The organism is Geodermatophilus sp. Leaf369 (assembly GCF_001424455.1).
Classification (GTDB): domain Bacteria; phylum Actinomycetota; class Actinomycetes; order Mycobacteriales; family Geodermatophilaceae; genus Klenkia.
This window is the reverse complement of sequence record NZ_LMQA01000005.1, coordinates 226,409-283,031: the sequence shown is the minus strand read 5'-3', so window position 1 is coordinate 283,031 and position 56,623 is coordinate 226,409. Positions and strand designations below refer to the sequence as shown.

The following is a 56,623-nucleotide window of genomic DNA, read 5'->3' as shown; positions in this document are numbered from 1 at the left end:
CGACACGATCACCTGCATCAGCTTCACGACGTCGCTGGTGGCCCGGGCCCCGGGGTGGAAGGTCGACGACGTGATCGAGGTGGAGGGTGCTCTGCAGCGCCGGTTCTGGCGCGGCGACTCCGGTGTCCGCGTGGCCCACGAGGTCGAGTGCCGCAAGGCCCGGAAGGTCCGGACCCCGGCCCGGCCGGCCGAGGCGGAGACGGCCTGACCCGGTGGCGGCCTGCTCAGTCGGGGGCGCCCCGGTGCGGTCGGAACACCAGCCCGGTGCGGGGCTTGGGCACGAAGAGCGTGCTCTTGCGCGGCATCCGGGCGCCGGCCCTGGCCACGGCGGCGACGTCGCCGGGCGAGGGCGAACGGAGCAGCACGGCCACCCCGCTGGTGTCCCGGGCGCGGGTCAGCGCCTCGTCGACGTCGTGCGCGATGAGCACCGACCGGGGGTCAGCCGGGTCGCGCCCCCACGCGCCGCGCACCAGCCCGTGGTGGGCCAGCACCACGTCCAGCGACCGCCACGCCGCAGGGGCCTCCCCGGGCACCCGGGCGCGCACCTCGGCGGAGGGGTCGCCCACCTGCAGCAGCCGGGTGCCGTCGGTCAGCAGGAAGCACCCGCACTCGGGACGGTCGACCCACGCGCGGGCGGTGGCCTCCGGGGTGGACGTCGACACGGGGGTGACCGTGAAGCCGGAGCGGGCGAGCTCGGCGGCGGTGTCCAGGTCCAGGTCGGGCACCACGCGGTGGATGGCACGCACGCGCAGGCCGCCCCAGCCGGTCGGGGTCAGCAGGGCCAGGACGGCGCCGGACCCCGCTGCGCCGGTCGCGGCGTGCGCCCGGGCGGCGGCGAACCGGTGGTGCCCGTCGGCGATGTAGGCACCAGTCCGGGCGAACCCGGCCGACAGGCGGTCCAGGGCGGCAGGGTCGGTGACCCGCCACAGCTCGTGGGTCACGCCGTCGACGTCGGCGACCGTGGCGTCCGCCGTCCCGCGGCCGAGCTGCTCGGTCACCGCGGCGACGTCGGCGTCCCGGTCGTGGGAGAGCACGATCGGCTCGAGGTCGGTCCGGGTGGCGTCCAGCAGCAGGCGGCGGCCCTCCACGGCCGGCGGCCAGACGTCCTCGTGCGGCAGCACGGCGGCCGACCCCGGCGGGGGCAGGGTCACCGCTCCCAGCCAGCCGGTGGTGACCTCGTCGCCCGGGCCGCTCATCCGGTACAGCCAGAAGGCGGGCGCGGCCTCGTCGACCAGCACCCCCTCCTCGCGCCACCGCGTCCAGGTGAGCGCTGCCTGCGTGGCCGAGAGCTGGTCCCGGGCCGCCCGGGAGGCGGGGGGTGGACCATCGAGCTCCGGGAGGATCAGCCGGACGACGTTGTGCGGGTCGGCCGCGGCGAGTCGGGCGCGGCCCTCGGCGCTGACCAGGTCGTAGGCAGGGGAGCTGACCCGGGCGAGGTGGTCGGGGTCGTGCACCGCGTAGGTCGTGGCCCGGAACGGCCGCACCTCGAGGGTGTCCGTCGCGGCGGGCGGTTTGTCGTCCGCGGGGGAGGGGGCCACCGGTCGATCGTAGGAGCCGGGCGGCGGGCCGCCCCGGGCCTGTGGTCACATCAGCGCGTGACCGTCGACCACCCCGAGGTGCCGCTGCTCGCCCGCGGCGCCGAGCAGCCCCCCACCCAGACCCACGACGTCGCGTTGCTCGACCTGGACGGCGTCGTCTACGTCGGTCCTGACGCCGTGCCCGGGGTGCCCGCGGCGCTGCAGTCGGCCCGGGACGCCGGCATGCAGCTGGGCTTCGTCACCAACAACGCCGCCCGCACCCCGGCCGAGGTGGCCACCCACCTCACCGAGCTCGGGGTGCCCGCCGAGCCGACCGACGTCATCACCAGCTCACAGGCCGCCGCCACCGTGGTGGCCGAGCGCTTCGGTGCGGGCGCGAGCGTCCTCCCGGTCGGCGGGCCCGGCGTCGCGGCCGCGCTCCGGGAGGCCGGTCTCGAGGTCGTGGACGCAGCCGAGGAGTCGCCGGTCGCGGTGGTGCAGGGTTACGGCCGGGACGTCGGCTGGGTCCAGCTGTCCGAGGCCGTGGTCGCGGTCCGCGGTGGGGCCACCCACGTCGCCACCAACACCGACGCCACCATCCCCTCGCCCCGCGGCGTGCTGCCGGGCAACGGCGCACTCGTCGGGGTGGTCAGCGCGGTGACCGGGCAGCAGCCGCTGGTCACCGGGAAGCCCGACCCGGCCATGCACGCCGAGTGCGTCCGGCGGACCGGGGCGCGCAGCCCGCTGGTGGTCGGCGACCGGCTGGACACCGACATCGAGGGTGGCCGTCGCGCCGGGGCGCCCAGCCTGCTCGTCTTCTCCGGGGTCACCACGCCGACCTCGCTGCTGGCCGCGGGCCCGGAGCACCGCCCCGACCTGATCGCCGACGACGTCGCCGGACTGGGGCGCGCCCACCCCTCCGTGGTGCAGGACGGCGACGGCTGGCGCTGCGGTGCCTGGACGGCCACGGCGGGTGCCGAGGAGTCCCTGGCCCTCACCGTCACGGGGGACACCGCCGACGACGACGGGCTCGACGGGCTGCGCGCGCTGTGCGTGGCGCACTGGGCCCGGCACCGGCACGACGGCGCGGCTCCGGCCGTGCAGCCGGGGCAGGGCGCGGTGACCGAGGCGCTGACCCGCTGGGGGCTGGCGGGGTGAGCCGCCGCGCGGGTCAGAGCAGGGAGCGCAGCCGGAGCATGTCGCGGAGCCCCGCCTCGAGCTTGACCCGCCCGGTCGCCCACGCCGAGGCGAAGGTCAGGTCGCCGTCGGTGAGCTCCAGCAGGTCGTCGGACGTCATGGTCAGCCGGATGTCGGCCTTGGGCAGGTCCGGGGCGTCCGGCACGGCCTCCATGTCGTGCGCGTGCCCGTTGGCCAACCGACCCCGGACGACCTGCTCCAGGTCGGTCAACCGGCAGGAGACGGTCCGGTCCAGGCCCTGGGCGGCCGGCTTGGCGGCCAGCGTGGACACGAAGCCCTCCAGGGCGGTCATGCACTGCTCGAGCGTGGCCACGGGCGGGGTCTCCTCAGCGGGTCGACGAGGTGTCGCGGTGCACCGGGGCGGGGGCGCCCCGGGCTGCGGGGACGCTACCGCGAGCCCCTCCGGCACCCGGGGGCCCGCGGTCACGGCCGGTAACCTGCAGGGGTCGGCACCCGCTCCGGCAGCACCCCCGACCAGCCGTCCCGTCGCGAGGAGGAGAGCCCGGTGACCGAGACCCCCCGTCCCGTCCCGGGGCCCCTGCGGCCGACGCCCGCTCCGGTGGACGGGGCCCCCGACCTGGCCGCCCGCCTCGCCGGTCTCCCGGTCGCCGAGCACGCCGCGGAGTTCGAGCTCGCGCACGCCCACCTGCAGCGGCGGCTCGCCACGATCGACCAGCTGTGAACCCCGTCGCGACACCGGGGTGCCGCTGATGGCCCGGCGTGCCCGGCTGGACGCCGAGCTGGTCCGCCGCTCGCTGGCCCGCTCGCGCGAGCACGCCCAGGCCCTGATCGCCGACGGCCGCGTCACGGTCTCCGGCCAGACCGCCACCAAGGCCGCGACGGGGGTGGAGGCGGGCACACCGGTCGTCGTCCGCACCGACCCCGACGAACCCAGCTGGGTCTCCCGCGGTGCGCACAAGCTCCTCGGCGCGCTCGACGCGTTCGGGGTCGACCTGACCGGCACCCGGGTGCTCGACGCCGGCGCCTCGACCGGTGGGTTCACCGAGGTCTCGCTCAGCCGGGGTGCGCGCCAGGTCGTGGCGGTCGACGTCGGCTACGGGGAACTGGCCTGGTCGCTGCGCACCGATGAGCGGGTGGTGGTCCACGAGCGCACCAACGTCCGGACGCTGACCCCCGAGGCGATCGACGGGCCGGTCGACGTCGTGGTCGCCGACCTGTCCTTCATCTCCCTGCGACTGGTGCTGCCCGCGCTGACCGCCTGCACCGATCCGGCGGGGGAGCTCCTGCCGATGGTCAAGCCGCAGTTCGAGGTGGGTCGCGAACGGCTGGGCACCGGCGGCGTGGTGCGCGACCCGGAGCACCGGGCCGACGCCGTGCTCACCGTGGCCACCGCCGCGGCCGCCCTCGGGTGGGGCACCGCCGGTGTCGTGGCCAGCCCGCTGCCCGGCCCCGCCGGCAACGTCGAGTTCTTCCTCCGGCTGCGGCGCGACGCCGCGCCGCCGGACCCCGCAGCCGTCCACCGAGCCGTCCAGGAGGGCCCCCAGTGAGCACCGACAGCAGCCCCCAGCCCCCCACCACCGCCTGCGCACCGGCCGCCGACGGGGTGCGCCGCGTCCTGCTCGCGGTGCACACCGGTCGCGTCGACATCATCGACCTGGCCCGCACCGCCGCCGCCCGTCTCACCAGGGCCGGGCTGGTCGTGCGGGTGCTCGACGACGAGGCCGCCGACCTGGCCATCGAGGGCGCCGAGGTGGTCCCCTTCGGCCCCACCGCCGCCGAGGGCGCCGAGGTCGTGCTGGTGATGGGCGGCGACGGCACCTTCCTGCGTGCCGCCGAGCTGGCCCGGGCCACCGACGCGGCGCTGACCGGGGTGAACCTGGGCCGGGTCGGGTTCCTCGCCGAGACCGAGCCGGAGACCGTCGAGGAGACCCTCCTGGCGATCGAGCAGTGCGCGTACTCCGTGGAGGAGCGGCTCACCCTCGAGGTCGCGGTCTTCGACGCCGACGGGGAGCAGACCGGCGGTACCTGGGCTCTGAACGAGGCCTCGGTGGAGAAGGTCGAGCGGTCCCGGGTGCTCGACGTGGTGCTGGCCATCGACGGCCGCCCGCTGACCAGCTTCGGCTGCGACGGTGTGCTCGCGGCCACCCCCACCGGGTCCACCGCCTACGCCTTCTCCGCCGGCGGTCCGGTCGTGTGGCCCGACGTCGAGGCCATCCTCGTGGTGCCCACCAACGCGCACGCGCTCTTCGCCCGGCCCCTGGTCACCTCCCCGGCGTCGGTGCTGACCGTCGCGATCCCGGCCGACGGCACCCGCGCCCGGGTGTCGGCGGACGGTCGCCGGACGGTGGAGATCCCGGTCGGTGGCCGGGTCGACGTCCGGCGCTCGGACCGCCCGGTGCGGATCGCCCGCGTGCAGCCGCGCAGCTTCGGCGACCGGCTGGTCGCCAAGTTCGGCCTGCCGGTGCGTGGGTTCCGCGACGCCCGCACCGCCGGGCACGCCGGCCCGGGGCACGAACTGGCCCCGACCCGGCGCAACGTCCTGCTGCGGGACGACACCGCGGAGAGCGGGGAGGTCGACCGTGGCACGGCGTGAGACGGCGGCTGCGGCGAAGAAGGGCCCGGCGGTGACCGGGCCGCCCCGCAACGGGGCGCTCAGCGAGCTCCACATCCACGGCCTGGGCGCGATCGACGACGTGACCCTCGACCTCAACCCGGGGTTGACGGTCGTGACCGGGGAGACCGGCGCCGGCAAGACCATGGTGGTCACCGGGCTGACCCTGCTGTTCGGCGGGCGGGCCGACCCGGGCCGGGTGCGCGCCAACGGTCGAGCCGGGGTCGAGGGTCGGCTGCAGCTCCCGGCGGACTCCCCGGTCTGGGCGCGGGCCGCCGACGCCGGCGCCGAGCCCGACGAGGACGGCAGCCTGATCCTGGCCCGCACGGTCAGCGCCGAGGGCCGGTCGCGGGCACACCTGGGCGGGCGCAGCGTGCCCGTCGGGGTGGTCGCCGAGATCGCCGAGGACCTGCTCGCCGTGCACGGCCAGACCGACCAGCTGCGGTTGACCCGCCCGGCCGAACAGCGCCGCGCCCTGGACCGCTACGCCGGCGTCGCGCACCTGGACCTGGTCGAGCAGCACCGCACCGCACACGCGGCCTGGCGGCAGCTGGCCACCGACCTGGAGCGCCGCCGCACCCAGACCCGCGAGCTCGCGCAGACCGCCGAGGTGCTCCGCCGTGGTCTCGAGGAGATCGCCGCGGTCGCCCCGCAGCCCGACGAGGACACCCTGCTCGACACCCAGGCAGCCCGCCTGGGGGACGCCGACGCCCTGCGTGGCGGCGCCGACGAGGCCCGGTTGGCCCTGGTCGGCGACACCACCGGCGACCTCGGCGGCGGGGACGACCTGCCGCAGGACGCCACCGCCGCGCTCGCCGCTGCGCAGCGTGCGCTGGCCGCCTCCGGCGACCCGGCGCTGGTGGGCCTGGCCGAGCGGCTGGGCGACGTGGGTGCGGTCGTGGCCGACGTCGGGGTCGAGCTGGCCGGCTACGTCGCCGACCTGGACGCCGACCCGGCCCGCCTCGCCGAGGTGCTCGACCGGCGCGCGGCCATCACCGCGCTGGTGCGCGCCTACGCCGACCCCGGCGACGGCGTGAACGGCGTGCTCGCCTGGGCCCGGGACGCCGAGGAACGCCTGGACCGGCTCGACGTCTCCGACGAGGCCCTGGCCGCCCTGGAGGCCGAGCGGGACCACGCCCGGGCCGCACTCCGTGAGCTGTCGACACGGGTGACCGCGGGGCGGACCGCCGCGGCCGAGGGCTTCGCCGCCGACGTCGGGCACGAGCTGGCCGGCCTGGCGATGAAGAGCGCCCGGGTGTCGTTCTCGATCACCACCGACGCCGACACGCCGGGCCCGGACGGCGCCGACGAGGTGGCGCTGCTGCTGGCCGCCCACCCCGGTGCGCCGGCCCGGCCGGTGCACAAGGGCGCGTCGGGCGGTGAGCTGTCCCGGGTGATGCTGGCCATCGAGGTGGTCTTCGCCGGGGCCGACCCGGTCCCGGTGATGGTCTTCGACGAGGTCGACGCCGGGGTCGGCGGTCAGGCCGCCGGGGAGATCGGGCGCCGGTTGGCCCGGCTCGCCGTCGAGCACCAGGTCGTCGTGGTCACCCACCTCGCCCAGGTGGCGGCGTTCGCCGACACCCACCTGGTGGTGGACAAGTCCCCGGACTCCGGCGCCGGGGTGACCGCCACCGACATCCGCGCGGTGGTGGGGGAGGACCGGGTCCGCGAGCTGGCCCGGATGCTCTCGGGTCTCACCGACAGCGACACCGGCCAGGCCCACGCCCGCGAGCTCTTGACGGTGGCCGCCGACCGCAGCTGAGGGGTCCTTCAGCGTCGCTTCGAGTACCCCGCGAGGCCGAACTGGAGGAGGGCCAGCCCACGCTCGCCGCTCTGCCGCAGCTCCTCGGTCAGGTCGGCCGAGGGGGCGGTGGAGACGGCGAGCACCCGGTCGCGGGCCAGCTCCAGGAGCCCCTGGTACAGGCCCAGCACCGCGTGTGCGGTCAGCCACGGTTCCAGCTCGCCGGGCTCGGCACGGGTCTCCAGGGTGATCTGCTCGGTGAGGGCGTCGGTGAGCTGACCGAGGATCTCCCGCTCCCGCACCTGCAGGGTGCGCGAGCCGCGGATGACCCGGGCCATCTCGGCCACGGTCGCGGTGGCGGCGGGGTCTCCGAGCCGGCTGCACGCGGCGACGATGAACGTGCCGGCGGCGGCCGCGGCGGACTCACCCACGGGGCGACGGCGGACGGCGTCGAGGAGCGCCGCCTGCATCGGCGGGTCGGCCTCGAAGACCAGGCCCTCCTTGACCGGGAAGTGGTTGAAGACGGTCTTCTCCACCACGCCGGCCCGCTGGGCGATCTCCAGCACGCTGACGTGGTCGAAGCCGCGCTCGGCGAACAGCGCGGTGGCCGCGTCGACGATGGTCTCCCGGGTCTGCTGCCGGCGGACCTCGCGGACGTTGGGCCCGGCCGGCTTCCGGGTCCGCTTGGCCGGGGCGGCAGCCGCGGCGGGCTTCGGCGCACGCGGCCGGCGGGCCTTGGGCGGGGCGACCGGCCCCACGGCGGCCAGCTCCGCCTCGGTGGTCGAGCCGGTGTGCGCCTCGGCCCGGGCCTGCGCCGCGACGACGTCCTCGGGCCGGGGGTCGGGTACAGCCGCTGTACCGCCCTCGCTCCCGGTCGCCTCGGACAGGACAGTCGCTGCAGCTCGCCTCGCCCGGGCCCCACCAGTCACCCGGGCGACGGTAGACACCCCGGCTGTGGCCTCCGGAGGCGCGGTCGGGGGCGCGCCGGGCGTGTCGCCCACCGGTGGTGTCGGACACGCACAGTCATCGGACGACTCCGTACCCTCGGCGCTCCACGGGGGCCGTCGGGCCGGACCGGAGCGCGTCGTCGTCCCGGCGCCCCACGCCGACGTGCGACGATCGCCGCCATGCGCATCGGCACCCTGCGGCGTGGTCGCGCCGCCGACACCGCTCCCGGGGCGACCGGCACCGTGCGGTTGGACCGCCGGACCAAGAACCTCACGAAGCGTCTGCGACCCGGCGACATCGCCGTCATCGACCACGTCGACATCGACCGGGTCAGCGCGGACTCCCTGGTCACCTGCAAGGTCGCCGGGGTGGTCAACGCCGCAGCGAGCACCTCCGGGCGGTACCCCAACCTGGGCCCCGGGATCCTGGCCGCCGCCGGCATCCCGCTGCTGGACAACGTGGGCAAGGAGGTCTTCGCCGACCTCAAGGAGGGCACCACCGTCCGGCTCGACGGCGACACCCTCTACGCCGGGGACACCGTGGTGGCCACCGGCACCGAGCAGACCGAGGAGACCATCGCCGAGGCGATGACCGAGGCGCGCGCCGGGCTCTCCACCCAGTTGGAGGCCTTCGCCGCCAACACGATGGAGTACATGAAGACCGAGCGGGCGCTGCTGCTCGACGGCGTCGGCGTCCCGGACGTGGCCACCCAGATCGAGGGCCGGCACGTGCTCATCGTCGTGCGGGGCTACGACTACAAGGAGGACCTCGGCGCGCTGCGGTCCTACGTCCGGGACTACCGCCCGGTCCTCATCGGGGTCGACGGCGGGGCCGACGCGCTCATCGAGGCCGGTTACCAGCCGGACATGATCATCGGGGACATGGACTCGGTGTCGGACTCCGTGCTGCGCTGCGGTGCCGAGGTGGTCGTGCACGCCTACGCCGACGGCCGCGCCCCGGGCCTGCAGCGCGTCCTGGACCTCGGCGTCGAGGCCATCACCTTCCCGGCCGCGGCCACCAGCGAGGACATCGCGATGCTGCTGGCCGACGAGAAGGGCGCCACGCTCATCGTCGCCGTCGGCACCCACGCCACGCTCGTGGAGTTCCTGGACAAGGGCCGCGGCGGCATGGCCTCGACGTTCCTGACCCGCCTGCGGCTGGGCGGCAAGCTGGTCGACGCCAAGGGCGTCAGCCGGCTGTACCGCAGCCGCATCTCGACCCTCGCCCTCGTCCTGCTCGTGCTCGCCGCGCTCGTGTCGATCGGCGCCGCGCTCGCGGTGTCCACGGCCGGGCGGATCTACGTCGACCTGCTGGTCGACCAGTGGGACAGCTTCGTGTTCTGGTTGGAGAACCTCTTCTCGTGATCGACTTCCGCTACCACCTCGTCTCCCTGATCGCGGTCTTCCTGGCCGTCGCGCTGGGGATCGTCATCGGCACCACCGCCCTCAACGGGGGACTGCTGGACAACCTGCAGACCCAGGTGGCCGGGCTGCAGGAGGACAAGCGCGCCCTGGAGGACGAGACGCAGGGGCTGCAGGCCCAGCTCGACGCCACCGGCGGCTTCGCCGAGGAGGTCGGGCCCGCGCTTGTCGCCGGCACCCTGACCGGGTCCTCGGTCGTGCTGGTGCTCGGCAACGAGGACGTCGACACCGACCTGGTGGACGAGGTCACCTCGCTGATCGAGGCGTCCGGCGCCACCGTGACCGGCGCCGTCCGGCTCACCCCGGCCTACAGCGACCCGCAGACCGCCCAGAGCCTGCAGAGCTTCCTCACCAGCCCCGGCGGGCTGCCCTCGGGCGTGACGCTGCCGGAGACCGACGACACCGGCGAGCTGGTCGCCGCCCTGCTGGCCCAGGTGCTCCAGATCCCGGCGCCCGCCGTCGAGGGCGGGGAGTCGGTCGTGCCGGACTCCACCGCCACCGCCCAGGTGCTCGCCGGGTTGTCCGCGCTCGACGTGCTCAGCCTGGACAGCCCCGACGTCGCCGCCGCCGAGCACGCGGTGTTCCTCACCTCGGGCGCCCTGACCGGGGACGACGCCGAGGCCCGCAACACCGCGCTGTCCCAGCTCGCCGTGGCCCTGGACGAGCGGGGCCAGGGCACCGTGGTGTCCGGGGACTCCGCCGCCGCCGGGGAGACCGGTCTGGTCGGCACCATCCGTGCCGACACCGAGGCCTCCACCCAGGTGTCCACGGTGGACAACGTGAACGCCCCCGAGGGCCGGATCAGCACCGTGCTGGCGCTGTCCAGCGAGGCGCAGGGCACCTCGGGCAAGTACGGCACCGGCGAGGACGCGCAGCCCGTCCCGCCGGTCCCGACGCCGGCCCCCGCCAACTGATGGCCCGCCGGCTGCTGCTGGCCGCCGCCGGGGCAGGGCTCGCCCGGGCCGGGCTGGCCGCCTCGGGCGCCGTCGCCGACCGCCCGGGTGCCGCCCGGTGGGCCCGGGTGAACTACGCCGGCCGGCCGCTCACGCTGCTCGGCGGTCCGGTCCTGGCCGCGGCCGCCACGGCCACCTCGGCGGCCGGGGCACCGGCTGGATGGCGGGGAGCGTCGGCACTGGTCGGCACGGTGTCCGCCGTCGTCGGCGGCTACGACGACCTCGCCGGGGCCCGCCCCGAGCAGGCCCGCGACAAGGGCCTGGCCGGCCACCTCGCCGCGCTGCGCGCCGGGCGGGTGTCCGCCGGTGCGGTGAAGGTCGCCGGCATCGGCGCCGCCGGGGTGGCGGCGGCCCTGCTGACCCGCCGCGGCTCGGGCGTGGGTGCCCTCGTGGACGGCGTGCTCACCACCGGCCTGGTCGCCGGCACCGCCAACCTGGTCAACCTGCTGGACCTGCGGCCCGGCCGGGCCGCCAAGGCCGGCTCGCTCCTGGCCGCCGCCACCCTCGGCGGTCCCGCCGGCGGGCTGGTCGCCGGCCCGGTGGGCGCCGCGCTCGCCACCCTGCCCGACGACCTGGAGGAGAAGGTGATGCTCGGGGACTGCGGGGCCAACGCCCTCGGTGCCGTGCTCGGCCTGCGGTTGGCCGCCGGGGAGTCCCGGCCGGCCCGGATCGCCGCCCTCACCGTGGTCACCGCGCTCACCCTGGCCAGCGAGAAGGTCAGCTTCACCTCGGTCATCGAAGGCACCCCGGGGCTGCGCGAGCTGGACCGGCTCGGCCGGCAGCCCGCCTGAGGTGACCCGGCAGCAGGCCGTCCGGGGCGTGGCCGGGGCGGCCGCGCTCATCGCCGTGCTCACCGTCGTCGCCCGGGTCGCCGGGTTCGGCCGCACCGTCGTCTTCACCAACACCGTCGGAGCGGCCAGCACCGGGGACACCTACCAGGCCGCGAACAACGTCCCCAACATCGTCTTCGAGGTCGTCGCCGGCGGCGCGCTGGCCAGCCTCGTCGTCCCGATGCTGGCCGGTGGGATCGCCGCCGGGGACCGGGAGCAGGTGCGGCAGACCGCCTCGGCGCTGCTGGGCTGGACGCTGCTGGTGCTCACCCCGTTGGCCGTGGCGCTGGCGCTGCTGTCCCGGCCGATCGCCGAGGGCCTGCTCGGGGACGACGCCGCCGACCCGGCCAAGGTCGACCTGGCCGCGCGGTTCCTGGTCGTGTTCGCCCCCCAGGTGGTGCTCTACGGCCTGGCCGTCGTGCTCACCGGCGTGCTGCAGGCGCACCGCCGGTTCGCCGGGCCGGCACTGGCCCCGCTGCTGTCCAGCGTGGTCGTCGCCGGGGCCTACCTGACCTTCGCCGGGATCGGCGGCGGCCGGGACGTCGCCGACCTGTCCCGGCCCGCCGAGCTCGTGCTGGGCGTGGGGACGACGCTGGGCGTGGTCGCCCTGGCGGCGTGCCTGCTGCTCCCGCTGCGTGGCCTGCGGCTGGGCCTGCGCCCCCGGCTGCGCTTCCCGGTCGGCGCGGCCCCCCGGGTGCGCCGGCTGGCGCTGGCCGGGGTGCTCACCCTCGCCGGGCAGCAGCTGGTCGCCGTCGTCGCGATCCGGCTGGCCAACGACGCCGCCGTCCCCGACGGCACCCAGGTCGTGTACTTCGCCGGCATGACGCTCTTCCTGCTGCCCTGGGCGGCGCTCGCGGTGCCGCTGGCGACCTCGGCGTTCCCGGGCATGAGCGAGCGCGCCGCGCAGGGGGACGACGCCGGCTACCGCCGGGTGGTCGCGCCGGTCACCGTGCTGGTGGTGGTGTTCTCGGCCGTCGCCGCGGCGGGTCTGGTCGCGGTGTCCGGGCCGATGGCGCGGGTGTTCTTCGCCGCCGCCCGGGACGCCGGCTCGGCCGCCGCACTGCAGCCGACGATCGTCGCGTTCGTGCCCGGGCTGGTCGGCTACGGCCTGGTCGCGGTGCTCACCCGCGCGCTGTACGCCCGCGGGCTGTGGCGGTCCCCGACGGTGTGCGTGGGCGGTGGCTGGCTGGTGGCCGTCGCCGCGGACCTGGTGCTCGCCCGGGCGCTGCCGGTCGAGGACCGCGCGGTCGCGCTCGGGCTGGGGCACACGGTCGGCGTCACCGTCGCCGGCATCGGCCTGCTCGTCGTCGTCGCCCGGGTGACCGGACGGGAGACGCTGGCCGGGCTGGCCCGCACGGGGGTGCCCGCCCTCGTCGCGGCGGTCCTGGCCGGCGCTGCCGGGCTGTGGGTGGCCCGCACGCTGGGGGACGGGGCGGTGCCCCGGGGAGGGGTGCTCGGGGCCGTCGGGATCGGCGTCCTCGCTGGTGGCGTCGTGCTCCTGGTCGCCGCGGCGGTCATGATGGGGACCGCGCGGCGGCCGCTGCTGGCCGCCGTCCGAGGACTCCGGGGAGCCGACGCGACAGCACAGGGGGAGGGGACGCCGTGACGGGACAGCCGCTGGCCGGACGCCGGATCGCCGAGGTGCTGGCCACCAGCACCGGGGGTGTGGGCACCCACCTCCGCTCGCTGCTGACCCCGCTGGACCGGGCCGGCGCGCTGGTGCGGGTCTGCGGTCCGGCCGCCACCGACGAGCTGTTCGGGTTCTCCGCCGCCGCGGCCTTCCGGCCGGTCGGCATCTCCGGCGGGCTCGACCCGGTCGCCGACGTCCGGGCCGTCGCCGCGCTGGCCCGGGCCACCCGCGGAGCGGACCTGGTGCACGCCCACGGCCTGCGCGCTGGCCTGGTCGCCGCCGCGGCCCGCCGGGGCACCCGCGTCCCGCTGGTGCTCACCCTGCACAACGCCCTCCAGCCCGGCGGTGGGCTGAGGACCCGGGTGCTCGGCCGGCTCGAGGCAGCCACCGTGCGCAGCGCGGACCTGGTGCTCGCCGCGTCGGCGGACCTGGCCGAGAACGCGCTCGCCCAGGGCGCCCGCGACGTGCGGCTCGCCCCGGTGTCGGCGCCCCCGCTGCCCCCGCCGACCCGGTCCCGGGCGCAGGTGCGGGCCGAGCTGGGCCTGGACGACCGTCGCCCGCTCGTCGTGGCGGTGGGCCGGCTGCACCCGCAGAAGGGCTACGACACCCTGCTCGCCGCGGCCGCACGCTGGGCGCAGGCCCCCGGCCCCACCCCGCTGACCGTGGTCGCCGGCGACGGCCCGCTGGAGGCCGAGCTGACCCGGCGGATCGACTCCGAGCGGCTGCCGGTCCGTTTGCTGGGGCGACGCACCGACGTGGCCGACCTGCTCGCCGCCGCTGACGTCGCCGTCCTGCCCTCGGTCTGGGAGGCCCGCTCGCTCACCGCCCAGGAGGCGCTGCGCTCGGGCACCCCGCTGGTGGCGACGCGGGTCGGGGGCGTGCCCGAGCTCGTGGGCGAGGCCGCCGAGCTGGTCCCGCCCGGTGACCCGGTGGCGCTGGCCGAGCGGGTCACCGCCGTCCTCACCGACCCCGAGCGCACCGCCCGGCTGTCGGCGGCCGGGCGGGCGCAGGCCGCCGGCTGGCCCGACGAGGCCGGCACCGCCGCCCAGCTGGTCGCCGTCTACCGGGAGCTGCTCGGTGCGCCGGGCTGAGCGTGCCCTGCTCGGGCTCCTCGCCGTCGTCGCGCTCCTGCTCGGCCTGGCCCCGCCGGCGGCCGCGGCCACCGGCGACGACGCCTACGCCGCCGACCGGGTGGTCGTCGTCGGCGTCCCCGGGTTGGTGTGGTCGGACCTGGACCCCGACCGCACCCCGACGCTGTGGGCCCTGGCCGAGGAGTCGTCGATCGGCGCGTTGTCGGTGCGGGCCGCCCGGCCCACCACGTGCGTGCTCGACGGCTGGGCCACGCTGGGCGCTGGCAACCGGGCCCGCTGGGCGGCCCCGGAGGACCCGATCCCGCCGGTCCCGCTGCCCACCGACGAGACCGGTGCTCCCCTCGACGGCAGCACCCCGGTCCCCGAGCCGGGCTTCCTCGGCCGGGACGCCGCGCAGGACACCTCGCTGTCCTACTGCGGCACCCAGGAGCAGATCGGCAACATCGGGCTGGCCGACCCCACGGCCGCGGTCGCGGCCATCGCCGCGGACCCCGCCACCGACCGCTTCGGCGCCGAGCCCGGTGCGCTGGGCGACGCGGTGGGGTGTGCGTCGGTGGTGAGCCGGGCCGCGACGGTGGCCGTGGCGGCCGAGGGCACGGCGGTGGACCTGCGGGAGGAGCTGCCCGACACCGGCACGCTCAGCGCGCTGCTGGGGGCCTGTCCGCTCGGGCTCGTGGGCCTGGACCAGCTGACCGACGCCGGGCAGCCCAGTGCCGACGAGACCGACACCGGCACCGAGCCGCTGCCCCGGGCCGGCGCGCTGCTGCAGATCGACCAGGCGCTGGCCACCGTGCAGGACGCCCTCGCGACCCTGCCCGGCTCCACCCTCCTGCTCGTCCAGGGCGTCTCGGAGGTCAACGACGGCCGGCCCCAGCTGCACGTGTCCATGGCCTCGGGTCCCGGCTTCGGCACCGGCTGGCTGACCTCCGCGAGCACCGGCCGGGCCCCGTTCAGCCAGCTCATCGACACCGCCCCCACCGTGCTGCGCGCCCTCGGGCTGCCCGAGCCCGCCTCGATGAACGGCCAGGCGGTCCGGGCCGAGGGGGACCGGCCCGCGCTGGCCGAGGCCACGCAGCTGCTGGACCAGGCCAACACCCGGGCCGTCGTGCACTACCGCAGCACCGGCGACGTGTTCTGGCTGCTCGTGCTGGTGTCGGCCGCCGTCGTCGGGTTGGGCATGCTCACCCTCGGCGGGGGCCGCAGCCCCGGGTTCACCCCGGTGCGGCTGCGCCGCTGGTGGAGCCGGCACCGGCCCAGCCTGGCCACCCGCAACCGGCTGCGGCACTGGGTGCGCCCGGTCTGCCTGGTCGCCGCCTCCCTGCCCGTCGGCACCTACCTGGGCAACGTCGCGCCCTGGCACCTCGCCGACTCCCCGCGGCTGGCCCTGGCCGGGTTGATCGCCCTGGCCACCGTGCTGGTGGCCGGGCTGGCCTGGGCCGGGCCGTGGCGCCGCCGACGGCTGGGTCCGCCGGTCGTCGTCCTCGGGGTCACGGTGGCCACGCTGGCCCTGGACGTGCTCACCGGCTCGCACCTCGAGCTGGACGGGATGCTCGGCTACGACGCGATCGTGGCCGGCCGGTTCACCGGCTACGGCAACCTCACGTTCGGCCTGATGCCGGTCGCCGCGCTGCTGCTCACCGCCGGGGCCGCGGCCTGGGTCGCCCGCCGCGGCGCGGGGGAGGGACGGCGGCGGGCGCTGGTCACCGTGCTGGTGGTCGGCGTGGTCACCGTCGGGCTGGTCGGTGCGCCCTCGCTGGGCCGGGACTTCGGCGGGGTGCTCGCCGCGGTGCCCGGGTTCCTGCTGCTGGCGATGCTGCTGGGCGGCATCCGGGTCACCGTCGTCCGGCTCGTCGCGGTGCTGGCCGCCGCGGTGGTCGTCGTCGGGTCGGTCGCGGTGCTGGACTGGACCCGGCCGCCCTCCGAGCGCAGCCACCTCGGACGCTTCGTCGCGCAGGTCCTGGACGGGCAGGCCTGGACCGTGGTCACCCGCAAGGCCGAGGCCAACCTCGGCATCCTGCTCGGCAGCCCGCTGGCCTACACGCTGCTGGTCGCGGCGGTGGCTGCCTTCTGGCTGCTGCGGCCCGGCGGCCTGCTGCGCAGCCGACCCGAGCGCGGGCCCGATGCCAGCCCGGGTGGCCTGCCGGCCGCCGACGTCCGGGTGCTGCGGGCCGGGCTGCTGTCGGTGGCCCTGAGCCTGACCGTGGCGGCCGCGGTGAACGACTCCGGGGTCGCGGTCCCGGCGACGGCCGCGACCCTGCTGGTGCCGCTGCTGGTGTGGCTGGCCGCGGCTCCGCGCACCGTCGAGACCGGTGACGCAGCACCCTCCGCCGACGGCGGGGTGGGGGAGTCCGACCGTGTTAGCGTGACCGCCCGTGGCGCGACTGGCTGAACCTCGGAACCTGCTCCCCAACTCCGCCCCGACGAAGTTCGTCTTCGTGACCGGTGGCGTCGTGTCCTCCCTCGGCAAGGGACTGACCGCGAGCTCGCTGGGGGCCCTGCTGTCCGCCCGTGGGCTGCGGGTCACCATGCAGAAGCTGGACCCCTACCTGAACGTGGACCCCGGGACGATGAACCCGTTCCAGCACGGCGAGGTGTTCGTCACCGAGGACGGCGCCGAGACCGACCTGGACATCGGGCACTACGAGCGGTTCCTGGACACCGACCTCACCGGCCGGGCCAACGTGACCACCGGGCAGGTGTACTCCGACGTCATCGCCAAGGAGCGCCGCGGTGAGTACCTCGGCGACACCGTCCAGGTCATCCCGCACATCACCAACGAGATCAAGGCCCGGATGCTGTCCGGGGCCGAGGCCAGCGGCCGGGACGGCGACCCGGTCGACGTGGTCATCACCGAGATCGGCGGCACGGTCGGCGACATCGAGTCGCTGCCCTTCCTGGAGGCCGCCCGCCAGGTGCGGCACGAGATCGGCCGGGACAACGTCTTCTTCCTGCACATCTCCCTGGTGCCCTACATCGCGCCCTCCGGGGAGCTGAAGACCAAGCCGACCCAGCACTCGGTGGCCTCCCTGCGCAGCATCGGCATCCAGCCCGACGCGCTGGTCTGCCGGGCCGACCGGGAGATCGGCACCGGCCTCAAGCGGAAGATCAGCCTGATGTGCGACGTCGACCTCGAGGGCGTCATCTCCTGCGCCGACGCCCCGTCGATCTACGACATCCCCAAGGTGCTGCACGGCGAGGGGCTGGACGCCTACGTCGTCCGCCGGCTCGGGCTGCCCTTCCGGGACGTCGACTGGACCGTGTGGGGCGACCTGCTCGAGCGGGTCCACGGCCCCAAGACCACCGTCACCATCGGCCTGGTCGGCAAGTACATCGACCTGCCCGACGCCTACCTGTCGGTCACCGAGGCGCTGCGCGCGGGCGGGTTCGCCCACCGCACCCGGGTGCAGATCCGTTGGGTGCCCTCCGACGACTGCCAGACCCCCGAGGGGGCGGCGACCGCGCTGTCGGGCGTGGACGCCGTGTGCGTGCCCGGCGGGTTCGGCGTGCGCGGCATCGACGGCAAGCTCGGCGCCCTGCGGCACACCCGCGTCAACGGCATCCCGACGCTGGGGCTGTGCCTGGGCCTGCAGTGCATGGTCATCGAGACCGCCCGCAACCTGGCCGGCATCGAGGACGCCAACTCCGCCGAGTTCGACCCGGAGACCGAGCACGCGGTGGTCTCCACGATGGCCGAGCAGCTCGACGTCGTCGCCGGCGACCGCGACATGGGGGGCACCATGCGGCTGGGCAGCTACCCGGCCACGCTGGTGAAGGGCTCGGTCACCGCCGGCGCCTACGGGGCCACCGAGGTCACCGAGCGGCACCGGCACCGCTACGAGGTGGCCAACGCCTACCGCGACCAGCTCACCGCCGCCGGTCTCGTCGTCTCCGGCACCTCGCCGGACGGCACCCTGGTCGAGTTCGTCGAGCTGCCCGCCGACGTGCACCCGTTCTACGTCGGCACCCAGGCCCACCCCGAGCTGAAGAGCCGGCCCACCCGGCCGCACCCGCTCTTCGCCGGGCTGGTGAAGGCCGCGGTGGACTTCCAGGAGTCGGCACGCCTCCCGGTCCCCGGCCACGCCGAGATGGGCATCTGACCGTGTACGAGGTCCTCGAGACCGAGGAGGTCTACAGCGGGCGGGTCATCTCGCTGCGCAAGGACACCGTGGCCATGCCCGAGGGCGGCTCCTCGGTGCGCGAGATCGTCACCCACCCGGGCGCGGTCGGCGTCCTGGCGCTGGACGAGGACGGCGCGGTCGTGATGCTCAAGCAGTACCGGCACGCGATCGGCGAGCACCTGTGGGAGCTGCCGGCCGGGCTGCGGGACGCCGACGGCGAGCCCCCGCTGGAGACGGCGAAGCGGGAGCTCGCCGAGGAGGTGGGGCTCGCCGCCGAGCGGTGGCAGCTGCTGACGACCTCGCTGTCCACCCCGGGCTTCTGCACCGAGATGGTCGGGCTCTACCTGGCCGAGGGGCTCTCCCCGGTCGAGCGGCCCGAGGGGTTCGTCGTCGAGCACGAGGAGCTGGACATGACCGTCGAGCGGGTGCCCTTCGACCGGGCCGTGCAGATGGTCTTCGACGGCACGGTGAAGAACGCCCTCGCGGTCATCGGCATCCTCGCCGCGGCGGCGCAGCTTGCCGGGTCACCGACCCTGCGGGCGGTCGACAGCTCCTTCTGAGGGCGCCGCCAGCCCGAGCCGGCGCAGCTCGAGGCCGGCCAGGGCGCGGGTCGCGGCAGGGTCCCCGGCCCGCCAGGCCGCCCCGGTCCCGGCCGGCAGCCCGGCGAGCGCCGGCAGCGACGCCGTCGCCACGGCCCGGGCGGCCAGCAGCTCCAGGTCGGGGGCGGTGACTGACAGCCGGGTCGCCGCCGTGGCCTCCCGGGCCCACCGCAGCCGCCAGGGCAGCCACCTGCTCAGCGCCCAGCCGACCGGCAGCACCACCAGGGCGACGGCGAGCACCAGGGCCAGGGTGGCGACGGCGTCCTGCAGCCCCTGTCCGGCGCCGGCCACCCCGCTGCCGGAGTCGCCCAGCGCCCGGAACGGGACGGCGAGGTCGTCGCCGACCAGCGGCACGTCCTCGGCCACCCCGGCGGCGTCGCCCATCGTCGAGCTGATCGAGGCGCCCAGCTGCTCCAGCTCCACCCCCGGACCGGCCAGCACCAGCACCGCCTCGTGCACCACCCGGGCCACGGTCACCCACAGCACCGCCCAGCCCAGCAGGAGCAGGTCGAGGAGCACCTGACGGGTGCGGTGGTCGGGTCGGTCGGCGTACAGGCGCATGCGGTGATCCTCCGGGCTGCCCCGCGGTGCGCCGGGATCCCGGGGGGTGTCGGCCCTAGGGTCTGCGGCGTGGGCATCGAGCGGGTGGTCACCGGCTGGCTGGACCACCTCACCGTCGAGCGCGGGCTGGCGGCCAACACCGTCAGCTCCTACCGCCGCGACCTGCGCCGCTACACCGCCTTCCTCGCCGCCACCGGGGTGCGCGGTCTCGAGGAGGTGGGCGAGTCCGACGTCGCGGCCTTCCTGGTCGCGCTGCGCGCCGGGGACGACGAGCACCCACCGCTGTCGGCCACCTCGGCGGCCCGCGCGGTGGTCGCCGTCCGGGGGCTGCACCGGTTCGCCCTGCTCGACGGCCTGGTCGGGGACGACGTCGCGGCCGAGGTGCGCCCGCCCACCCCGGGCCGCCGGCTGCCCAAGGCGATCACCGTCGAGCAGGTGGAGCAGCTGCTGGAGGCCGCCGGGGCTCTGGAGGGCCCGCGCGGGCTGCGGGACCGGGCGCTGCTGGAGCTGCTCTACGGCACCGGGGCCCGGATCTCCGAGGCGGTCGGGCTCGCCGTCGACGACCTGGACGTGTCCGGCGACCCCGCGGCGTCGGTGGTCCGGCTGGCCGGCAAGGGCGGCAAGCAGCGCGTGGTGCCGGTCGGGAGCTTCGCCGTCCGGGCGGTGCAGGACTACCTGGTGCGGGCCCGGCCGGCGCTGTCGGTCGGACGGGCGACCCGGGGTGCCCTGTTCCTCAACGCCCGCGGCGGCCCGCTGTCGCGGCAGTCGGCGTGGACGGTGCTGCGGCAGGCGGCCGAGCGGGCCGGGCTGGCCGAGCTCGCCGACCTCTCCCCGCACACGCTGCGGCACTCCTTCGCCACCCACCTGCTCGACGGTGGGGCCGACGTCCGGGTGGTGCAGGAGCTGCTCGGGCACGCGTCGGTGACGACCACCCAGGTCTACACGCTGGTGACCGTGGACCGGCTGCGCGAGGTCTACGCGACCAGCCACCCCCGCGCCCTGCGCTGACCTGCAGTGACGTCGCTCTCGGTCGGGTTCCGATCACCCCGGGTGGTCATGGACGGCGCGTCGGCTGCCGATGACGTGTCTGTACGGCGACATGTCGACACGGCGAGCCTGCACCGGACCTCCGGGTCTCGTAGCTAGGTTCGCCCGGGAGAGCACCGCACCACCATGGGGAAGAGGCACCGAGGATGGCGACACCGGTCGTGACGAGCTCAGCCGTCGCGCAGCCGTACGTAGGCGATGCGCCGATGGGCGTGCCCGCCGGCCGCGCCGACCCGGCGAAGGCCCGCCAGCGTCCGCTGCCCGACCCCAAGCCGATCGAGCGGCACGGGCCGGCCCGCATCGTGGCGATGTGCAACCAGAAGGGCGGCGTCGGCAAGACGACGTCGACGATCAACCTGGGTGCCGCCCTCGTCGAGCAGGGCCGCCGGGTGCTGCTGGTCGACCTCGACCCGCAGGGCGCGCTGTCGGTGGGCCTCGGCGTCCAGTCCCAGCAGCTCGAGCGCACCGTCTACAACGCGCTCATGGAGCGGCACACCACGCTGCGCGACGTCATCATCCGCGACGTCGGCCACGTGCGCGGGCTGGACCTGGCGCCCTCGAACATCGACCTGTCCGCCGCCGAGGTGCAGCTGGTCAGCGAGGTCGCCCGCGAGCAGTCCCTGCTGCGCGTGCTGGCCGAGGTGCGCCAGGAGTACGACTACGTGCTCATCGACTGCCAGCCCTCGCTCGGGCTGCTCACGGTCAACGCGCTCACCGCCGCGCAGGGCGTGATCATCCCGCTGGAGTGCGAGTTCTTCTCCCTCCGCGGGGTCGCGCTGCTGGTGGACACCATCGACAAGGTCAAGGAGCGGCTGAACCCCTCCCTGGAGGTCGACGGCATCCTCGCGACCATGTACGACTCGCGCACCGTGCACGCCCGCGAGGTCTTCAGCCGGGTCGTCGAGGCCTTCGGCGACACCGTGTTCCAGACCGTCATCACCCGCACCGTGCGCTTCCCCGAGACCACGGTCGCCGGGCAGCCGATCACCACCTGGGCGCCCACCTCCACCGGTGCCGAGGCCTACCGCAACCTGGCCAAGGAGGTCCTGGACCTGTGACCCGTCGCCCCGTCCTCCCCGGCGCGAGCGAGCTGTTCTTCCGACGCACCGACGCTGCCTCCGGCGGTGCCGGTGGCACCGCGCCGGTCTCCGAACTGCCCTCCCTGGCCGCCGCAGCCGCCTCCCCGGCGCTGCGCGGCAACGCCGGCCGCCGGCCCGTCGAGCCCGAACCCGAGGCACCCGTCGTCGAGGCGGTGCCCGCGGCCAGCCCGCTGCAGCTGGTGCGGGAGGCCCCCGTCGACGAGCTCGCCGGCATCCGGGCGACCCTGCCGGTCACCGGCCCGGCCACCCGCCGCCGGTCGACCCGTGAGCGCACCAAGCACGAGGAGAAGATCACCGTCTACTGCTCGGCCGAGGAGCTGCTGGCCATCGAGGGCGCCCGGCTGACCCTGCGCGGTCAGCACGGCGTGGTGGCCGACCGCGGGCGGATCGTCCGCGAGGCACTGGCCGTGCTGCTGGCCGACCTGGACGCCAACGGCGAGGACTCCGTGCTGGTCCGGCGGTTCCGCAGCTCCTAGGGTCGACGTCGTGATCACGTCGGCCGCACCTGCGACGGGGGCGGCCGACGACGGCCGTTTCCGGGTGCGGCTGACCAACTTCGAGGGCCCGTTCGACCTGCTGCTGCAGCTGATCGGCAGGCACCAGCTCGACGTCACCCAGATCGCGCTGTCGCAGGTGACCGACGACTTCATCGCCCATCTGCACGGCCTGGGCGACGTCCTGGACCTGGACCAGGCCTCGGAGTTCCTGCTGGTCGCCGCCACCCTGCTCGACCTCAAGGCGGCCCGGTTGCTGCCGGCGGCCGAGGTGGAGGACGACGACGACCTCGAGGTGCTCGAGGCCCGCGACCTGCTGTTCGCCCGGCTGCTGCAGTACCGGGCCTACAAGGAGGTCGCCGGGTTCCTCCGGGTCCGGGAGAGCGAGGCCGCCACCCGGTTCCCCCGTGACGTTGCGCTGGAACCGCGGTTCGCCGCGCTGCTGCCCGAGGTGCTGCTCGGCGTCACCCCCGAGCAGTTCGCCGCCCTGGCCGCCCAGGCGCTCACCCCCACGCCGCCGCCGACGGTGGCCACCGGGCACCTGCACGCCCCCGCCGTCAGCGTCGCCGCCCAGCTGCTGCTGGTGCGCAGCCGGGTGGCCCGGGCCGGGCAGCTCTCCTTCGCGGAGCTGTCGGCGGACTGCGGGCACCGGCTCGAGGTGGTGGCCCGCTTCCTCGTGCTGCTCGAGCTCTACCGGCAGCGGCTGGTCGACTTCACCCAGGAGACCCCGTTGGGTGAGCTGTCGGTGCACTGGACCGGGCCGCGGCTGGTGGCGGGCCGGCTGCCCGGGGAGGACGCCGACGCCGACGCGGGGGCGTTGGAGGAGTACGCGTGAGCTTCTCCTGGGAGCGGATCGCCGCCGAGCTCGCCGCCGCGGAGGCCGACGACCGGACCGGACGCACCGCCGACCCGGACGCCTGGGACGCCGCAGCCCGCGCGCTGGCCGCCTCGCTGGGGGTCCCGGCGGCGCCGGACCTCCCGCCGGTGCCCGTCGAGGCCCACGCCGCCCCCGTCCGGGTCCGCCCGGACCCCGACGGCCCCCCGCTGCGGCCGCTGGACGAGGTGCCGGTCGAGGAGGCCGACCCGGCTGCCGCACGGTCGCCGCTGGGCGTCGTCCCGGACGAGGTGGACCCCGCCGAGCTGCGCGGCGGGCTGGAGGCGCTGCTGTTCGTCGTCGACACCCCGGTGGACGACGGGACGCTCGCGGCCACCCTGCGCTGCACCGTCGGCCAGGTGCGCCGGGCGCTGCTCGAGCTGGGCGCGGACTACGACGCCCGCGGGGCCGGCGTGGTGCTGCGCCGGGTGGGGGAGGGCTGGCGGCTGTACACCCGGGAGGACCACGCCGCCGTCGTCGAGCGGTACCTCACCGACGGCCGCCGGGCCCGGCTCACCCAGGCCGCGCTGGAGACCCTGGCCGTCATCGCCTACCGCCAGCCGGTCACCCGGGCCCGGGTCTCGGCCATCCGCGGGGTGGGCGTGGACGCGGTGGTGCGTACCCTGGCCTCCCGGGGACTGGTGTACGAGTGCGGCACCGACCCCGACAGCGGCGGTGGGCTCTACGCCACGACCCCGCTGTTCCTCGAACGGCTGGGCTTGACCGGCCTCGACGAGCTCCCCGAGCTCGCCCCGTTGCTGCCCGAGGCCCGGACCGTGCTCGACGAACACCCTGAATCCTGAGGACCTCCCCATGACCGACCCCCGCCCCACCGACGACACCGACCTCGACCCCGCCCAGGGTGACGAGCAGGGCGTGTGGTCCGAGGACATGGAGCTCGCCCCCGCGCACCCCGGTGACCGCGAGGCGGCCGTTCCGCTCGCCGAGGGCCAGGGCGAGCGGCTGCAGAAGGTGCTCGCCCGCGCCGGCGTGGGCTCGCGACGGGTCTGCGAGGACATGATCGAGGAGGGCCGGATCGCCGTGGACGGCAAGGTCGTCCTGGTCCAGGGCATGCGGGTCGACCCGGCGACCGTGCAGGTCGCCGTCGACGGCACCCGGATCGAGATCCGCAACGACCGCGTCACCTACGCGATGAACAAGCCCTTCGGCGTCATCACCGCGATGAGCGACGACCGCGGCCGGCCCACCGTCGGGGACATGGTCGGTGACCTGCAGAAGGGCATCGTGCACGTCGGCCGGCTGGACCAGGACACCGAGGGCCTGCTCATCCTCACCACCGACGGCGAGCTCGCCCACCGGCTGGCGCACCCCTCCTACGAGGTCAAGAAGACCTACATGGCGCAGGTGTCGGGCTCGGTCTCCCGCGACCTGGGCCGCCGGCTCAAGGCCGGGATCGAGCTGGAGGACGGGCCGGTCTCCGTCGACGGCTTCGAGCTGATGGACACCCACGCCGGGCAGTCCGTCGTCGAGCTGGTGCTGCACGAGGGCCGCAAGCACATCGTGCGTCGGCTGCTCGCCGAGGTCGGCCTGCCGGTCTCCCGGCTGACCCGCACCGCCGTCGGGCCGGTGCAGCTTGCCCGGATGCGCACCGGCGTCATCCGCAAGCTCTCGCGCGCCGAGGTCGGCTCGCTGCAGGAGCTCGTCGGGCTCTGAGCCCGACCTAGACTCGATCGAGGCGCCCGGCTCACCGGGCGCCTGTTCCACGATGTCAGGAGAACGCAGTGGCCGTCCGAGCCATCCGGGGCGCGACGCAGGTCGACGCCGACGACCGCGACGAGGTCCTCGAGGCCACCGCCCAGCTGGTCAGCGCCGTCCTCGAGCGCAACGAGCTGGCCTCGGAGGACCTGATCAGCATCCTGTTCACCGCGACGCCCGACCTGACGTCGGAGTTCCCGGCGCTGGCCGCCCGCCAGCTCGGGCTCGGTGACGTGCCGCTGATGTGCGCGACCGAGATCGCCGTCCCGCACGCCCTGCCCCGGGTGCTGCGGCTGATGGCCCACGTCGACACCCCCCGCCCGCGCGCGGACGTGCAGCACGTGTACCTGCGTGGCGCCGTCGCCCTCCGCCGGGACATCGCCCAGTGACCGCCTTCGTCGGACAGGTCACGCTCGACGGGCCCTCCGGGACCGGCAAGTCCAGCGTCGCGCGCCTCGTCGCGGCGCGTCTGGACGCCGCCTACCTCGACACCGGGGCCATGTACCGCGCCGCGACGGTCGCCGTGCTGGACGCCGGGATCGACCTCGAGGACGCCGAGGCCGTGGCCAAGACGGTCATCGCCGCCGACATCCGGGTGGGGACGACGGCCGGCACCGAGACCGTCACCGTGGACGGCGTCGACGTGGCCCAGCGGATCCGCGGGGGAGAGGTCACCCGCGCGGTGTCCCCGGTCTCCGCCGTCCCCGCCGTCCGCCGGCAGCTGGTCGACCAGCAGCGCGCCCTGGTCGCCGGCGCCACCGCCGTGGTGGTGGAGGGGCGGGACATCGGCACCGTCGTCCTGCCTGCCGCGACCTGCAAGGTCTACCTGACCGCAGCCCCCGAGGCCCGCGCCCAGCGCCGGGCCGGCCAACTGGGCCTCACCGACGCCGCCGAGGTCGAGGCACTCGCTGCCGACCTGCGCCGTCGAGACGAGTACGACAGCAGCCGCGCGGACAGTCCGCTGCGGCCCGCCGAGGACGCCATCGTCGTCGACAGCACCGACCTGGACCGCGACGCGGTCGTCGAGGCCGTCGTCGCGCTGGCGTTGCGAGCGGTAGGAGCAGGAGAACGCACATGAGCAAGGCCCCCAACCCCGTCGTCGCCGTCGTCGGACGGCCCAACGTCGGCAAGTCCACGCTGGTCAACCGGTTCATCGGCCGCCGCGCCGCCGTCGTGCAGGACGTCCCCGGCGTCACCCGCGACCGCATCTCCTACGAGGCGCTGTGGAACGGCAAGACGTTCAGCGTCGTCGACACCGGCGGCTGGGAGCCCAAGGCGTCGGGCATGGCCGCCTCGATCGCCCGGCAAGCCGAGTACGCGATGAAGACCGCCGACGTGATCGTGCTCGTCGTGGACGCCTCCGTGGGCGTCACCGAGACCGACCTCGCGGCCGCCCGGGTGCTCCGGCGCTCGAAGACCCCGGTGATCGTGGTCGCCAACAAGGTCGACGACGAGCGGGGCGAGGCCAACGCGGCCGAGCTGTGGTCGCTGGGTCTGGGCGAGCCGTTCAGCGTCAGCGCGCTGCACGGCCGCGGCGCCGGCGACCTGCTCGACCTGGTGCTCGACGCGATGCCCGAGGCGCCGCGGGAGTCCCTGGAGGAGGGCGGCCCGCGCCGGGTGGCCCTGGTCGGGCGGCCCAACGTGGGCAAGTCCAGCCTGATCAACCGGCTGTCGAAGTCCGAGCGCTCCGTCGTGGACTCCGTCGCCGGCACCACCGTCGACCCGGTCGACTCCCTGGTCACCCTGGGCGGCGAGCCCTGGCGGTTCGTCGACACCGCGGGCCTGCGGCGCAAGGTGGGGACGGCGAGCGGCACGGAGTACTACGCCAGCCTGCGCACCGAGGCCGCCATCGAGGCCTCCGAGGTCGCCATCGTGCTGCTGGCCGCCGACGAGGTGATCAGCGAGCAGGACCAGCGGGTGATCACCCAGGTCATCGAGTCCGGCCGCGCGCTGGTCATCGCGATCAACAAGTGGGACACCCTCGACGAGGACCGGCACGCCCAGCTGGAGAAGGAGATCGAACGCGACCTCTCCCGGGTGAAGTGGGCGCACCGGGTGAACATCTCCGCGCTCAAGGGCCGCGGGGTGAACAAGCTCGCCGACCACCTGCGCGACGCGCTGGCCTCGTGGGAGTACCGCATCCCCACCGCCGAGCTGAACAACTTCATCCGCGCGCTGGTGCAGGAGACCCCGCCCCCGCCCCGCGGCGGCAAGGTCCCCAAGATCAAGTACGTCACGCAGGCCGACGTCCGCCCGCCGCGCTTCGTGGTGTTCTCCACCGGCTTCCTCGAGGCCGGTTACCGCCGCTTCCTGGAGCGCAAGCTCCGTGAGAAGTGGGGCTTCGAGGGCACCCCGATCGACGTGTCGGTCAAGGTGCGGGAGAGCAAGGCGCGGGACGCCCGCAAGGGCTGACCCGCCTCCCGGAGGCCACCACCGCGTGGGGTAATCTCCTCCACGCAGCTCACCGGCGCCCCGCGCGCCGCGAGCTCGGGCTGTAGCGCAGCTTGGTAGCGCACTTGACTGGGGGTCAAGGGGTCGCAGGTTCAAATCCTGTCAGCCCGACAGAGAAGATGCAGGTCAGAGGCGGGTCGCCCCACTGGGGCGGCCCGCCTTCTGTTGTTTGACAGCAACCGTGACAGCAACGGGCTTCGAACGCCCCCGCGTCGAGCTGCCGGATTGGAGCTCGGCCGGCCCTGCGGGCGACCCGCAGTCCCACGTCATGGACTGGACGGCTGGCGTCCAGAGGGCCCCGGGCGGATCGCGGTCTGGCAGTCACACGAGGATGGTTGCGGAACCGCACCTGGCTTTGGCGGCCCGCGGCCTCCGTCGCAGACGACGGGAGGGGGCACCTACCGAGTCACCAGTCGAGGCTGTCCTCGATGCGGTCAGCCGCCTCGCGACGCTGCGCAGGGGCCACATGGCTGTATGTGTCCGCCGTGATCGCGTATCTGGCGTGACCCAGCAGCTCTTGCACGACCTTGATGTGGACCCCTGCGGCGAGCAGAGAGCTTGCGGTCGAGGGCCTCAACGTGTGCAGGTGGGCGTCGGCGAGGCCGGCGCGCTTGCTTAGGGTCGCGAAACGGCGAGGGCCGGGTTGTTGGCCAACGCGTCCAACCAGGACCGTGGGACGACCACGTTCAGGGTCGCCGCCGTCAGACCACCGACGACCAGGAAGCCCCCGGCGTGCACGATGTCGTGGCGGGCCGCGTCGGCGAACGCCCTCGAGCGGGACGTCCCGGGCGGGGCCGATGCCCGCCGCGGCAACGTCAGCCACGCATCGCGCCCCCACGCCGTCCACAGCCAGCCCATGACCACCGCCACGGCCAGCGAGGTGAGGAAGCGCGCCACCACCATCTCCGGATTGCCCACCGGACCTGGGTCGCTGAGGTCTTGACGCCCGGGGGCGCCGGCGCGGGTCTGGACGCACTCGTGTGAGTGCTGCCTCACGCGGTGAGGTGCCTGCTGCCACGTCGTGACCACCCTCGTTGACAACGGTTCCCGTTGTGACGAACTAGGGGCAGCTTGGCATGCACCGTCACCGTCCTGGGCTCGCGACACCGGACGGCCGCGGTGCTCTGGTATGGGTCACGGTGCCGCGGACCGTGGCCGGGGGAGGTCGCGCACGGTCGTCGCGTATGGGGGAGGAGTGGACCGGTTAGGCTCGACCGGGTCTTCCGCGCCGCCTCGACGTGCAGTCGACGGGGTCCGGGCCCACCCGGACAGTGACACCGCGAGGACGGCGGTGAGCACCAGCGCCGTCGTGGGGGCCAGCACGGTCCAGGGGGCGCGTTCCACGTACGGCATCCCCTCAGCGAGCAACAACCCCCACTCGGGGCTGGGCGGGGTGGGGCCCAGCCCCAGGAAGCCCAGTGCCGCCAGGGCCAGGGCGATCCCGGGCAACCGCAGGACGGCGTTGCGGGTCACCGGCCCGAGCAGCGTGGGGACGACGTGTCTCCAGGTGACCGCCGCCGGGCCCACCCCGAGCGCGGGCAGCACCCGGACGTGAGCCGAGGCCCGCACCTCGGTGCCGGCCGCGGCCACGTGCGCGGCCACCGGCGCCCAGCTGACCAGCAGCACGGCGATGGCCGCGCCGGTGAGGGAGGACCCGCTGACGGCCGACACGAGCACGCCGACGATCACCGGCGGGGCAGCGTTGGCCACCTCGACCGGGCCGACCGAGGCCCGGGGGAGCAGCCCGACCACGAGTCCGACCAGCAGGCTGGCGGCGGTGACGAGCACGGCGGTGCCGACGGTGTCCACCGCCCCGTGCGCGACCCGGGCGAGCAGGTCGCGGCCGCTGGCATCGGCACCGAAGGGGAGCGACCAGCTGGGTGGGGCGAGTCGTGCGTGGGCTGAGGTGAGGGGGTCCCGGCCGATCCCGGCGAAGACGGTGCCCCCCAGCAGGGCCAGGCATGCGGCGGGCAGGGTCCAGTCCCGCCGGCGCCAGGTCGTGACCGGGTCGGCGACCGGGACGGTGCCGGTGCGCACGGCCCGGCCCAACAGCAGCACCCGCAGCGTGCTGGCCGCGATGCCGAACACCGCGGAGATGCCGAGCAGGGCGAGCATCCCGGCCTGCAGCGCGGGCAGGTCCTGGGACTCGGCCGCGCCGAGGGTGAGTCGGCCCAACCCGGGGACGGCGAACACCTGCTCGGCGGCGACCGCGCCACCGGTCAGTCCGACCAGCACCAGCGCGATCTGGGTCGTGAGCGCCGGGAGGGCGCGGCGCAGCAAGGCCCAGGTGACCTGGACGCGTGAGGCCCCGGCGACCTGCCAGGACAGCACCCACCGCTCGCCGCTGACCGAGGTGAGCGCATCGGCGAGCAACCGGCCGATCAGACCGCCGGCCGGCAGTCCCATGGCCAGCGCCGGGAGCACCGCGGAGGAGGCGCCGTCCCAGCCGTAGGGCGGGAACCACCCCAGCCACACCGCACCGACGACGAGCAGCACCGAGGCCAGCAGGAACTCCGGCAGCGCGGTCAGCGCTGCGCCGGCGACCCCGGAGGGCCGCCCGGGGTCGCCGCGCAGTGCCCGGCGGATCGCAGGGGCGCACAACGTAGCGACCACGACCGCGGCGACCCCCAGGGCGAACGCCATCAGGGTCAGCGACACCCCGAGAGCTGAGACCACACCCGGCCCCACCGGGGCCCCGGACACCCACGAGGTGCCCAGGTCCCCGCGCAGGACGCCGCCGAGCCAGCCGCGCAGCAGAGCCAGCGGCCCCTCGTCGAGCCCCAGGTCGGCCCGGATCGCAGCCAGCGCCTCGGGGGTGGCCTCCTGCTCGGCGGACCGGGCGCGCAGCACCGACAGCTCCGGGCTGCGGCCCGACAGCCAGGGCAGCACCCCGATCAGGGCCACCACCCCGGCCAGGGACAGCACCCGGGAGGCGGTCACACCCAGCCGATGAGCCCCCACGGTCAGTCGCCGGCGGTGGTCTGGGTGGTGATCAGCAGGCGCTCGCGGGGGTCGCGGGCGGCGTCGGAGACCCCGGCCAGCTCACCCTGGATGACGCGCTCGTGCAACATCGGCACCGCGGCGCCGGTGGCCAGCACGGCCGCCTCGGCCTCCAGGACGAGCGCCCGGCGCTCGGGTCCGGCCGGTTCTGCCGCGGCGGCGGCCAGGGCCGCATCGACGGCGGGGTCGCACAGCTGGGCGATGTTGAAGGACCCCTCGCAGGCGAAGTCGCTGAACATGTAGGCCACCGGGTCACCGGAGTCCAGCACGGTGGCCCGGGACAGGATGAAGGCGTCGAAGGCACCGGCGAGGGCGTCGGCCTCGATGAAGGCGTACTCCCGGACGTCCTGGGTGACGGTGAACCCGACGGCCTCCAGCTGCTGCTGCACCAGGACGGCGACCTCGGGCAGCTCGGCCCGGTCGGTGAAGGTGCCCAGCGTGATCGCGGTGCCCGGCGGCACCGTGGAGCCGGCGGGCAGGTCGAGGTCCCCGCGGCCCTCGGCGGCCCAGGGCAGGGCCGGTCCGAGCAGGCCCTCGGCGATGTCGGCCCGGCCCTCGTAGACGGTGCTCACGATCGTGGCCCGGTCGATCGCTGCCTGGGCGGTCGCGCGGACGGCTGGGTCGGCGAACGGTCCGCTCGCGGTGTTCAGGTACAGGGTGTTCGTGCGTGGCATCGGCACCTCGTGCACCAGGTCGGGGTCCAGCAGACCCGCCTGGGAGACCGGTACCGCCTCTACGACGTCAGCCGTGCCGGCTCGCAGGGCGGCGGCGCGGGCGGTGCCGTCGGGCACGAAGTCCACGTCGATGCCGCTGGCCGCCGCCGCCTGGCCCCAGTACCCGTCGAAGCGGTCCAGCGTCGCGCCCGACGTGCCGTCGACGTCCACCAGCTCGAAGGGGCCGGTGCCGGTGCCGACTGGGCTGACCGTGCCGTCTGCGGAGTAGGCCGAGGCGGACAGGATCGCCAACTGGGGGCTCGACATCCGCTGCGGCACCAGGGGGTCGACGTCGGCCGTGGTGACCACGACGTCGTCCCCGTCGGCGACCGCGGTGAGCTCGACACCGTCGAGGATCCGGGGCTTGGGGGAGGCCTGGGTGGCCGCGGTCAGCGATGCCGCCACGTGCTCGGCGGTGAGCTCGGAACCGTCGTGGAAGGAGACCCCGGAGCGGACGGTGAACCGCCAGGTCAGGTCGTCGACCTGCGTCCACTCGGTGGCCAGGGCCGGTTGCGCCTCACCGAGGTCGTCGAGCACGACCAGGGTCTCGGCGGTGCTCCAGCGGGAGAGCTTGAACGCGTCGTCGGACAGCGGGGACAACCCTGACCGGGGTGGCTGGAGCATGGCCAGGGAGACCCGGCCGTCGTCGGCGGCGGTGGCCTCCTCGGCGGAACCGCTGAAACAGCCGCTGAGGAGCAGGGCCGCGGTGGTGGTCAGCACGCCCGTCCGCAGCAGCGGCCGACGGGTGCGGTGGGTGGGGGCAGCATGCATCGTCAGGAGTCCTCGGGGTGGTGTGATTCTGGGGTTCAGACGGGGAGACGGGGGAGCGCGGCGACGAGCGCCCGGGTCGCGTGGTGGTGGGGGTCGGTGAGCAGGTCGGCGGTGGGCCGGTCCTCGACCACGCGGCCGTCGTCCAGGACGAGCGTCCGTGCGCACAGGCGGGAGACCACGGACAGGTCGTGGGAGACCAGCAGCAACGCCGAACCGGTGGCGTCGGAGAGTTCGCCGAGCAGGGTCACCACCTGCTCCCGGACGGCGAGGTCCAGGCCGCTGACCGGTTCGTCGGCCAGCAGCACCTCGGGGCCGGGGGCCAGGGCCCGGGCCAACGCCACGCGCTGGGCCTGCCCGCCCGAGAGCTGGCCCGGGCGACGGCCGATCAGCCGGGGGTCGAGCTGCACCTGGGTCAGCGCCGTGGCCACCAGGCCCCGGTGGTCACCGGGCACGGCCAGGGCACGCAACGGTTCTGCGACGAGGGCACCAACGGTCATCCGTGGGTCCAGCGTGCTGGCCGGGTCCTGAGGCACGTACTGCACCCGACGCCGGAACCAGCGCAGCCGGCGTGCCGGGCCCGGGTCCACCCGGCGGCCGCCACAGAGCACGGTGCCGGCATCGGGGACGTCGAGGGCCAGCAGGCAGCGCAGCAGGGTGGACTTCCCCGATCCGGAGGCGCCCACCAATCCAACGCGTTCGCCCGGCCGCAGCGCCAGGTCCACCCCGCGGAGGGCGGTGAACCGGGGGGCTCGTGACCATGGGGTGTGACGGGAGCCCTGGTGCGTGCGCGTCAGGCCCGCGGCCTCCAGTGCGGCGGTGCCGGCGCTCACGCCGCCACCGCCCGCGCTGCGCGCACCAGGTGGCGCAGGTGGTCCGAGGACGGCGCCATCAGCAGGTCCGTCATGGGGCCGGCCTCCACCACGTTGCCTTCGTGCAGCACCGCGGCGTGGTCACAGAGGGCAGCGGCCACGGTGATGTCGTGGGTGATGAAGAGCAGGGCCGTGTCCCGGGTGTGTCGGCGCAGCACGTCCACGACCTGCGCCTGGGTGACCAGGTCCAACGCGGTGGTCGGTTCATCGGCCACCAGCAGCTCGGCCTGCGAAGCGAGCGCGATGGCGATGCAGACGCGCTGCCGCTGGCCCCCGGAGAGCTCGCCTGCGACGCTGCGCAGGACCCGCTCGGGGTCCGACAGCCCCACCGAGACCAGGAGTTCTGTAGACCGGACTCGGACGGCCGTAGCGCGCAGTCCCGCCCGGCGACGGAGCGGGGTGGCCAGCTGCGCCCCGACGGTGACCAGCGGGTTGAGAGCCGCGAGGGGGTCTTGGGCCACGGCAGCCACACGCGTGCTCGGGCTGCGGCGGGCGGCGGGGACACCCAGGACCTCCACACCGGCGACACGCACCGAGCCGGTGACGGTCGCTCCCGGTGGCAGGCGGCCCAGGACCGCCCCGGCGGTGAGCGACTTGCCCGATCCCGAGGCCCCGATGAGGGCCAGCCGGGCGCCGGCCGGGACCCTCAGGTCCAGCCCGTGCAGCAGCAGCTCGCCGCCCACGGAGACCCGGAGACCGACCACCTCCAGCGCCGGGGCAGCCTGGTCGACATCGACAATCATTGTCAGGACGGTAGCGGCCGTCGGCGATGCACTCTGCGCGAGGGGTGTGTCCGGCGGTCCGCTGGTCAGGGTTGGCGGTCGAAGGCGTCGGTACCGGGTGGGAGGGGCGCGGTCGCACCGGCGGAGGTGGTGCTTGGCCAGAGGAGCGAGCTCCAGGGCCGCACCCAAGACCCCTGCCCCACCCCTGAACACGGTTCCCATTACCGTTCTGCACGACAGTCCACCCCGTCCGGACACCTCGAGGAGCACCCCCCATGTCGGAGTCGAAGAAGTCCCGCACCGCCGGAGCGGGGTCGTTGCTCCGTAAGGCCGTGGGCACCGTGGCCACCGGAGTGGTCGGGGTGCTCGTGGTCCGCGCCGCCGAGCGCGGCGAGTCCGGCAGCCTGCCCCGCAAGGCCGCCGTCGGCGCCACCAAGCTGGGCATCCTGGGCGCCCGCCGCGCCGAGACCGCGGTGGAGAAGACCCGGCTGGCCGCCGGCGACGTTCGGGCTCAGGCCTACGCCGACCTCGGCGAGCAGGCCCCGCCGCCGGCGGACCGGTCCGCCGGGCACGACCACTCGCACTGATGCCAGCGCCCGGCACGCCCGTCCTGGTCGCCGATGCCGGCGGCCGTGTGCGCCTGCACGCCCCGTGGCTGGCCGGTTCGCCCTCCCGCGCCGTGCTCGTCGAGGACGCCCTGGACGACGTCGCCGGCGTGCTCGCCGTCCAGGCCTTCCCGGTCACCGGGCACGTCGTCGTCTGGGCCGCCCCCGACACCGACCGCGAGGCGGTGCTGGCCGCGGTCCGCGCGGTGGGGGAGCAGCCCGTCGACGCCGTCGTCGCGCGCCGTCCACGCTCGGCCGACATCGCCAACGGTGAGCTGCTGCGGATCGCCGTGGGAGGTGCCGCGCTGGTGCTGTTGGGCGTGCGGCGCTACGGCCTGGGCCGACCGCCCGTGCTGTCGGGCAGCAGCCGGTTCGCCGCCAGCGTCGTGACCGTGTTCACCGGCTATCCGTTCCTCAAGGGCGCCGTGGGGGCCCTGACCGGGAAGCGGACCGCGGGCACCGACGCGCTGGTCACCGCGGCGACCGTGGCCAGTCTGCTGCTGCGGGAGAACGTCGTGGCGCTGACCGTGCTGTGGCTGCTCAACATCGGGGAGTGGCTGCAGGACCTCACCCTGCGCCGCACCCGCAACGCCATCTCGGCCCTGCTGGCCGGCACCGAGTCCACCGCCTGGGTGCTCACCCCTACCGCCGACGGCGACGTCGAGTCCCAGGTCGACGTGGCGCGGCTGCGGGTCGGCGACCTGGTCGTCGTCCACGAGCAGGCGACGATCGCCGTGGACGGCGAGGTGGTCGAGGGCGAGGGCGTGGTCGACCAGGCCGCGATCACCGGGGAGCCGCTGCCGGTGAGCGTGCGGGCCGGTTCGGCCGTGCACGCGGGCTCGGTGAACCTGCGCGGGCGGATCGTCGTCCGGGCCTCGGCAACCGGTTCGGACACCGCGATCGGCCGGATCATCAGCCGGGTCGAGCAGGCCCAGGACGACCGTGCGCCGATCCAGACCGTGGGCGACGAGTTCTCCCGCCGCTTCGTGCCGGCCTCCTTCGCCCTGGCCGCGCTCACCTGGCTGGTCACCCGCGACGTGCGGCGGGCGATGACGATGCTGCTGGTGGCCTGCCCGTGCGCGGTGGGGCTGTCCACGCCCACCGCGGTCAGCGCGGCAATCGGCAACGGCGCCTCCCGTGGGGTGCTCATCAAAGGTGGTGCGCACCTGGAGGCCGCCGGCCGGATCGACGCCGTGGTGTTCGACAAGACCGGCACGCTCACCGTCGGTCGTCCCGTGGTCACCAACGTCGTCTCGTTCTCCCCGGACTGGGAGCCCGAGCAGGTGCTCGGCTACGCGGCCAGCTCGGAGGTGCACTCCCGGCACCCGCTGGCCCAGGCGGTGATCCGCTCGACCGAGGAGCGGCACGTGTTCATCCCGCCGCACGAGGAGTGCGAGGTCCTGCTCGGGCTGGGCATGCGCACCCAGGCCGACGGCCGGGTGCTGCTGCTGGGCAGTGAGGCGCTGATGGCCCAGGAGGGCGTGGCGGTCGGGGACGACGCGCTGGGCTGGTTGGCCGACCTGCGCGGGCAGACCGAGACACCGCTGCTCCTGGCCGTCGACGGTGAGCTGGTCGGCCTGGTCAGCCTGCGCGACGAGGTGCGGGCCGAGGCGGCCGAGGTGCTCGCCGAGCTCCGGGCCACCGGGGTGACCCGGATCGTGATGCTGACCGGCGACCACGCGACCAGTGCCGCCGCGGTGGCAGCGCAGCTGGGGATCACGGAGTGGCGGGCCGAGGTGCTGCCGGAGGACAAACAGGACGTCGTGCTGGCGCTGCAGGCCGAGGGGCACACCGTGGCGGTGGTGGGCGACGGCACCAACGACGCCCCGGCGCTGGCCGCGGCCGACATCGGGATCGCGATGGGTGTCTCGGGCACCGACGTGGCCGTGGAGACCGCCGACGTGGCGCTGGTCGGTGACGACCTGCGACACCTGCTGGACCTGCGCGACCTCGGCGGACGCACGCTGGGCATCGTCCGGCAGAACTACGGACTGTCGATCGCGGTCAACGGTGTCGGCCTGGCTGTCGCCGGGGTGGGTGCGCTGTCCCCGGTGCTGGCTGCGGTGCTGCACAACGCCAGCTCGGTGGCTGTCGCGGTCAACTCCGCCCGCCTGGTCCGCTACCGCGGCTCCCGCCCCTCCAGCTGACGAACGGACCCTCTGCACCCCTCGAGCGGAGTGCAGAGGGCCCTTCGTCAGCGGCCCTTCGTGGGGTAGGGGAGCAGGGCCATCTCGCGGGCGTTCTTGATCGCCCGGGCCACCTGGCGGTGCGCCTCGGGGTCCAGGCCGGTCACCCGGCGGGCGCGGATCTTGCCGCGGTCGGAGACGAACGTCCGGAGCGCGGCCACGTCTTTCCAGTCGACCGGACCGTCCATCCGGCGCCTGGCCCGCGGTCTCCGGGGCCGGGGAGCGGGGCTCACCAGCTGGCCTTGGTGATGCCGGGGAGCTGACCGTCGTGGGCCATCTCCCGGAAGCGGATCCGGGAGAGCCCGAAGGCCCGGAGGTGCCCACGCGGACGGCCGTCCACAGCATCGCGGTTGCGCAGCCGCGTGGGGCTGGCGTTGCGCGGCAGAGCCTGCAGGGCGGCCTGTGCGGCGGCCCGCTCCTCGGGGCTGCCGGTTCGGACGGTCTCCTTCAGCGCCGCCCGCCGCTCGGCGTACCGGGCGACGACGAGGCGGCGCTGGTCGTTCTTGGCGATCTTCGAGGTCTTGGCCATCTCAGCGGTCCTCCTTGAACTCCACGTGGCGGCGCACGATCGGGTCGTACTTGCGCAGGACCAGCCGGTCGGGGTCGTTGCGCCGGTTCTTGCGGGTCACGTACGTGTAGCCGGTCCCCGCGGTGGACTTGAGCTTGATCACCGGGCGGACGTCGGTGGCCCGGGCCATCAGAGCCGCCCGCCGGCGGCGCTGCGCTCGCGCCTGACCCGCGCCCAGACGGCCTCGATGCCCTGGGCGTCGATGGTCTTGATGCCTCGGGTGGAGACGGTGAGCCGCACGAAGCGGTGCTCGCTGGGCACCCAGAACCGCTTGCGCTGCAGGTTGGGGTCGAACCGGCGGGGTGTCCGCCGGTGGGAGTGGCTGACGGCGCGCCCGAACGTGGGGCGGCGACCGGTCACCTCGCAGAAGGTCGTCATGGCCCCACCCTAGACGACAACGATTGTCATTACCGATAGAATGGGGGCATGACAGACCGACCCACCCCGCTGGTCCTGGTCGGCGGCGTCCACCGGGACCACACCGCGCGCGCAGCCACTGACCTGCTCACCGCTGCCCCCGGCACCGTCGTGGTCCACCACGACGTCGCCGACCTGGAGCAGGGCGTCGTCGTCCGCACGGTGCGCACCCAGATGGCCGGCAACGTCACCGAGGAGCAGACCGCGGTCGAGCTCGCCCACGGCTGCCTCTCCTGCACCCTGCGGCTGGACCTGCTCCCGCTGCTGGTCGAGCTCGCCGCCTGCTCCGGGGTCGACCGCATCGTGCTGCAGCTGGACCCGGCCCTGGAACCGGAGCAGCTGTGCTGGTCGATCGGCTCGGTGCTGCTGGCCGAGGGCGGCACGGCCAAAGACGCCGTCCAGGTCGAGGCCGTGGTCACGGTGCTGGACGCCGCGACCTGGCTGGCGGACGTGACCGGTGAGCAGACGATGGCTGACCGGGGACTCGCCGCGACCGCCGACGACGAACGCACCCTGGCCCAGGTCGCCCTCGGTCAGGTCGCCATCGCCGACGTCGTGCTCCTGGCCGGCCCACCGATCGAGGACTGGACCGCCGCCCGGCTGCACGCGGTCCTCGAGCGTTGGGCACCCACCGCCCGCACCGGCTCGATCGAGCACTGGCACCCCGCCCGCGTGCTCGCCGGCCTGGGCCTGCACGCCCGCCGCGGCCGGGTGGGGCACCCGCACGACGCGGTGCTCGCCGGTCAGCCTCCGCTGGAGGCCGACGCCGGGATCGAACTCGTGCGCTTCTCCGCCCGCCGGCCCTTCCACCCGCAGCGCCTGCACGAGGCCTTCGACGTCCTGCTCGACGGCGTCGTCGGCTCCCGCGGCCGGCTGTGGCTGGCCACCCAGCACGACCGCGCCGTGTGGCTGGAGTCCGCCGGGGGCGGACTGCAGGTGGGGGACGCCGGCCCGTGGCTGGACACCCTCGGTGACGACGCCGAGCTGTGGGCCCAGGCCAGTCCCGAGCGGCACGTGGCGGCCGCCCTGCGCTGGGACCCGCTGTACGGCGACCGGGACACCGAGATCGTCGTCCTCACCCACCGCCAGTCCCGCGAGGCCCTGACCACGGCGTTCTGCCAAGCCCTGCTCACCGACGAGGAGCTGACCCTCGGCGTCGAGGGCTGGGACTTCGACGACCCGTTCGGTGACAGCCACGACGATCCCTGCGAGGCATCCAGCCCCGCGGACGACCCGCACGCCCACACCACCGAGGAGAACCAGTGAGAGACGGCATCCACCCCGCCTACCGCGAGGTCGCCTTCCGCGACACCGCCACCGGCACGGTCTTCCGCACCCGCTCCACCATCAGCAGCGACCAGACCGTCGAGCTCGACGGCGACACCCTCCCGCTGGTCACCGTGGACACCAGCAGCGCCTCGCACTCGTTCTGGACCGGCAGCGCCCGCGTGCTGGACACCGCCGGCCGCGTGGAGAAGTTCCACGCTCGCTACGGGCGACGCAGCTGATGGCGGTCCCCAAGCGCCGGACGTCGCGGTCCAACACCCGGCACCGCCGCGCCCAGTGGAAGGCCACCCCGCCACAGATGGTCCCCGTGATCGTCGACGGCGTCCGACAGCTCGTGCCCCGGCGGTTGGTGCGGGCTGTCCAGCGGGGGCTGCTGTAACGCCATCCTGCAGCTCACAAACCCCCGTGTTCGGTCCTACGGAATCCGGCTCACAACCTGGTCCGAATCTGGAATGCCCTCTGCAGGCTTCCTGGGAGGCGTCGCCGACGCAGCCCGTGGAGACGTGACGCTCGCGCGCGACGCGAGGTCGCGCGCGAGCGAACATCAGGTCGTCTCGGGGAAGTAGCCCCCTGCCGGGCCGCGGGTGGCTGAGGAGACCAGGTCGTTCAGCTTGGACGTGGACATCGGGATCACCGGGGCGGCGAGCAGCCAGCCGACGAGCTCGTCGAAGGGGAGCTTCTCGGTTGGCCAGGCCGGCATGTAGGGGTCGCAGTAGGCGGGGGTGCCCGGCTCGGTTCGCCAGCTGTCGGCCAACCCGCCGATGTCGAGCGCGTCGTAGCCCAGGACGTCGAGCAGCGCGGCGACCTGCTGCTTGGCGTCGGCGTCCTCCCCGGCGATCGGCAGTGCGCTGCGGTCTTCGGCACCGGTTGGGCGGGCCCCGTTGCCGAGGCTGGCGAAGGTGGTGTTGTTGAACGCCTTCACCAGCCGGGTGTCGGGGAGGTGGGCCTGGACGAGCTCGCTGGCCGTCATCTGCTGGTCGTCAAGCGCAGCGATCTGCCCGTCGCGCTGGGGGTAGTAGTTCGTGGTGTCGACGAGGGTCTTGCCGGCGAGTTCGTCGACGGGCAGCGAGCTGTGCGCGATCAGCGGGATCGCGGCGACGACTACGTCGGCTTGCCGGGCGACCTCGTCGGCCGTGGCGGCGCGGGCCCGCGGTCCGAGCTCCGCGACCAGGTCGGTCAGGGTCTCCGGGCCGCGGGAATTCGCGATGACGACGTCGAGGCCGGCCCGGACGGCGAGGCGGGCGAGCGTGCTGCCGATCGCCCCGGCGCCGATGATGCCGAGCGGGTTGGTCGTGGGGGTGGTCGAGGGTGCGGTCATGGCGGGGGTCCTCTGCTGGGTTCAGGCGTCGTGGGAGAGAGACGAGCTGAGCTCGCGGAGGGCATCGATCTCGGCCTGCAGGGTCGCCAGGCGGGCCTCGATGCCGGCCATGGCGTCGGCGCCGGCGACGAAGCGTGCGGGGACCTGCTCGCGGGTGGCCAGCTCGATCAGGGCGGTGGCGAGCTTGGCCGGGTCGCCGACCTGCTGGCCGTTCATCCCGGCGAAGGCGGCGACGGTGGCCTCGGTGCCGGCCGCGTAGTCCTCGATCGTGGAGTCCGGGACGGTGGTGGACTGCGGGGTGAGCAGCTCGGTGCGGAAGAAGCCGGGCTCCACGGTCAGCGTCTGGATGCCGAACGGGGCGACCTCGGGGGCCAGGGACTCCATGAAGCCCTCGAGGGCGAACTTGGAGGCGGCGTAGGCCGAGGTGAAGGCGCCGCCCACGATGCCCGCGGTCGACGTGATCGTGACGACGACGCCCGAGCGTTGGGCGCGCAGCAGCGGCAGGACCGCGCGGGTGACGTTCAGGGGGCCGGTGAAGTTGGTGTCCATCTGGGCCTGGAAGTGCTCGGGGCTGATCTGCTCGAAGAACCCGGCCTGGAAGGACCCGGCGTTGTTGACCAGCACGTCGATCCGCCCGAACCGCTCCACGGCGGCGTCCACGGCGGCCTGCACGCTGGTCGGGTCGGTGACGTCCAGGGCGACAGCGAGGACGTCGTCGGACTCACCGAGCACGGCGGTGACGCGGGCGGCGTCCCGGGCGGTGGCGACCACCTGGTGGCCGGCGGCCAGCGCGGCGCGGGCGATGTCGATGCCCAGCCCGCGGGCGGCTCCGGTGACGAGCACGACCTTCTTCTCCGACACGGTGATCTCCTCCTGGCGGTCGAGGTGGCCCTGCTGCTGCAGGGCGGGTGCGCCTCGGTGTCGCCGGAGACCAGGGAACGCCGATCGGCGATGGGCAACCAGACCCGCTGGAGAGGGGTACTGGCAGTGACCCCCTGGGGTGTTCCGGCATGGTCGTCCCCGCTCCTACGCTCGTTTCCGTGGACGACAGGGAGCGGGCACGCGCCGCCGTGCAGGACTTCCTCAGCACCCGGCGCGAGCGGATCACCCCCGCCGACGTCGGGCTGCCGGCGACCGGCACCCGACGGCGGGTGAAGGGGCTGCGCCGCGAGGAGGTCGCCCTACTGGCCGGGATCAGCCCGGAGTACTACGTCCGGCTGGAACGCGGCCAGGCGACCGGCCCCTCGCCCGGCGTGGTGGAGGCCATCGCCCGCGTGCTGCGCCTGGACGAGGACGAACGGACCCACCTGGACCGGGTCCTCGCCGCCCTCGTGCCCGGCCCCCGCCGACGGCCGCGCCCGCCCAAGGAGGCCCTGAGCGCGGGCATGCAGGTGCTGCTGGACTCCCTGACCCACCTGCCGGCCATGGTGTTCAACCCACGGCTGGACGTGCTCGCGTTCAACCCGCTGGCCCGCGCGCTCTACGCCTCAGTCCTTCCCGAGGAGGGCCCGGTTAACACCGCCCGGCTGCTCTTCCTGGAGGAGGCGCGGTTCCGGACGCTCGTCCCGGACTGGGAGGAGCTGGCCGACGACGCCGTGTCGGTGCTGCGCGTGGAAGCCGGCCGACGTCCCGACGACCCCGCGTTGACCACCCTGGTCGGGCAGCTGTCCACCCGCAGTGCGGCGTTCCGCACCCGCTGGGCGGCCAACGACGTCCGAGCCCACCGGGGCGGGGTCAAGACCTTCGACCACCCGCTCGTCGGTCACCTGCAGCTGCCCTACGAGAACCTCACCGTCGATGCGGCCGGGGACCAGGTGCTCACCGTCTTCACCCCGCAGCCGGGCTCACCGGCACACGACTCGCTCCAGCTGCTGGCCAGCCTGGAAGTCACCGTGCAGCCGAGCTAGTCCTGGGGGGACCGGGCGCGGGATCCGGCGTCCCAGCTCGCGAGCAGCTGGACGGCGTCGTGCCCAGGCGACCCGGGTTGGGGTGCGAACACGGTCAGTGTGTGGTCGGCGGCAGCGTCGATCAGCAGGTTCTCGTAGGGCAGCGTCAGCTCGCCGACCACCGGGTGGTGGAACACCTTCACCCCGGCGGCGTGCGCCCGGACGTCGTTGCGGGCCCATCGGGTGCGGAACGTGGCGCTGCGGGTGGACAGCTGCCCGATGAGCTCCACGATGGCCCGGTCGTCGGGGTGCCGGGCGGCCTCGATGCGCAGCAGGGCGACCGTGTCGTCGGCGATCCGTTCCCAGTGCGGGAACAGCTGGCGGGCCCGGTGCTCGTCGAGGAACAGGAACCGCGCGGTGTTCGGCGTCCCCTCCAGGTCGAAGACCGGGGCGTAGAGCACCCTGCCCAGGGTGTTGGTGGCCAGCACGTCCAGCCGGGCGTTGAGCACGACGGCGGGCAGCGTCGTCATGGCGTGGAGCACCACCTGCACGCCGGCGCTGGCGGTCTCGGTGACCGGGCGGCGGCGGTGTTTGCGCGCCTCGGGGGTGAGCTCGGCGAACAGCCGGTCCAGGTGCGCGCGTTCGTCCTCGTCCAGCCGCAGTGCCGCGGCGACGGCGTCCACGACGCTGGGGGAGGGGCCGGTGGCCAGGCCGCGCTCGAGGCGGACGTAGTACTCGGCGCTGATGCCGGCCAGCATCGCCACCTCCTCGCGGCGCAGGCCGGTCACCCTGCGGCGGGTCGATACGAAGGAGAGTCCGGCCTGCTCGGGGGAGACCTTCTCGCGGCGGCTGCCCAGGTAGGCGCGCAGAGCGGCGCGGGCTGCGTCCTTGTCGACCATGCACCCGAGGCTAGGGCCGCCCACGTCCGGGAGAGAGTCACTGTCAGTACCCCCTCTGGACAGGGGCTGCCAGCCGTCGGCGCGTGGAGGCACCGTCGAGGAGACCGCACGACCGACCCCGAACGACGGGAGCACGACATGCGCACCGCACACCTGGGCGCCCTGGAGGTGTCCCGGGTCGGCCTGGGCGCCATGACCATGGCTGGCACCTACACCTCCGGCGGCGGCCTGGACGACACCGAGTCCATCGCGACCATCCACCGGGCGCTGGAGCTGGGCGTCACGCACATCGACACCGCCGAGATCTACGGCCCGTACCACTCCGAGGAACTGGTCGGGAAGGCGATCGCGGGACGCCGGGACTCCGTCGTCGTGGCCACCAAGTTCGGGCTGGTGTCCCACTCCGGCGGTGGCCCGGGCACGATCGACAGCAGCCCGGCCAACGTGCGGGCGGCCGTGGAGGGCTCGCTGCGCCGGTTGGGCACCGACCGGATCGACCTGTACTACCAGCACCGTGTCGACCCGAACACCCCGATCGAGGACACCGTGAGCGTGCTGGCCGAGCTGGTCGCCGAGGGCAAGGTGCTGCACATCGGGCTGTCGGAGGCCGCCCCGGCCACCATCCGGCGCGGGCACGCGGTGCACCCGATCGCTGCACTGCAGACCGAGTACTCGCTGTGGGCCCGGGACCCCGAGGACGTGCTGCTGCCCACGCTCCGGGAGCTGGGCATCGGGTTCGTGCCCTACTCCCCGCTCGGGCACGGCTTCCTCACCGGTCAGCTCACCAGCCCAGACGACATCCCCGCCGACGACTGGCGCAAGACCAACCCCCGCTTCGTGGGGGAAGCGTTCGAGGCGAACCTGCGGCTGGTCGAGGAGGTCCGCGCGGTCGGTGACGAGGTCGGCGCCACCCCGGGTCAGGTCGCGCTGGCATGGCTGCTGGCCCAGGGCGGGGACGTCGCCCCCATCCCCGGCACTCGCCGGGTGGCCCGGGTAGAGGAGAACACTGCGGCCGACGCCGTCGTCCTCACCGCCGACCAGCTCGCCCGGCTGGACGCGCTCACCCCGGCCACGGGCGAACGGCACGACGAGGCGAACATGGCCAGCATCGACCGCTGAGCGGCCCGGCACGTCTGCAGGGGCGCGGGACCCGTGGGTCTCACGCCCCTGCGGCGTCGGGTCAGCCCTGCGCGAGCTCGATGACGGTCAGCTCGGGCCGGGCCCCGACCCGCATCGGTGGCCCCCAGTACCCGACCCCGGCGGTGACGTAGAGCTGGGTGTCACCGTGCCGGGACAGACCTTGCACCGCCGGCTGCTCGAGACCCACGAGGTAGGGGAAGGGCCACAGCTGCCCGCCGTGGGTGTGCCCGGACAGCTGCAGGTCCACCCCGGCGGCCCGGGCCTGCCCGACCTGGACGGGTTGGTGGGCCAGCAGCACCACCGGGGTGGTGGTGTCCCGGCCCGCCAGCGCCGCGGTCAGGTCCGCGCCGTGCCCGCGGACCCCGGAAGCCCCGGCGGTCGCGTCGTCGATGCCGGCGAGGTCGAAGGACCCCCCGCCGCGGGAGAGGGTCACCCGCTCGTTGCGCAGCACGTCGACCCCCAGCGTGGGCAGGTGCGCCATCCACGGGGCGGTGTCCACGTAGTACTCGTGGTTGCCGGTGACGAAGAACGCGCCGTCCCGGGCGGCCAGGTCCCCCAGGGGCGCCACGTCGCGCCGGAGGTCGTCGACCGAACCGTCGACCAGGTCCCCGACGACGGCGACCAGGTCGGGCTCGGTGGCGTTGACCATGCCGACCAGTCGGGCGAACCGGTCCCGGCCGTACAGGGAGGACAGGTGCGCGTCGGAGAACGTGGTGATCCGGTAGCCGGCGAGCTCCGGGGCCAGGCCCGGCAGGGTGATGCGCACCCGGCGGACCACCGGCGGGGCGGCGGCCGCCCACGTGCCGTATCCGACCGTGCCCGCCGCGACTACCCCGGCGGTGACCGCCAAGGACCGGGACAGGAACAGCCGGCGGGAGGCATCGACCTCCTGGGCACGGGCCGTCATCGACATGCGCCGGCGCAGCCACCACCGCACCGGCTCCAGGACGATCAGCGCCAGCACCAGGTAGACCAACGCACCCAGCCACCCGAAGCCCACGAGGTCCAGCGGCTGTTGCACCTGTCTGGGCAGCACCTGCCGCCCGGCGTCCGCTGCGATCGAGCTCGCCATCAGCAGCACCAACACCACCGTGGCGGCGCGACGGACCCACCCCGGCCTCGTCGTGTCCCGGACCAGCCGCACCCACAGCAGCGTGAGCGCGCCGATCTGGACGGCAGCGAGCAGGACGTAGAACACCGGTGCGGACACCCAGCCGACGGTCCTGCAGGTCGCCAACCCCGAGACAGACCCTGTCAGTACCCCCTCTCGACAGGCTCTGCCACGCCGCCCCAGATCGGCGTGCACTGGACGTGAGCCCGGGACACCGTCCGGGGCCGCGACCGGACGGAGCCCCCGCACATGCCCTCGACACTCGAGAAGACCGTCGCGATCGTCACCGGAGCCAGCAGCGGCATCGGCAAGGCGACCGCGAAGGAGCTCGCCGCCCTCGGCGCGACCGTCGTCGTCGTCGCCCGCCGCGCCGACCGGTTGGACACCCTGGTCGCCACCATCGAGGCCGCCGGCGGCACCGCGATCGCTGTGGCCGCCGACATCGGTGACCGTACCCAGGCCGAAGCCGTCGTGCGGACCGTCCTGGACCGGTTCGGCCGGCTCGACGTCCTGGTCAACAACGCCGGCCTGATGCTGCTGGGCACCGTCCTGGACCAGGACGTCGAGGAGTGGGAACGGATGATCTCGGTCAACCAGAAGGGCCTGCTCTACCTGACCAAGGCCGCCCTGCCGCACCTGCTCGCCGCCGCCGAGGACGACCTGCGCGGGGTCGCCGACATCGTCAACGTCTCCTCCATCGCCGGCCGCGAGGCCTACCCCCAGTTCGGCGTCTACAGCATGACCAAGTTCGGCGTGCAGGGCTTCACCTCGGCCCTGCGCCAGGAAGTCACCCAGAAGCACGTGCGAGTCGGGGTCCTGGAGCCCGGCGCAGTGGCCACCGAGCTGGTCTCGCGCAACAACCAGGCCGTGCAGGACCAGCTGGCCGCCTCCGACGCCGAGAACATCCCCGAGCGCCTGCAGCCCGAGGACATCGCAGAGTCCATCGCCTACATGGTGACCCGCCCACGCCGGTCATCGATCGCCGAGCTGTGGGCCATGCCCACCTCGCAGGCCTGACCCCCACGACCTATTGAGAAGGAGCTCCACCATGCAGTACCGCCTGCTGCCCGGGACCGGCATCGCCGTCTCGAACCTCGCCCTGGGGACCATGGGCTTCGGCACCGAGACCGAGGAAGACGAGGCCTTCGCGATCCTCGACCGGTTCGTCGAGGCCGAGGGCAACCTGGTCGACACCGCCAACGTCTACGGCGCCGGGGCGTCCGAGGAGCTGCTGGGCCGCTGGTTCGCCAGCCGCCCCGCCGAGGTCACCGACCGCGTCGTGCTGGCCACCAAGGCCCGCTTCGGCACCGGACCGGACACCAACGAGGCCGGCACCTCGCGCCGCAACCTGACCCGCGCCCTGGACGCCTCGCTGCGCCGACTCGGCCGGGACACCGTCGACCTCTACCAGCTGCACGGCTGGGACCCGCTCACCCCGATCGAGGTGACGCTGCGGGCCCTGCACGACGCCGTGCGCGCCGGCAAGGTGCTCCACATCGGGCTGTCGAACTTCACCGGATGGCAGGTGCAGCTCGCCGTCAGCACCGCCCGTGCCTCGGGCCTGGCGGTGCCGGTGACGCTGCAGCCGCAGTACAGCCTGGTCTCCCGCGAGATCGAGTACGAGATCGTGCCGGCTGCGCTGCACAACGGCCTGGGCCTGCTGCCCTGGTCACCGCTGGCGTCGGGGTTCCTCAGCGGCAAATACCGCAAGGGCGAGCAGGCCGGAACCGACACCCGCGCCGGGGCCGGCAACCCGATGAACGAGCACATCTTCAGCGACCTCGCCGCCAAGGACCAGAACTGGGCCACCCTGGACGTCGTCCGGGAGGTCGCCGCGGCACACGACGTGAGCCCGGGCCAGGTCGCCTACAGCTGGGTGACGAACCGGCCCGGCGTGACCGCACCGATCACCGGTGCCCGCACGCTGCACCAGCTCGAGCAGAACCTCGTCGCCGGTGACCTGACTCTGAGTGCTGAGGAGACCGCCCGTCTCGACGAGGTCAGCGCCCCCACCCCCAACGACTACCCGTACGGGCCGTTCGGCACCAAGCAGCGCGAGCGCTACCTGGACTCCAGCGACCAGGCCATCGGCGAGCTGTTCTGACCTACCACGGCCGCCGCCTCATGGGCCGGCGGCCGCAGCCACCAACGCTATCCCCTGTCGGCTCACAAACCCCCGTTTCCGGGCCTGCGGATCTCGTTTCCCAAGTCGTACCGAAACGAGGGACGGGCGATCACGGGCGGGTTGGGCTTGAGTGATGTGCTGGTGGCGCTCTGGACTTACTGTGTAAGGATCCTGTTACGTTCGGTGAAGGTGTGTCTGGTTGGGCTCTAGACCTGGGCTTGGTCTGACACTTGGTCGACGGGGTCGATGTGGGGAGTGGACAGGTTCGTCGTGGGGGCAAGCGTGAGCGGACCCGGCAGCATCTGCTGGCGGTGGCGCAACGCTTGTTCCGGGAGCAGGGCTTTGAGCGCACCACGGTCGCTGAGATCGCTCGGGCGGCTGATGTGGTCGTGCAGACGGTCTTCAACCACGTGTCGAGCAAGGAGGAGCTCTTCTTCGGTGGGTGGGCCGCGCCGTACCAGGCGTTCAGCGGGGCGCCGGAGCGGATGGTGGGGGAGGCCGAGGGTGAGGCCGTGGTCCGGGTGCTCACCGCGGCAGCTGTGGACTATGTGGTGACCTTCGAGGACCCGGAGCTGCAGGACATGGTCGCCCAGGTCCTCACGGTCCCAGCATTGGGTCGCTACGAGCGGGACATGAGTGGACGTGGCGAGCGCGAGCTGGCCGCACATCTGGAGGCGACGGGTCTGTCGATGCACCCGCGGTGGACGGCGGCTTTGCTGCTGGCCACGACGCGGGCGCTGATCCAGGAACATCGAAGACGAGTGCTCGCCGGCGCTGTGACTGCGGATTCGTTGGCGCGGTTCAGCGCGGAGCTGCCACGGCACCTGCAGCTGATGCTGTACCTGGCGCCAGGGGACGTGCCCACCCATGGCGGCCGTGAGGTCACACCGTGCCCCGCGTGCGCATCGCAGGAGTGTCCGGACCGGGCTGACCCGACTGGTCCAGTCTGACGTTCCTCGCGGGCGCGGAAGCTCTGCCACCGACCTGTGCCGGGGCGGGCTGAGGGCACCGGCTGTGGCGCGACGGTGCCGTCTCGGCACGCCGACTGGTCCCCGAGGGTGAGGGCTCAAGGGAAGCGAGTTCGTCACTCACCATGTGCTCGTCCGGCGAGCACGGCCTGGCCGCCCTCGGTGCCGGTCTGGGTCTCAGCTGGCCGGCGCGGGTCGCCGCGTCATCTGCCCTCGAGATGTCAGCGTTGCCAACGCCGCCCGCGGGGGCCAGGGCAGGGGTGGGCCTCTGTCGCGCCCAGCCGACCGGCCAGAGCCCACAGTGGGTGATGGGTCCGCGACTCCTAGCGGCGTGACTGGCAATGAGCGGGCCCGGTAGAGAGCGCGGCCGTCGTGGACGGAGTCCAATTTCTCTTTTCGCCTTCGACACTCGGCTCCCATCACGTCGGCCATTAGACGCACTCCATTTTTGGTTGGGCGAATCGCGGCCACAGCCGGATGACGAATTAGTGGATGCGGTCCAGTTCTTTGCAAGCGTTTGCATTCTGGGTGAGGGCGCTCGCGGGACCATCCCTATCGGTCCGCTTCCATGGCGAGCAACCCGCTTGTGTCAGTTCTTCATGGCTGTGCAGGCGTCTGAGCTGCTACGACACGCTGGACACGCCGCAGGGTCGGGATTCTGGCAGCTGTAGCGGACTAGGTGACGGAATCGCGGAACCAATGCGTCCGTGGTCCCGCTGTGGCGCGCACCCGATCCGCTGTGCTGGTGACGAAACCCTCGGGTAATCAACTCTCACGGGGAACTTCCGGCTCATTGGTCACACGATCGGGCGAATTGCTCGGGGGAAGGGCTTTTCGTGTTGCAAGCTGCTCCCGAATTGAGAGGAGCGGTTCCGCAAAACAGTCACGACGTTCGGTGCACACGGTCTCCTGGGAGCTGTCATCAGGAGCGCACCCGAGCGCGGTAGTCCTCAGCCGGCTCGGCCGGTGCTGCCTTCGACAGCCAACGGCACTTCTCTCACGAGGCTCGCTCAGGTCGCCTCGTGGAGGGCTGAGTCCTGTCTCTGCCCTGTCCTGGACACACTTCATGGAGGAACCCCATGGGCTCAACCGCCCTGACACCCGGTGGCCGCACCGCGCTGACGTGGCCGTCAGCACCGCGTGCGACCGCTGCCACTCTCGTCACCCTGCTGCTGGCCGCGATGCTCTCGATCCTGAGCTGGGCCACACACCAGCAGCTGGCCTTGGCGGCCCCCACTTGTGATCAGCCCCCGCTGGTGGTCAACACCGGCACAGGTCCGACAGGCCTCAGCCTGTTGAGCTACAGCCCGGCGGGGGAGCAGCTGTCCTCGGTGGCGTTGACGCGCCAGTACGGCGACATCGCCCTGCTGCCCGACGGGACGTTGTACGGCGTCTGGTTCGCAAACAACACCAACACGTTGTTCCGCATCGACCCCGAGACTGGAGTGGAGCTTGCGACCATCCCCATCATCGGGGCTGCGGCGCCGGCGTGGAACGCCCTGTCGGCTCGCCCCGATGGGACCCTGCTGCTCGCCGCAGGCTCAGAGCAGACGGTGTACTCGGTGGACCCGGCGACTGGCGTGGCCACGACTTTCGCGACGCTGCCCGGCACCTTCACCTCGGCCGGTGACTTCCTGTCCCTCGCCGACGGTGACGTCCTGGCCGCCGTCACCGGCCCATCGGATGCGCTGGTGCGGATCAAGCCCGACGGGACCGCGTTCCAGATCGGGACCGTGCCGCAGTCCTTCGGTGCCGCGCAGTCCGGTGGCGTGGTCTACCTGGCCGGAGGCAACGGCACCCTGTACTCCGTCGATGCGCTGCCCACGACCACCTCGACCGCCCCGCTGGCCACCACGACGGTGGCCGCCACCGGTCTGGGCTTCTACGGGGCCACTTCGCTGGGTGATGCAGGTCTGTGCTCGGACCTGGTCACCAGCAAGTCTGTCGACCCGGCCGCTGGCACGGCGGTCGTCCCGGGCCAGGAACTCACCTACACCTTGACCTTCGACAACACCAACGGCCGTGCCACAGCCCCTGTGGCGTACACCGACATCCTGGAGGGCGTCCTCGACGACGCAACCGTCACCGTGGCCCCCGCGGCGCCGGCGACATCGGGCCTTGCGGTGAGCGCGGTGTCTGCCGCAGCGCCCCGCGGTTTCGACATCATCGGTCAGGTCCCCGCCGGTGCGGTCTCGTCCGTCACCTACACAGTCCAGGTCGACAGCCCCGTCACCGGAGACCACGTCGTGGGCAACTTCCTGATCGAGACCGGCGCCCCGGTGCCCACTGCCTGCGTGGCCGGCGACATCAACTGTGTCAGCAACCCCGTCGCCGACCTGACGGTCGCCAAGACCGCGTCGCCGACCACCATCAGCGCCGCCGGTGAAGCGGTCACCTACTCCTTCCTGGTCACCAACACCGGCCAGACCCCGCTGACCTCGGTCGGGGTCACCGAGACCGACTTCAGCGGCACCGGTACCGCACCGGTCGTCACCTGCCCGGTGACCACCCTGGCCATCGGCGCGCAGACCACCTGCACCGCCACTTACACCGCGACGCAGGCCGACGCCGACGCCGGGGCGATCGAGAACACCGCCACCGCCCAGGGCACCCCGCCTGGGTCCACCACCCCGGTCGCCTCGCAGGAGTCCACGGCCCGGGTGACCGCCCCGTCCGCCCCTGCGCTGACGGTCGTGAAGTCGGCGTCCCCGAGTTCGGAGGCCTCCTTCACCGTTGGTCAGGAGGTCACCTACTCCTTCGTGGTCACCAACACCGGCAACGTCACCCTCACCGACGTCACCGTCGAGGAGGGCACTTTCACCGGCGCCGGCGCATTGTCACCAGTGAACTGCCCCGCCGGTGCGGCATCGCTGGCCCCGACGGCGTCGGTCACCTGCACCGCGACCTACACGCTCGAACAGGACGACGTCGACGCCGGCTCGGTCGACAACTCCGCCACCGCCGAGGGGACGCCCCCCGGCTCCACCACCCCGGTGACCTCCCCTCCCTCCACCGTGACGATCCCCCAGGTCGCGGACCCCTCGCTCACCGTCCTGAAGACGGCCAGCGCACAGGTCCTCACGGCCGCTGGACAGACCATCGACTACTCCTTCCTGGTCACCAACACCGGGAACGTGACCCTCAACGGCGTGACCGTCGCTGAAGGCACCTTCTCCGGCACCGGTCGCCTGTCGACCCCCGTCTGCCCGGCCGAGGCCTCAGCGCTGCTCCCCGGCCAGAGCACGACCTGCACCGCCGACTACACCGTCACCTCGGCTGACGTCGCCGCCGGCACGCTGAGCAACACCGCCACCGCGCAGGGCACCGCACCGGGGGCGACCACCCCCACCGGTTCCAGCCCGTCGACGGCCACGGTCCCCGGCACCCCCGCCGGCCCCAGCACGCCGACCAACCCGCCGACCAACCCGCCGCCCGTAGTCACTCCCGTCACCCCGATCGCGGCACCGATCAAGCCGAGCGCCCTGGCCTACACCGGGTTCGACGGATCGATCCTGCTGACCACCGGGCTCGTCCTGCTGGTCGCCGGCACCGCCACCACCATCGCCGTCCGCCGGAGGAACGCCTGACACCCACCCGCACCTCCTGAACCCCTGACAGCGCTCCGGTCCACATCCCCACCGGAGCGCTGTCAGGCCCCACCGCTCAGTGGGTGTGGCCACCAGCCACACCCACTGAGCGCGGCCATCACCACAGCGACCCGTTCAGCAAGCCCACGAAGCCATCACTGACCCGCTCCGGGCCAACAACCTCACGGGAGGTGAGCGTGCTGCTCACCGCTAGCCTCATCATCCTGGGATGGTTCGCTGCGGCCGCCGCCATCCTGTTCCTGGTGACCGCAGCCGGCCGCGCCGGTCACCGCGAGGACATCGCCCGCGGCTATGAACAAGAGAACAACCGCCCGCCGCACCCCGGGTCAACCACAGCGGCAGGCCCAGCACCAGCGGTTCCCCCGCAGAGATCCCGCCAGCGCAGCGCGGGCTGACCCCGCAACAGCTACCCGAGGATTCCCGCCCGTGTTCGACGGCTCGGGGAGCCCGGCCCGATGTCACTGTCCGTGCAGCGAACTTGTGACCCCCTGACCCTGGTCGTCCAGGCCTGACACACTTCAGCCCACAAACCCCGGTATGTGAATCGACCAAAACCGGCCCAGAACTCATCCCGGAAGGCCGGTCTCGACCAGTCGCCGGTGCGGCGATCCCCGGGGAGGTTGGCGCCTACTAGGGCGAGGGCAGCGGTGTCGGGGCTAGTCGGGCGGTCAAGCGTGCGTCGAGGCCGGCCAGGACCGTGTCGACGGCGAAGTCCAGCTGAGCGGGAACGGAGACGTCCACCGCGGCGGTGACCCGGCGGGCATCGGGGTAGGCGTCGTCGGGGAGCCCAGCGAGGATGTCGCCGAGTTCGGTGGCCGACGGGTGCCTGCCGCCGGACTGCTGGGCCGCCAGGATCTCCCTCGTCACCGTCCAGACGACGGTGGTGATCAGCCCGGTCGCCCGGCCGGCCTCGACGTCGTCGAACCCTGCCGAGGTCAGCTGCTGGAGGAGGGCGTCGGCGGAGGCGAGCACGCCGGTGGCCGGCAAAGTGTCCACCTCCAGGGACAGGTCATGCCTTCTCAGTAGCCCGTCATGGAGGGTCGTCGCGTAGGCGTGCACGGCGGCTCTCCAGTCGACGGCGCGCGCAACTGCTGAGGCGTCCAGTTCCTCCGCCAACTGGGCGTCGGCGGCCAGCCGGAGGAGCTCGTCGCGTCCGGTCACGTGGTAGGTGATGGCTTTGCGGACCACGCCGAGTCGATCCGCAACGGCTTGCAGTGTCAGGGTCGTGGCGTCCATGCCTGCGGCGGTGTCGACGATTAGCTGGCGACTGATGCGCGGGGGGCGACCTCGACCGCGCGGTGCGTCCTCGGGGGTGCTCATGTCGCCTCCTCCGTGCAGGTCCACATGGCTGTCAGGTTGCCTGCCGGTCGTGAGTCTGGCCCACGCGGAGGCCGCGAACAGCCCTTGCGGGACACCGAGCGGGCAGGCAGCATGGGGGTATTCTGCCGCACGGCAGAAAATCTGGCCGGGCGGGTTTCGCTCTGGCCGTAGCGAGAAGTTCTGATGCAGACAGCGATCATCACCGGCGGTGCTGGCGGCATGGGACTGGCCACCGCCAAGGTCCTGGGTCGGGACCACCGACTGGTGCTGTCCGACGTCGACCGGGGCCGGCTGGACGCTGCCGTTGCCGAGCTCGCCGTCCTGGACATCGAGGCCGAGAGCGTGGTCTGCGACATCACCGACAGGTCTGCGGTCGATGCCCTCGTGGCCGGGGCGAACGCCTCCGGTGAGCTGCGTGCGGTGGTGCACACCGCCGGGGTGAGCCCGCAGATGGGGGACCCGGCGTTCATCGTGCGGGTCAACGCGCTGGGCACGCTGCACGTCACCGAGGCAGCCCTCGCTGTGGCGTCGCCGGGGTTTGCCCTGGTGAACGTGGCCTCGATGGCCGGACACACCTCGCCCAAGGTGCTGCTGCCCACCCGGACGTTCAAGCTCGCGCTCACCGATCACCAGCGTTTCGCCGAGAAGCTGAGCGCCTCGGCTGGCCGGGGGCCCAAGAAGCTGCGCAGCGGCTCGGCCTACGGGGTCACCAAGGCCTTCGTCATCTGGTACTCCCGGTCGATGGCCGCGGCGTTCGGTGCGAAGGGGGCGCGGGTGCTGTCGGTGTCCCCGGGCAGCTTCGACACCTCCATGGGACGACTGGAGAAGGCCAGCGGCTCGGAGAAGATGCTGCGCTTCGCCGCCCTCAAGAGATTCGGCACCCCCGAGGAGATGGCCGAACTGCTGGCCTTCTGCGCCAGCGACCGGGCCGGTTACCTGACCGGCACAGACATCCTCTGCGACGGCGGCACCGTCGCCGGGGTCACCCTGCGCGGGATGGTCTCCCTGCTGCGCAGCTGACCCGGCGCCGGCCCACAACGCACACGACCACGACCCGTTGATCCACCACCCCGGAGGCATCATGACCAGCCCTGCACCTCGTCCCGCGCCTGCTCACCTCAGCGAGCAGGCGCAGGCCTTTCTGGCCAACCCACGGCCGGACTCCGCCGTCCCGGCCCCCGAGGACCTCGAGGCCTGGGCCGCCCAGGCCGCCGGCATCGAGGCCTACTTCGTCTCGATGTTCGCCGGCATGCCCCTGCCGGTCACCGAGACCGAGACCCAGATCGGCAGCGCCCACGTGTACGTCCTGCAGCCCGACGGGCTGCCGGAGGGGGACACCGGGCCGCTGATGCTCAATGTCCACGGTGGCGGGCTGGTCTACGGCGGCGGACGGGCGTGCGCGCTCACCGGCGCGGTCCAGGCGCTCTCCCTCGGGATGACGACGTGGTCGCTGGACTACCGGATGGCTCCCCAGCATCCCTACCCGGCCGGGCTCGACGACGCGATGGCGGCTTACCGGGCGATGCTGGAGGTCCGCGACCCCGCTGACCTGTTCATCAGTGGCGGGTCGGCCGGGGCCAACATCGCCGCCGCCCTGCTGGTCCGGGCCAAGGACGAGGGGCTGCCCATGCCGGCGGCGGCCGTGCTCACCACTCCCGAGGTCGACCTCACCGAGTCCGGGGACACCTTCACGGTCTTGGACGGCGTGGACAACATGCTGGGCAGCCTCATGCCGGTCAACCTCATGTACGCCGACGGGAACGACCTCGCCCACCCCTACCTGTCCCCGCTGTTCGCCGACCTCACCGGCTTCCCGCCCACCTTCCTGCAGTCGGGCACCCGGGACCTGTTCCTGTCCAACACGGTGCGCTTCCACCGCGCACTGCTGGCGGCCGGCGTCCCGACCGAGCTGCACGTGTTCGAGGCCATGCCGCACGGCGGGTTCGGCGGCTCCTCCCCGGAGGACGCCGACCTCAGCGCAACGGTGCGCACGTTCGTCGACGCCCACCGTCGCGGCTGACCGGCCCTGAAGAGGACACGATGACCACGACACCAGAGCCCGACCAGAGCGGGCCCCGGGCAACGGGGCGCCCGATCCGAACGGTGGCTGCCCTGGGCAGCTCATTCGCTGCAGGGCCGACCATCGAACCCGTCGAAGACGTGTCGGCGATGCGGTCCTCGCGGAACTACCCGCACCTACTCGCTACGGCGCTAGGGGCCGACCTCGTCGACCTGACCGTCTCCGGTGCGACGACGGCGAACATCCTGCACACACCGCAGCAGACGCAGACCGGTACAGAATTCGTCCCGCAGCTGGCCGGCCTGCCCGAGCACGCGGACCTGGTCACGATCACCGCAGGCGGCAACGACCTGCGCTTCATCGGCTCGATGCTCGCCGTCGCGTGGTCCAGCCACGATCCTGACGGGCCCGTGGCGCAGATGCTGGCTCAGGGTCAGCTCGCCGGTGTGCCGGTCGTGACCGAGGCGGACGTGCGCGCAGCGGCCGAGGGGCTGGCGGCGATCGTGGCGGGTGTGCGCGAGCGGGCCCCGCGGGCCCGGGTGCTGCTCGTGGACTACCTGACGGTCGTCACCCCGCAGACGCCCACCGGTGACGGGTCCCCGTTCACCGCTGCCGAGTTGGCCGGCTTCCTGCTCGTCCAAGACGCACTGGTGCGGGCGTACGAGGAGGCAGCGGTGTTCTCCGGCGCCGAGCTGGTGGCCGTGTCGGCGATCAGCACTGACCACGGCCTCGGATCGACCAGCCCTTGGGTGGCCGGTTTCCGGGCGGACCTGGCGACGACGGCGGGTTCCTTCCACCCCAACGCCGACGGGATGCGTGCCGTCGCCGACCACCTCGTCCGAGTCATCGCCTAGCGGCGCGACCGCCTTGGCCGTTAGAGAGCTGATCAAGACATGGGGTATCACAAACCCCGGCGGTCTCAACGGGTGTGTGCAACGGCCTCGTTGAATGCTGCGGCGGGAGTCTTCCAGCCCAGGGTCTGTCGGGGTCGGCCGTTGAGTCGTGCGGCGATGGCGTCGAGGTCGTGCTGGGTGAAGGTGGCCAGGTCAGCGCCTTTGGGTAGGTACTGGCGGAGGAGGCCGTTGGTGTTCTCGTTGCTGCCTCGCTGCCAGGGGCTCTTGGGGTCGCAGAAGTAGACGTCGACGCCGGTGGCCACAGTGAACTGTGCGTGGGTGGCCATCTCCTTGCCCTGGTCCCAGGTCAGTGACCGGCGCAACTGGGCTGGCACCCGCCTGATCGCTGCGGCCAGAGCCGGGTGGACCTGCTCGGCCTTCTTGCCTTCCGGTAGCGCCACCAACGCCACGAACCGAGTGGTGCGCTCCACCAGGGTCGCCACTGCGCTGGGCAGCTTGCCCAAGACGAGGTCGCCCTCCCAGTGCCCGGGGACCGCCCGGTCGGTGGCCTCGGCGGGTCGTTCGGAGATCGGGACCATCCCGCGCAGCTGCCCACGCCCGGAAGGCAACTTGGCCCCGCGCGGGTGCCGGGTCGCCCGCCCGGTGTGCGCAGCGACCGGGTCAACTCACGGGCCAAACCGCCCCTGGCCTGCACGAACAAGGTCAGGTAGATCGTCTCGTGGGAGACCCGCATCGCCTCATCGTCGGGGAAGTCCACGACCAAGCGTGACGCGATCTGCTGCGGAGACCACTCCAGGGCCAGCCCGCGCGTCACCTCCGCGCGAAGCCGCCCGTCGATCGCCAGCTTCGCCGGCTTGGGTCGCAGCGCCCGACGGTCAGCTGCGGCGTCGGCCGCCGCAGCCCGGTAGGCCACCCGCCCACCGTTGCGAGTCAGCTCCCGGCTGATCGTGGAGGGCTCCCGCCCCAGGCTGCGGGCGATCGCCCGCACCGACGCCCCGACGGCGATCCCGCGGCTGATCTCCTCCCGCTCGACCACGCTCAACGCCAGCGGCCCCCGCCGCCGCCCTACCGGCCGTCTCCCACCACACGCCCTGACATGCCGGTGCACCGTGGCATGGGTCAACCCCAACGACCGGCCGATCCCGCGCAGTGACTCACCAGCCCGCCACCGCGCCCACAACTGATCCTGCTGCTCCACCGACAACCCCACCGGACCACCCCTCAGACCACGACACCGTGATCATCTGCAGAGGCTGTTGCATCCACCCGTTGAGACCGCCGGGGTATTCGGTCCTACGGATCCGGGCCCGGAAGTCGTTCCAGAACCACAGCAGCGCCGGCGCCCCGGTGTCGCGGACGCGGGGGTGTTGGAGAAG

General features: G+C 73.8%; 57 protein-coding genes, 1 tRNA gene and 1 pseudogene (1 of these 59 only partly in view). 39 read left to right on the top strand and 20 right to left on the bottom strand.

All coding sequences use genetic code 11. The annotated features are described in order from the left end of the window. On the top strand, positions 1–208 hold the 3' portion of the coding sequence (locus tag ASG36_RS20470) for a single-stranded DNA-binding protein (RefSeq protein WP_055768615.1). Its footprint begins 152 nt before the window's first position; only the last 208 of its 360 coding nucleotides appear in the window; its start codon lies beyond the left edge, outside the window; its stop codon occupies positions 206–208. A 16-nt stretch (positions 209–224) separates the two neighbouring features. Here the strand turns inward: ASG36_RS20470 and ASG36_RS20465 are convergent, their stop codons facing one another. Beyond that, entirely contained in the window at positions 225–1,538 is a 1,314-nt protein-coding gene (locus ASG36_RS20465; protein ID WP_055768612.1) for a DUF1015 family protein, read from the bottom strand. A 57-nt stretch (positions 1,539–1,595) separates the two neighbouring features. Here ASG36_RS20465 and ASG36_RS20460 point away from each other — a divergent pair, with 57 nt between their 5' ends. Next, positions 1,596–2,675, top strand: coding sequence for an HAD-IIA family hydrolase (locus ASG36_RS20460; protein ID WP_200944600.1), 1,080 nt, complete (start codon positions 1,596–1,598; stop codon positions 2,673–2,675). A 13-nt stretch (positions 2,676–2,688) separates the two neighbouring features. Here ASG36_RS20460 and ASG36_RS20455 read toward each other — a convergent pair whose 3' ends face one another. Next, a complete protein-coding gene (locus ASG36_RS20455; RefSeq protein ID WP_055768609.1) occupies positions 2,689–3,027 on the bottom strand; it encodes an alkyl sulfatase C-terminal domain-containing protein in 339 nt (112 codons plus the stop codon). Between the two features lie 192 nt (positions 3,028–3,219). On the opposite strand from ASG36_RS20455, the gene ASG36_RS22445 reads away from it, so the two are divergent. From ASG36_RS22445 to recN, 4 genes are read left to right on the top strand one after another with little or no spacing between them, the layout of a single operon-like run. Then, the gene (locus ASG36_RS22445) at positions 3,220–3,396 is read left to right on the top strand and encodes a hypothetical protein (protein ID WP_200944599.1); all 177 of its coding nucleotides are present in this window, start codon (positions 3,220–3,222) and stop codon (positions 3,394–3,396) included. 28 nt (positions 3,397–3,424) lie between these two features. Beyond that, positions 3,425–4,222 carry a TlyA family RNA methyltransferase gene (locus ASG36_RS20450; protein ID WP_055768784.1) on the top strand — a complete coding sequence of 266 codons (798 nt, stop codon included), beginning with the start codon at positions 3,425–3,427 and terminating at the stop codon, positions 4,220–4,222. Next, positions 4,219–5,268 (top strand): NAD kinase, encoded by a 1,050-nt coding sequence (locus ASG36_RS20445; RefSeq protein WP_055768606.1) that lies wholly within the window; start codon positions 4,219–4,221, stop codon positions 5,266–5,268. The genes ASG36_RS20450 and ASG36_RS20445 overlap by 4 nt, the downstream gene beginning before the upstream one ends. After that, on the top strand, positions 5,255–7,048 hold the full coding sequence (gene recN / locus ASG36_RS20440; protein WP_082523372.1) for a DNA repair protein RecN: 1,794 nt from the start codon (positions 5,255–5,257) through the stop codon (positions 7,046–7,048). Before ASG36_RS20445 ends, recN begins: the two co-directional genes overlap by 14 nt. Before the next feature lie 8 nt (positions 7,049–7,056). On the opposite strand, the gene ASG36_RS20435 is transcribed toward recN, so the two are convergent. After that, entirely contained in the window at positions 7,057–7,956 is a 900-nt protein-coding gene (locus ASG36_RS20435) for a TetR/AcrR family transcriptional regulator (protein ID WP_055768603.1), read from the bottom strand. A gap of 198 nt (positions 7,957–8,154) precedes the next feature. On the opposite strand from ASG36_RS20435, the gene steA reads away from it, so the two are divergent. From steA to ASG36_RS20395, 8 genes are read left to right on the top strand one after another with little or no spacing between them, the layout of a single operon-like run. Beyond that, complete coding sequence (gene steA / locus ASG36_RS20430) at positions 8,155–9,339, top strand: putative cytokinetic ring protein SteA (RefSeq protein ID WP_055768600.1); 1,185 nt, start codon at positions 8,155–8,157, stop codon at positions 9,337–9,339. Next, a complete protein-coding gene (locus ASG36_RS20425; protein ID WP_055768597.1) occupies positions 9,336–10,310 on the top strand; it encodes a copper transporter in 975 nt (324 codons plus the stop codon). The genes steA and ASG36_RS20425 overlap by 4 nt, the downstream gene beginning before the upstream one ends. After that, positions 10,310–11,140, top strand: a complete 831-nt coding sequence (locus ASG36_RS20420) for a hypothetical protein (RefSeq protein WP_055768595.1) — start codon at positions 10,310–10,312, stop codon at positions 11,138–11,140. The genes ASG36_RS20425 and ASG36_RS20420 overlap by 1 nt, the downstream gene beginning before the upstream one ends. Before the next feature lies 1 nt (position 11,141). Continuing rightward, on the top strand, positions 11,142–12,785 hold the full coding sequence (gene murJ / locus ASG36_RS20415) for a murein biosynthesis integral membrane protein MurJ (RefSeq protein WP_055768592.1): 1,644 nt from the start codon (positions 11,142–11,144) through the stop codon (positions 12,783–12,785). Next, positions 12,782–13,900, top strand: coding sequence for a glycosyltransferase family 4 protein (locus ASG36_RS20410; protein WP_055768591.1), 1,119 nt, complete (start codon positions 12,782–12,784; stop codon positions 13,898–13,900). The genes murJ and ASG36_RS20410 overlap by 4 nt, the downstream gene beginning before the upstream one ends. Continuing rightward, positions 13,887–16,289 (top strand): hypothetical protein, encoded by a 2,403-nt coding sequence (locus ASG36_RS20405; RefSeq protein ID WP_055768586.1) that lies wholly within the window; start codon positions 13,887–13,889, stop codon positions 16,287–16,289. The genes ASG36_RS20410 and ASG36_RS20405 overlap by 14 nt, the downstream gene beginning before the upstream one ends. Continuing rightward, complete coding sequence (locus tag ASG36_RS20400; protein ID WP_255354659.1) at positions 16,273–17,997, top strand: CTP synthase; 1,725 nt, start codon at positions 16,273–16,275, stop codon at positions 17,995–17,997. Before ASG36_RS20405 ends, ASG36_RS20400 begins: the two co-directional genes overlap by 17 nt. Positions 17,998–17,999: 2 nt before the next feature. Then, positions 18,000–18,578: an NUDIX hydrolase gene (locus ASG36_RS20395; RefSeq protein ID WP_235495341.1), complete on the top strand. Its 579-nt coding sequence runs from the start codon at positions 18,000–18,002 to the stop codon at positions 18,576–18,578. Here ASG36_RS20395 and ASG36_RS20390 read toward each other — a convergent pair. Further along, positions 18,543–19,178, bottom strand: a complete 636-nt coding sequence (locus tag ASG36_RS20390) for a hypothetical protein (protein WP_055768583.1) — start codon at positions 19,176–19,178, stop codon at positions 18,543–18,545. The genes ASG36_RS20395 and ASG36_RS20390 overlap by 36 nt on opposite strands. A 69-nt stretch (positions 19,179–19,247) precedes the next feature. Here ASG36_RS20390 and ASG36_RS20385 point away from each other — a divergent pair, with 69 nt between their 5' ends. From ASG36_RS20385 to ASG36_RS20340, 10 genes are all read left to right on the top strand, one after another. Continuing rightward, positions 19,248–20,186, top strand: coding sequence for a site-specific tyrosine recombinase XerD (locus ASG36_RS20385; protein WP_235495339.1), 939 nt, complete (start codon positions 19,248–19,250; stop codon positions 20,184–20,186). A gap of 245 nt (positions 20,187–20,431) precedes the next feature. Beyond that, a complete protein-coding gene (locus ASG36_RS20380) occupies positions 20,432–21,283 on the top strand; it encodes a ParA family protein (protein ID WP_200944598.1) in 852 nt (283 codons plus the stop codon). Beyond that, on the top strand, positions 21,280–21,801 hold the full coding sequence (locus ASG36_RS20375) for a hypothetical protein (RefSeq protein ID WP_055768577.1): 522 nt from the start codon (positions 21,280–21,282) through the stop codon (positions 21,799–21,801). Before ASG36_RS20380 ends, ASG36_RS20375 begins: the two co-directional genes overlap by 4 nt. Before the next feature lie 10 nt (positions 21,802–21,811). Continuing rightward, positions 21,812–22,654, top strand: coding sequence for a ScpA family protein (locus ASG36_RS20370; RefSeq protein ID WP_157499009.1), 843 nt, complete (start codon positions 21,812–21,814; stop codon positions 22,652–22,654). Next, positions 22,651–23,496, top strand: coding sequence for an SMC-Scp complex subunit ScpB (gene scpB, locus ASG36_RS20365; RefSeq protein WP_055768576.1), 846 nt, complete (start codon positions 22,651–22,653; stop codon positions 23,494–23,496). The genes ASG36_RS20370 and scpB overlap by 4 nt, the downstream gene beginning before the upstream one ends. A 10-nt stretch (positions 23,497–23,506) precedes the next feature. Beyond that, positions 23,507–24,367, top strand: coding sequence for a pseudouridine synthase (locus tag ASG36_RS20360; RefSeq protein WP_082523371.1), 861 nt, complete (start codon positions 23,507–23,509; stop codon positions 24,365–24,367). 68 nt (positions 24,368–24,435) lie between these two features. After that, entirely contained in the window at positions 24,436–24,798 is a 363-nt protein-coding gene (aroH, locus tag ASG36_RS20355; RefSeq protein WP_055768572.1) for a chorismate mutase, read from the top strand. After that, the gene (gene cmk / locus ASG36_RS20350; protein WP_055768569.1) at positions 24,795–25,487 is read left to right on the top strand and encodes a (d)CMP kinase; all 693 of its coding nucleotides are present in this window, start codon (positions 24,795–24,797) and stop codon (positions 25,485–25,487) included. The genes aroH and cmk overlap by 4 nt, the downstream gene beginning before the upstream one ends. Then, entirely contained in the window at positions 25,484–26,821 is a 1,338-nt protein-coding gene (gene der, locus ASG36_RS20345; protein ID WP_055768565.1) for a ribosome biogenesis GTPase Der, read from the top strand. Before cmk ends, der begins: the two co-directional genes overlap by 4 nt. Before the next feature lie 76 nt (positions 26,822–26,897). Then, positions 26,898–26,971 (top strand) — tRNA-Pro (locus ASG36_RS20340). Between the two features lie 295 nt (positions 26,972–27,266). Here the strand turns inward: ASG36_RS20340 and ASG36_RS23125 are convergent. The 6 genes from ASG36_RS23125 to ASG36_RS20315 all read right to left on the bottom strand — a co-directional run bounded on the left by ASG36_RS23125 (position 27,267) and on the right by ASG36_RS20315 (position 32,956). After that, positions 27,267–27,437 carry a tyrosine-type recombinase/integrase gene (locus tag ASG36_RS23125; protein WP_369794109.1) on the bottom strand — a complete coding sequence of 57 codons (171 nt, stop codon included), beginning with the start codon at positions 27,435–27,437 and terminating at the stop codon, positions 27,267–27,269. A 38-nt stretch (positions 27,438–27,475) separates the two neighbouring features. Further along, positions 27,476–27,778 (bottom strand): hypothetical protein, encoded by a 303-nt coding sequence (locus ASG36_RS22810; RefSeq protein WP_055768563.1) that lies wholly within the window; start codon positions 27,776–27,778, stop codon positions 27,476–27,478. Positions 27,779–27,994: 216 nt separating this feature from the next. Next, on the bottom strand, positions 27,995–29,800 hold the full coding sequence (locus ASG36_RS20330; protein ID WP_200944597.1) for an ABC transporter permease subunit: 1,806 nt from the start codon (positions 29,798–29,800) through the stop codon (positions 27,995–27,997). 23 nt (positions 29,801–29,823) lie between these two features. Then, positions 29,824–31,344, bottom strand: a complete 1,521-nt coding sequence (locus ASG36_RS20325) for an ABC transporter substrate-binding protein (protein WP_082523368.1) — start codon at positions 31,342–31,344, stop codon at positions 29,824–29,826. 35 nt (positions 31,345–31,379) lie between these two features. Next, positions 31,380–32,174 (bottom strand): ABC transporter ATP-binding protein, encoded by a 795-nt coding sequence (locus tag ASG36_RS20320; protein ID WP_082523367.1) that lies wholly within the window; start codon positions 32,172–32,174, stop codon positions 31,380–31,382. Continuing rightward, positions 32,171–32,956, bottom strand: a complete 786-nt coding sequence (locus ASG36_RS20315) for an ATP-binding cassette domain-containing protein (RefSeq protein ID WP_055768560.1) — start codon at positions 32,954–32,956, stop codon at positions 32,171–32,173. Before ASG36_RS20315 ends, ASG36_RS20320 begins: the two co-directional genes overlap by 4 nt. Before the next feature lie 254 nt (positions 32,957–33,210). Between ASG36_RS20315 and ASG36_RS20310 the strand changes: the two genes are divergently transcribed. Together ASG36_RS20310 and ASG36_RS20305 are read left to right on the top strand one after the other, a co-directional pair. After that, complete coding sequence (locus ASG36_RS20310; protein WP_055768555.1) at positions 33,211–33,522, top strand: DUF1490 family protein; 312 nt, start codon at positions 33,211–33,213, stop codon at positions 33,520–33,522. Continuing rightward, a complete protein-coding gene (locus ASG36_RS20305) occupies positions 33,522–35,687 on the top strand; it encodes a cation-translocating P-type ATPase (protein ID WP_055768553.1) in 2,166 nt (721 codons plus the stop codon). The genes ASG36_RS20310 and ASG36_RS20305 overlap by 1 nt, the downstream gene beginning before the upstream one ends. Before the next feature lie 47 nt (positions 35,688–35,734). Here the strand turns inward: ASG36_RS20305 and rpsR are convergent, their stop codons facing one another. The 4 genes from rpsR to rpmB are packed head-to-tail and all read right to left on the bottom strand — an operon-like array spanning position 35,735 to position 36,672. Next, positions 35,735–35,914, bottom strand: coding sequence for a 30S ribosomal protein S18 (gene rpsR, locus ASG36_RS20300; protein WP_082523366.1), 180 nt, complete (start codon positions 35,912–35,914; stop codon positions 35,735–35,737). Positions 35,915–35,955: 41 nt separating this feature from the next. Next, positions 35,956–36,255 carry a 30S ribosomal protein S14 gene (gene rpsN / locus ASG36_RS20295; RefSeq protein WP_055768546.1) on the bottom strand — a complete coding sequence of 100 codons (300 nt, stop codon included), beginning with the start codon at positions 36,253–36,255 and terminating at the stop codon, positions 35,956–35,958. A gap of 1 nt (position 36,256) precedes the next feature. Further along, on the bottom strand, positions 36,257–36,424 hold the full coding sequence (rpmG, locus tag ASG36_RS20290; protein WP_055768543.1) for a 50S ribosomal protein L33: 168 nt from the start codon (positions 36,422–36,424) through the stop codon (positions 36,257–36,259). Further along, complete coding sequence (rpmB, locus tag ASG36_RS20285) at positions 36,424–36,672, bottom strand: 50S ribosomal protein L28 (RefSeq protein ID WP_055768540.1); 249 nt, start codon at positions 36,670–36,672, stop codon at positions 36,424–36,426. The genes rpmG and rpmB overlap by 1 nt, the downstream gene beginning before the upstream one ends. Positions 36,673–36,720: 48 nt before the next feature. Between rpmB and mrf the strand changes: the two genes are divergently transcribed. From mrf to rpmF, 3 genes are read left to right on the top strand one after another with little or no spacing between them, the layout of a single operon-like run. Continuing rightward, positions 36,721–37,977 carry a ribosome hibernation factor-recruiting GTPase MRF gene (gene mrf, locus ASG36_RS20280; protein WP_055768537.1) on the top strand — a complete coding sequence of 419 codons (1,257 nt, stop codon included), beginning with the start codon at positions 36,721–36,723 and terminating at the stop codon, positions 37,975–37,977. Beyond that, positions 37,974–38,219, top strand: coding sequence for a type B 50S ribosomal protein L31 (locus ASG36_RS20275; RefSeq protein WP_055768533.1), 246 nt, complete (start codon positions 37,974–37,976; stop codon positions 38,217–38,219). The genes mrf and ASG36_RS20275 overlap by 4 nt, the downstream gene beginning before the upstream one ends. Continuing rightward, on the top strand, positions 38,219–38,377 hold the full coding sequence (gene rpmF / locus ASG36_RS20270; RefSeq protein WP_055768530.1) for a 50S ribosomal protein L32: 159 nt from the start codon (positions 38,219–38,221) through the stop codon (positions 38,375–38,377). Before ASG36_RS20275 ends, rpmF begins: the two co-directional genes overlap by 1 nt. A gap of 165 nt (positions 38,378–38,542) precedes the next feature. Here the strand turns inward: rpmF and ASG36_RS20265 are convergent, their stop codons facing one another. Together ASG36_RS20265 and ASG36_RS20260 are read right to left on the bottom strand one after the other, a co-directional pair. Next, positions 38,543–39,316 (bottom strand): NADPH-dependent F420 reductase, encoded by a 774-nt coding sequence (locus tag ASG36_RS20265; protein ID WP_055768527.1) that lies wholly within the window; start codon positions 39,314–39,316, stop codon positions 38,543–38,545. 21 nt (positions 39,317–39,337) lie between these two features. Next, positions 39,338–40,177, bottom strand: a complete 840-nt coding sequence (locus ASG36_RS20260) for an SDR family oxidoreductase (RefSeq protein ID WP_055768524.1) — start codon at positions 40,175–40,177, stop codon at positions 39,338–39,340. Between the two features lie 179 nt (positions 40,178–40,356). Between ASG36_RS20260 and ASG36_RS20255 the strand changes: the two genes are divergently transcribed. Continuing rightward, on the top strand, positions 40,357–41,223 hold the full coding sequence (locus ASG36_RS20255; RefSeq protein WP_157499007.1) for a helix-turn-helix domain-containing protein: 867 nt from the start codon (positions 40,357–40,359) through the stop codon (positions 41,221–41,223). Here ASG36_RS20255 and ASG36_RS20250 read toward each other — a convergent pair. Beyond that, the gene (locus tag ASG36_RS20250; protein WP_055768508.1) at positions 41,220–42,101 is read right to left on the bottom strand and encodes a helix-turn-helix transcriptional regulator; all 882 of its coding nucleotides are present in this window, start codon (positions 42,099–42,101) and stop codon (positions 41,220–41,222) included. The two genes, ASG36_RS20255 and ASG36_RS20250, sit on opposite strands and share 4 nt — an antisense overlap. Before the next feature lie 138 nt (positions 42,102–42,239). On the opposite strand from ASG36_RS20250, the gene ASG36_RS20245 reads away from it, so the two are divergent. After that, on the top strand, positions 42,240–43,220 hold the full coding sequence (locus tag ASG36_RS20245) for an aldo/keto reductase (RefSeq protein WP_055768504.1): 981 nt from the start codon (positions 42,240–42,242) through the stop codon (positions 43,218–43,220). Between the two features lie 61 nt (positions 43,221–43,281). On the opposite strand, the gene ASG36_RS20240 is transcribed toward ASG36_RS20245, so the two are convergent. Then, positions 43,282–44,451 (bottom strand): metallophosphoesterase, encoded by a 1,170-nt coding sequence (locus tag ASG36_RS20240; protein ID WP_200944596.1) that lies wholly within the window; start codon positions 44,449–44,451, stop codon positions 43,282–43,284. 150 nt (positions 44,452–44,601) lie between these two features. On the opposite strand from ASG36_RS20240, the gene ASG36_RS20235 reads away from it, so the two are divergent. From ASG36_RS20235 to ASG36_RS22120, 5 genes are all read left to right on the top strand, one after another. Then, entirely contained in the window at positions 44,602–45,369 is a 768-nt protein-coding gene (locus ASG36_RS20235; RefSeq protein WP_055768500.1) for an SDR family oxidoreductase, read from the top strand. Between the two features lie 31 nt (positions 45,370–45,400). Continuing rightward, positions 45,401–46,456: an aldo/keto reductase gene (locus tag ASG36_RS20230; RefSeq protein WP_055768497.1), complete on the top strand. Its 1,056-nt coding sequence runs from the start codon at positions 45,401–45,403 to the stop codon at positions 46,454–46,456. Positions 46,457–46,707: 251 nt separating this feature from the next. Next, positions 46,708–47,427: a TetR/AcrR family transcriptional regulator gene (locus tag ASG36_RS20225; RefSeq protein WP_082523365.1), complete on the top strand. Its 720-nt coding sequence runs from the start codon at positions 46,708–46,710 to the stop codon at positions 47,425–47,427. A 1,313-nt stretch (positions 47,428–48,740) separates the two neighbouring features. After that, positions 48,741–51,032, top strand: a complete 2,292-nt coding sequence (locus ASG36_RS20220) for a DUF11 domain-containing protein (RefSeq protein WP_055768491.1) — start codon at positions 48,741–48,743, stop codon at positions 51,030–51,032. A 191-nt stretch (positions 51,033–51,223) separates the two neighbouring features. Next, complete coding sequence (locus ASG36_RS22120; RefSeq protein WP_157499005.1) at positions 51,224–51,448, top strand: hypothetical protein; 225 nt, start codon at positions 51,224–51,226, stop codon at positions 51,446–51,448. 235 nt (positions 51,449–51,683) lie between these two features. Here ASG36_RS22120 and ASG36_RS20215 read toward each other — a convergent pair whose 3' ends face one another. After that, a complete protein-coding gene (locus ASG36_RS20215) occupies positions 51,684–52,373 on the bottom strand; it encodes a TetR/AcrR family transcriptional regulator C-terminal domain-containing protein (RefSeq protein WP_055768488.1) in 690 nt (229 codons plus the stop codon). A gap of 183 nt (positions 52,374–52,556) precedes the next feature. Between ASG36_RS20215 and ASG36_RS20210 the strand changes: the two genes are divergently transcribed. From ASG36_RS20210 to ASG36_RS20200, 3 genes are all read left to right on the top strand, one after another. Beyond that, positions 52,557–53,393: an SDR family NAD(P)-dependent oxidoreductase gene (locus tag ASG36_RS20210; RefSeq protein WP_055768485.1), complete on the top strand. Its 837-nt coding sequence runs from the start codon at positions 52,557–52,559 to the stop codon at positions 53,391–53,393. A gap of 61 nt (positions 53,394–53,454) precedes the next feature. Further along, positions 53,455–54,393, top strand: a complete 939-nt coding sequence (locus ASG36_RS20205; protein WP_055768482.1) for an alpha/beta hydrolase — start codon at positions 53,455–53,457, stop codon at positions 54,391–54,393. 20 nt (positions 54,394–54,413) lie between these two features. Continuing rightward, positions 54,414–55,247: an SGNH/GDSL hydrolase family protein gene (locus tag ASG36_RS20200; protein WP_055768479.1), complete on the top strand. Its 834-nt coding sequence runs from the start codon at positions 54,414–54,416 to the stop codon at positions 55,245–55,247. A gap of 65 nt (positions 55,248–55,312) precedes the next feature. On the opposite strand, the pseudogene ASG36_RS20195 reads toward ASG36_RS20200, so the two are convergent. After that, positions 55,313–56,472 (bottom strand): annotated as a pseudogene (locus ASG36_RS20195) (IS30 family transposase). Positions 56,473–56,623 lie beyond the last annotated feature (151 nt).

Coding starts and splice junctions, on each gene's coding strand:
- ASG36_RS20210 (WP_055768485.1), top strand. CDS start 52,557: ATGCAGACAGCGATCATCACCGGCGGTGCTGGCGGCATGGGACTGGCC.
- ASG36_RS20420 (WP_055768595.1), top strand. CDS start 10,310: ATGGCCCGCCGGCTGCTGCTGGCCGCCGCCGGGGCAGGGCTCGCCCGG.
- ASG36_RS20310 (WP_055768555.1), top strand. CDS start 33,211: ATGTCGGAGTCGAAGAAGTCCCGCACCGCCGGAGCGGGGTCGTTGCTC.
- rpmF (WP_055768530.1), top strand. CDS start 38,219: ATGGCGGTCCCCAAGCGCCGGACGTCGCGGTCCAACACCCGGCACCGC.
- rpmG (WP_055768543.1), bottom strand. CDS start 36,424: ATGGCCCGGGCCACCGACGTCCGCCCGGTGATCAAGCTCAAGTCCACC.
- ASG36_RS20200 (WP_055768479.1), top strand. CDS start 54,414: ATGACCACGACACCAGAGCCCGACCAGAGCGGGCCCCGGGCAACGGGG.
- rpsR (WP_082523366.1), bottom strand. CDS start 35,914: ATGGACGGTCCGGTCGACTGGAAAGACGTGGCCGCGCTCCGGACGTTC.
- ASG36_RS20390 (WP_055768583.1), bottom strand. CDS start 19,178: ATGCGCCTGTACGCCGACCGACCCGACCACCGCACCCGTCAGGTGCTC.
- ASG36_RS20245 (WP_055768504.1), top strand. CDS start 42,240: ATGCGCACCGCACACCTGGGCGCCCTGGAGGTGTCCCGGGTCGGCCTG.
- ASG36_RS20265 (WP_055768527.1), bottom strand. CDS start 39,316: ATGACCGCACCCTCGACCACCCCCACGACCAACCCGCTCGGCATCATC.
- ASG36_RS20450 (WP_055768784.1), top strand. CDS start 3,425: ATGGCCCGGCGTGCCCGGCTGGACGCCGAGCTGGTCCGCCGCTCGCTG.
- ASG36_RS20325 (WP_082523368.1), bottom strand. CDS start 31,344: ATGCATGCTGCCCCCACCCACCGCACCCGTCGGCCGCTGCTGCGGACG.
- ASG36_RS20305 (WP_055768553.1), top strand. CDS start 33,522: ATGCCAGCGCCCGGCACGCCCGTCCTGGTCGCCGATGCCGGCGGCCGT.
- ASG36_RS20360 (WP_082523371.1), top strand. CDS start 23,507: ATGACCGACCCCCGCCCCACCGACGACACCGACCTCGACCCCGCCCAG.
- ASG36_RS20235 (WP_055768500.1), top strand. CDS start 44,602: ATGCCCTCGACACTCGAGAAGACCGTCGCGATCGTCACCGGAGCCAGC.
- rpmB (WP_055768540.1), bottom strand. CDS start 36,672: ATGACGACCTTCTGCGAGGTGACCGGTCGCCGCCCCACGTTCGGGCGC.
- ASG36_RS20215 (WP_055768488.1), bottom strand. CDS start 52,373: ATGAGCACCCCCGAGGACGCACCGCGCGGTCGAGGTCGCCCCCCGCGC.
- der (WP_055768565.1), top strand. CDS start 25,484: ATGAGCAAGGCCCCCAACCCCGTCGTCGCCGTCGTCGGACGGCCCAAC.
- mrf (WP_055768537.1), top strand. CDS start 36,721: ATGACAGACCGACCCACCCCGCTGGTCCTGGTCGGCGGCGTCCACCGG.
- ASG36_RS20315 (WP_055768560.1), bottom strand. CDS start 32,956: ATGATTGTCGATGTCGACCAGGCTGCCCCGGCGCTGGAGGTGGTCGGT.
- ASG36_RS20230 (WP_055768497.1), top strand. CDS start 45,401: ATGCAGTACCGCCTGCTGCCCGGGACCGGCATCGCCGTCTCGAACCTC.
- ASG36_RS20250 (WP_055768508.1), bottom strand. CDS start 42,101: ATGGTCGACAAGGACGCAGCCCGCGCCGCTCTGCGCGCCTACCTGGGC.
- ASG36_RS20380 (WP_200944598.1), top strand. CDS start 20,432: ATGGGCGTGCCCGCCGGCCGCGCCGACCCGGCGAAGGCCCGCCAGCGT.
- rpsN (WP_055768546.1), bottom strand. CDS start 36,255: ATGGCCAAGACCTCGAAGATCGCCAAGAACGACCAGCGCCGCCTCGTC.
- steA (WP_055768600.1), top strand. CDS start 8,155: ATGCGCATCGGCACCCTGCGGCGTGGTCGCGCCGCCGACACCGCTCCC.
- ASG36_RS20205 (WP_055768482.1), top strand. CDS start 53,455: ATGACCAGCCCTGCACCTCGTCCCGCGCCTGCTCACCTCAGCGAGCAG.